Genomic DNA, 57,671 nt, shown 5'->3' with positions numbered 1-57,671 from the left:
AGACGCGATCCCCTATAAGGAAACGCGGGATTACGTAAGACAGGTTATTGGGGACCGCAAGAAGTATCGGGAATTATACCCGGAGTAAGTAAGAAAGGCTGTTTATGCAGAAGTATCGCATTGTTCCGCAACAAGAGAATATGTTTTGGCAGCTGGTGCAGGGGATGACCTTGGATGATGAGGAGAAGACCCTGCTGAAAAATGCTGTTATCCGCCATGTGGAAGTCAGCGTGAAGGCCGGCATTTGGGAGATTGCTCTGACCAGTCAGACCCTCATTCCGGACAGCCTCTTGCAGCGGGCGGCGGAGCAGATTAAGGGCAAGTGTAACCTGCAGAAGGTTATCTTCTATCAGGATATCATTGATATTGAAGATGGTATCAGCAAGGTTTGGCCCCAGCTGGTTACGACAGTGGCCGAGGATAATCCTACGGTGTTCCAGCTCTTGAAGCGTTCCAAGTATGTGGTAGACGGCAGCAAACTGTTGATTAAGGTTCCCGGGGAACTCGGCGGCGAAATCATGCGGGCCCATGCGGTGACACAGCTTATGGGCCGGGCCATCAAGGATATGCTGGGCTATCGCTGTCCCGTAACATGTGAAGCCAGTGATGAGGTCCTGCAGAATCTTTCTGTGGATGACAGTTTCAATACACCAGAATATCAGGCGGCGCTTCATAAGGAGCGCGTGGCGGAAAAGCAGACGAGTTCCCATGCCGATGCTGTCCCGGCACCTGCAGCAGTCCCCAAAAAAGAGGCCAAGCCCAAGGCTGCCCCCAAGAAGCGGGAAGACTTTTCCCAGCCGGTGGTGGTGCAGGGCGCGGGCAATACCATCTTTGGCCGCAGCATCATGGGCGAGCGCCAGCTGATTGCCGATTTGGATGGGGAAACCAAGAGCGTTATTCTGGAAGGCTTTATCGGCGAAGGTGTCGGTTCCGGTCTCAAGACCATCGAATTCAAAACCGGCACCAAGATGCTGGCATTCTGTCTGTCGGATGAATCGGACGGCATTGCCTGCAAGAAGTTCTTTAAGCCCGGCAAGGGCCGCAATGGGCAGGAAGAGGATTTCGATGAAATCATGGGCAAGCTCAAAGAGGGCATGGCTGTCCGCATCCGTGGTTCCGTGCGCTTTGATACCTACATGAATGAGTATGTGGTCTTTGTGGATTCTTTAGCCAAGAAGGAAACGAAGAAGCGCGAGGATAATGCCGAGGTCAAGCGCGTGGAGCTTCATGCCCATACGACCATGAGTGCAATGGATGCTGTAGTGTCCGTAAAAGACCTCATCAAGACTGCTGACAGTTGGGGCTGGCCGGCTATTGCCATCACCGACCACGGTGTGGTGCAGGCCTATCCGGATGCGGCTAAGGCTGCCGAAAAACTCAATATCAAGGTCATTTACGGCATGGAAGGTTACCTCACCGGTGACGATTTCGAGCAGAAGCGGGCCAACCATATCATCTTTTTGGCAAAAAATCCCAACGGTCTGCGCAATCTCTATCAGTTGGTATCCTTGTCCCATGTCAAATATTTCCACCGTCAGCCCCGCCTGCCAAAAAAAATCATTGAGGAGTACCGGGACGGCATCATCATTGGTTCTGCCTGCGAAGCCGGGGAACTGATTCGAGCTATTGTGGAAGGGCAGAGCGAGGAGCAGCTTATCGAGATTGCCTCCTTCTATGATTATCTGGAAATCCAGCCAATCCATAACAATGACTTTTTGAAGCGCAGCGATAAATTCCCACATATCACCACGGACCAGGATTTGATTGACATCAACCTGAAGGTGGCAGAACTGGCTAAAAAACTTGGGAAAATGCTGGTGGCTACCTGCGACGTACATTTCCTCAATCCTGAGGACAGCATCTACCGTGCCATTTTGATGAAGGGCAAGGGCTTTGATGATGCGGACATGCAGCCGCCTCTTTATCTGCGCACCACCGAGGAAATGCTGGCTGAATTTGAATATCTGGGCGAAGAAGCGGCCTATGAAGCCGTGGTGACAAATCCCCGGAAAATCAACGATATGATTGAGAAATTCAAGCCCATTCCGGACGATTTGTATTCGCCGATGATTCCCGGTGCGGACGAGGAAATTGAATCCATGTCCTACAACCGCGCAAAATCCATGTACGGCGAAAATTTGCCGGAAATCGTGGAAGCGCGTCTGCAGCAGGAACTCAAGCCGATTATCGGCCACGGTTTCTCGGTGCTTTATCTTATCGCCCAGCGCCTCGTAAAAAAATCAAATGACGATGGCTATCTGGTAGGTTCCCGAGGTTCCGTAGGTTCGTCCTTTATCGCTACTATGACAGGTATTACCGAGGTTAATCCTTTGCCGCCGCATTGGCGCTGCCCGCATTGCCAGTACAGTAAGTTCATCACCGACGGTTCCTACGGCTGTGGCTATGACCTGCCGGATATGGAATGCCCGGTCTGCGGCACTCCGCTTATCAAAGACGGCCACGATATTCCGTTCGCCGTATTCCTGGGCTTTGATGGCGATAAGGTTCCCGATATCGATTTGAACTTCTCTGGTACTTACCAGCCAGTGGCGCATAAGTACACGGAAATCCTCTTTGGCAAGGACAACGTATACCGTGCCGGTTCCATTCAGACAGTAGCGGATAAGACGGCCTTTGGCTATGTGAAAAAATACTTCGAGGAAAAGGGGATAAAGAAACATATCTCCTATATCGACAGGCTGGCGCATGGCTGTATGGGCGTCAAGTCCACAACCGGCCAGCATCCTGCCGGCATCATGGTTGTGCCCCGCGATATGGACGTGCATTTCTTTACGCCTATTCAGCATCCGGCCAACGATATGAACTGTGGAACGATTACCACCCATTTCGATTACCATTCCATCAGCAGCCGTCTGGTTAAGCTCGATATTCTGGGCCACGATGACCCGACGGTAATCAAGATGCTGGAGGACTTGACCTGCCGTGACCCGAAAACCATCCCCTTTGATGATGTGGCCACAATGTCCTTGTTTAACTGCACAGACGCCTTGGGGCTCACGCCAGAGGAACTTGGGGCAACTTCGGGAACTTTCGGTATTCCGGAATTCCGTACACCCTTTACCCGTCAGATGATTGACGACACCAATCCGGACGTGTTCTCGGACCTGGTGCGTATTTCCGGTTTCTCCCATGGTACGGATGTGTGGCTGGGCAATGCGCAGGACCTTATCCGCAGCGGCCAGTGCACCATTAAGAACGCCATCTCGGCCCGTGACGATATCATGATGTATCTGATTCATCACGGCATTGACCCCTTGCTGTCCTTTAAGACCATGGAAAAAGTGCGTAAGGGCAAAGGCATTGCCCCCGATGTTGTCAAAAAATTACAGGACGGCGATATTCCCCAGTGGTATATCGACTCCTGTCAAAAGATAAAATACCTGTTCCCGCGTGCGCATGCAACGGCTTACGTTATGATGGCTTATCGCATCGCGTTCTGTAAGGTGCATTATCCGCTGGCTTACTATGCGGCATATTTTTCCATCCGCGCCGATGAATTTGACGCTAACGTCATTGCCAAAGGGCAGGAATATGTGGGGCAGCAGATTCATGAACTTGAAGAGATTTCCAAGGAAAAGAAACTGGATGCCAAGCAGAATGCAACTTTGATTGTATTGCAGCTGGCTTGGGAAATGTATCTGCGGGGCTTTGACTGCGAGAATGTGGATATCTATACCTCTGACGCAGAAAAATTCATCATCCACGAAAAATCTCTGCTGCCGCCATTGGCAAGCTTGGGAGGCATGGGAACCAAAGCGTCCCAAAGCATTGTGGAAGCCCGCAAGGATGGTATCTTTACCAGTATCGAAGACCTGCGCCGCCGCACAGGCATTTCCAAAACCAATATCGAAATCCTGCGCGACCATGGCTGTCTGGATGGAATGGGCGAATCCGACCAGATTTCGTTGTTTGGCTAGTTCATGTAATAGAGTACAATTCAATGTTTATAAACCCGGTAAAACTTATTGTGAGAAAAGTTTTACCGGGTTTTGTATTATAGCGCAAAGCTGTATACTTTGCTATGGTCAGTATATGTTATTATGGGAAATTTTTACCCATAAGATTTGCTAGACTAATACTACAGAAGATAAAGGGATAAATCCTGCGCTCCCGAAATCAATGGGCTGGTGAAGCGATACGAGAAAGACAAGGCAAGGTTCGATAAGGTGACGGGGGATGGCTACATGATGGTGGTGTTTCAAGATTGGACAGGGGCTTGAAAACTTTTCCCTATGTACAAATAAATGTCAGGCACCTATGCTATACTGAGGAGGAAATATGAACGAGATAGAGAATACCAAATTGTGGAGGTGCATAGACATGTCTAGTGATGAAGTTATGGTGACGATTGATAAATTTTCCCTGATAGCACCCGATGGGAGCTTGTTTGCCTCCAAGAGGATACCGGAGCATCTTAAAGTAGTTTTCGACGATTACATGAGCAGTATTCCGAAGGATGAGCGTGTTTATCCTTGGGAAGTTATTTCAAGGGAGACAGTATTCCGACTAAAGATAACCGCAGAGACAACGCAAGCTGACTGGCGAGAGTTTTCACGTAAATGCCAGATGGTGTTGGATTAATTATGTAGAGGGGGATGGAGAAGTGAATCGAAAATATTTTTTGATACCAGCCAACTATTTAACTTTTGATTTTAAACGATTGTTAGACAGTGGTGATAACGGAAGGATTTTATGGCAATACAACTCGAACGATCCCAAAAACATGGAGGTAGGCGATGTTTGCTACCTTTACTATTCCAATCTTCCTGACAACACCAGTAGAATTATTTTGCGTGGTATTATTACGGCAATTGGTGTAAGAGATATTGCATCTGATGGAACAGAAATTACTTGTTTTGCTCTATCGCAGCTTGAGACAATCAACTGGAAGAACTCTGGCAAAAGCAAATTCACCTATAAGGTTCTGCACGATACATACGGGATAAATATTAGACCCAATAAACGTCAGCTTAAGGATGAGAGAATCGGCAAAGGGAAAACAGTCGGCGACCTGGCATTACGAGAAAAATTAGAGACTTACTACGAAAATAACCCAAGATTAAATCTTGAACAATTAAAGGAAGAACTTTGTGTTAAGCTACGATGCGCATTTGATAGCACTGATGGTGATCCAAAGGAAAGTAGAAGGCATATAACATTCGAAGCTAGAAATGGATTAAATTACTTTGAGACACATCATTTTATCCAACAACATTTATGCAAAGGAAAAGAAGATCAAGCATTATTCGATGCAATATATCATGAAAAAAATTTAATTTACTTATGCCCTACTTGTCATAAAAAAATTCACTACGGAAAAAAAGATACTGTCCGTAAGATGATAAAAACACTTTATAATCGTGAGCAGGAATTTTACGACAGTAATTTTTTGAAATTAGCTGAGGCGGAAGGTTTCCCAAATGTCTTAAATTGGCTATATAAAATATATGGTGTTGATTAGGAAGAGCAGCTATGTATGGCAACGATAGGAAGAAACTTCTCATACTTATGATATTGAGGGTGTTGAAAAAACATTCCGATGCGAATCATCATCTTACCCAACAAGAGATAATGCGACTTTTGAAAACAGAATACGGGGTTATGTGTGACCGAAGGTCGATAAAGTCTAATGTTCTTGACCTTATCGATTTTGGCTACGATATAAATATGGATGACGGCTATTATTTTGCCAGTCGGGAGTTTGACGATGCCGAACTGAGAATGCTCATTGACAGCGTGTTGTCCTCTAAGAACATTTCTCAATCCCAAGGCAAGCGGCTTATTGATAAGCTGAAAAAGCAGTCCAACATATATTTTGAAGCCAAGGTGTCTCATGTGCGGTCTTTGCCGGAAATATCACGTATGGGCAATAGGCAGCTCATGATTGTGATTGATGTGCTGAATGATGCTATTGACGCAGGAAAGAAAGTATCGTTTGTGTACAATTCTTATGGCACTGATTTTAAATTACATCCCCGACAGGAAATGCCATATATTGTCAGCCCGTATCAAATGGTGGCTAACAATGGCAGATATTACCTGCTCGGTAACAGCGACAAGTATCCTGACATTACTCACTACAGAATTGATCGCATCACAAACATAAAAATGACAGATATTCCCGTCAAGCCAATCAAAGAAATTAGGGGCGTGGAAAAAGGATTTAATCTGCCGCGCCACTTGGCAGAGCATACGTATATGTTCTGCGGTGAGAGCGTACCTGTTAAACTCCGTACAAACGAGGGAATGATGAACGATCTTATTGATTGGTTTGGCAAAGATTTTTACATAGTCCAGCGAGACAAGGAAACGAAAACCATTGTTGTTGCACTGAGGTGTAACTATAACGCCATGTTTTACTGGTCTCTTCAGTACGGAGCATATGTGGAAGTGTTATCGCCGCCGGAACTTAGAAAAGAACTGGCAGATACAATTCGCTTGATGAATGAGAGATACAATGGGCCGTTGGGAGGAAATGAAAATGAAGCTGAAGGAAATTCACAAAATAATTGAACCTAAAATCGGTGAAGAGCGGAATGAAAAGGTACTCCGTCAAATTGCACCTGTCGATGAAGGATTCATTTATCCTTTTGTCCGCGACATACTAAATATCAGCCGAACGCTCAATCCAATTCAAAATATTGATTCTGTGTTGGAGAGCCACACGGGGGATGATGTATTCGCCTCTAACAATCAGAAATGTAATACTTGGCCTTTTGGTAATCCTACGTCCGAAGTGTATCCACGTTTTTTGGCAATATGCCGTGGGAATGTGACGCTCAATAAAGCATTTTCGATGATGTCTAAGCAGAGCAGGATGATAGCTCAAAACTACCGCCACACGCGTCACAAAGAAAAAACAGTCATTCTCCTGACGGATAAGTGGGATATTAAGACCTTTAAAAAATACGAAAAAGAGTATTTGAGTTATGCCATGCATGACGGCATATGGTATATTTTTCTCTTGGTTACAGAGTATGGTTATACGCAAATTCCTTTTTTGCCTAATGACAGGGAAATACTGCAGGGATTTGAGAATGAAAAAGTTGAGGACGATGTGACGTTTGAAGAAATGATAGACCGATTGCAGGGGCAACCTATAGAATACAATGTCACGAAAGGAACTTGGAAGGCTAATAATAGTTTCCCATATTGTTTTTGTTTTTGGGCTGATTTATATGGCTGGCATAAAGAAAGTGATGAAGGTATCTGTGAAGGGAAAGTTCCTTATAACGCATTGTGTAAATTTCTCGGAGATGCACTTTGGATTTCCGAAACTTCCACCAACGCAGTCATATCAAATATTAGCGCATCGGATGCTCCTGTTTCCACGTTACGTATATTCGGGATAACCGTAACATGGGATGTGCTTGATAATTGTGAGGAACGTATTATAGCTTTGCAAAAATCCCTCGGAAAATTTGTCGATGCTTGCGAGAAATGGAAAAGGTAACAAGGCGGAGAAATTTAGTATGTCAATGGCAATAGCAACTTGATTATATTTGGCCGACATCCCGTATCAATTGTGCTGCACCCCTCGCCCTAGGTGGAACTAGTATAATACCCCCAGAGGGGTTAAATGCACCCCTATTTGAAATGCGATGCATTGCTGAGTATACTGATCTCACGAAGAAAAAATTATTCATTTCGTTAGAACCGAATATTAAAGAATTTATCTGGTCATGTGTTATAAAGACAAGTTTTAAGGAAGTAAGGTGGTGTGTAGTAATGGCAGAAAATCGTACACATTTAGACTCTACATTTGAGAACATCAATAGTCTTTGCGAGTCAAAAGATTATATTACAGGACCTTCTATCGGCTTTAATACCCTTGATTACATGATAGATGGCCTGCAACCTTCAGAATTGGTGCTTGTAGTTGCCTGTACTTCCATCGATAGAATAGCATTTGCTTTGAACATGGCCAGCTTCATTGGTCAGCAAAATCAAGGGGCAGTAGCATACTTCACTTTAGAAATGAGCAAGAAACAGCTTGTTCAGCATATGCTATGCTTTGAAAGTAGGATTGATGTCGAAAAGTTTCTCCAAGGAGACCTTGACGATGATGAGTGGACGAGACTATATGAAGCCAGCGAACGTTTGAGTGAAGCTCCTATATACATAGACGATACCAATGACTTTAAGCTTATGGAGATGTGCTCCAAGGTTCGAAAAATAAAAAAAGAGCAAAAGCTTTCTACCATCTTCATTGACTATCCACAATTGATGCCGGGAGAAGTTTCAAAAAACAGCGATAAACATAAGCAGAAAATCTCAAAGATTTCCCGGACATTGAAAGAACTAGCTAGAGAAGTCAATGTTCCAATCGTCTTAATGACTCAGCTTCCACATTCCTTAAATATCCGTCAAGATAAGCGCCTCGTGCTCTCGGACATACGTGAATTTGGCTCGTTGGAGCATGATGCGGATATGGTCATGTTTCTTTACAGTGATGGTTGCTGTGATAGGGGGACAGAAATCAATAATATCATGGAAGTTATCATTGCCAAACATCGTAATGGCTTATTAGATACAGTCAAATTACACTGCTAGAAGGAATACACTGAGGTCAAAGATATGATTAAAGAATGATAATAGGGATACTGATAATGTGTATAGAAGAATCATTAGGTAATAAAAATGTTTTTCAGCAGCTATACAATATTTGTATGCAAGCAGCACAAGAAGAATACGGAACACCAATTTCTAGTTTTGTATTGAATCGTGTAAAATATGAGTTGAAATGTATTAAAAAGATTGATTACGCTAGTTATTATTTGAGAACAATAAAATTAGTTGATAAAGCACGTTCATTGGGATACAAGTATGGAGCTGTCGGAACAGAGAGTGCTTCGTTGGTAGCATATTTTTGTAAAATTACTAATATAAATCCCTTGCCACCACATTATTATTGCTCATCATGCCACTTAATGGTTAATCCAGATGAACAAATTAAGAGGTACTGGACTGTTGCATACGATTTGCCTGATAAAATTTGTGAGAAATGTGGTAAACAAATGATAAAATCGGGTTTCAATATTCCGTTTGAATCATTTTGGGGAATTGATGGCGAAAAAAATAAATATGCATATTTCAGCTTTGTGTTTGCGGATTATCTAAGGGATGTAATAATGAATGATTATCAGAATTACAATCATGGTATAAATATCGTGGAATCTATTGGAAATGAAGATGGCGTTTTAAGTGATTTACTGGTTGAAGATACTCATATCAAACAACGAGTCTATGTGAATAAATATTTATCCATATTACATGACTTAGAAGAATTAACAGGGGTAAATATGGATGATATTTCATATTGTGATAGTCAAATAATAGAGTTGTTTGATTCCAAAAAATTACAAAATGAAGAATGCTTGCCTTTATTATTTAATGTTTCATCATGGCAGATCCTATCTAGGTATACACTAAATAAATTCTCAGATTTATTAAGTGCGTGGGCTTTGATATGTGATACTTCACCATGGATGACAAGGAAGAATAAGAAGTGCTTTTCTATGCCTTGTGAATCAATCAATGAATTGATTGGTATTAGGGAAAACGTCATGTTATACCTGCTGGAGCACAATATCAGTTTTGAGCATGCTTACTATATAATGGAGGATGTTAGAAGAGGAAAAGGTCTCAATGCTTATTTAGTAAAAGCTCTATATGATGCTGATATACCAGATTGTTACATCGAATCATGGGATAAGTATCGTTATATGCGTCCGAAAGCAAGTGTTATTACGGATGTAAAAATTGCATGGTGTATGGCTTATTATAAAAGGTATTATCCGGATAGCTTTTATGTAGTTTTAGAAAAACATCATCTAATTGGGGATAAAGTAAATAAACGTGGTAAAAAGATACATTATAATACTTGATTAGAAATGAGTTATGCTATGAATAAGCGAGGCGAATAATATGATTTATTGCAGAATGGTAAACGATGAAATCCATGTGGAATCTATTGTTTGTGGGAATGATGACGGCTTTGTGGATAGTGAACAGCATACAGAGTTTTCAGAGGAGGATACAGCAAAGATTTTATCTATGATGTCTTTTGAGGAATTTGATGATTTCTGTAAGGAAGAAATGTCATTAGGGTTGAATGAATTCATAAAAAAATTTGATTTACATCTTCGTCGTTTTACGATATAACACTATTTCACCATGAGGAAGGTGAAAATAAAATTCCTAAAAAGGAGAGGAATATATGGATATTCTATCTTTTATCAATTCCAAGGACATCCGGGAATATTTACAGCTCATAAATTATCAGTGTGATTCTATGCAAGCGGCATGGCTGGTTTATCATAGTGCAAATAAGACAATGGATGAGAAGCATGCTGCTTATCGTTGGATTATTGAAAATATGCCGGATTGTCCTATGCCGAAACGACGTTTTGCCATCAATAGGGACAGCCTTCATGCCTTCCTGCAGGAACATATGAACTTTTGCGAGACGCACAGGATTAAAATTGAAAAAGATCCGTGTCTTGAAAATCTAAGTGACTATGAAGAGGATTTGTACTGTTTAGCTTTTGAAAGTCGCTGGTTTTGTTTCCCCACGCCCTTTAAGAAGGGGGATTTAGTTTATCGTTATTATGAGAATCCTCATAAGCACAGATGCTGTGGTGGTGTATTTGTGCTTGAAGGAATCACAAATACTGAGGAAGATATTAAGAGATGTGCTCACGGTGATGAATCGGATATGAACGCCTATGGCTGGTATCAAGATCCGGACGGCACAGTATATAACGAAGTAATGCATAATTACATGGACTTGGTAAAATTTGAAGGGGAGTTGTACGGACAGGAAAGGCTCTTAATCGCTATAAGTAACTTTGTGCAGGGGAAAATTAGTTTTGAATTATTGTTGCAGTCTCAAAGGACATTGATGATGCGTGATTACGGAGAGACTTGGATGCCGAATTGGTATACTGATGAAGGAATGGAACTTGCAGGTCTTACTAATATGCCAAAGATGACGAAAAAGCAGAAAAGGGCTAATCGTATTCGAAGAAAGAAGGAGTCTCGATATTATGGTTAACTATTTTGAAGCTTAACTTGAAAATAGCAATGAATAAGGAGCATTATTCCTATCATTATAAAACTATTTAATTTGGCGAATTAACAAAATATCCATGACCTCTGAATGATTATGATGAAAGGATTTTTATGAAAATAATATCTGTACAGGGCAAATACGCCGAGGCCATAGTTTATACTACTGACAATGAAAATACCAGCTTGGACGATTATGCCAAAGCACAACTTCAACTTCTAGTGGATAATGAAGCTGCCGCAGGGAGTAAAATTCGTGTCATGCCGGATGTTCATCCAGGAAAGGTATGTACTATTGGCCTCACCATGACAGTTGGCGATAGGTTATTGCCAGAGGTGGTGGGTATTGACATTGGATGTGGGCTGACTGTGGCAAAGCTAAAGAAGTTCCGACCTGAATATCAAAGGCTTGATAAAGTAATAGCTGAAAACGTTCCGGCAGGCAGCTGCATACGCACCAAAGTTCACCATATGGCAGAAACATTTGATTTTGCAAGACTTTCCGCTGATAAGCATATCAACAAGGTAAGAGCCGTGCGTAGCCTTGGTACTTTAGGCGGCGGAAATCATATGATTGAGATTGATGTGGATGATGATAAAAACGTCTATGTCACAATCCACTCTGGCAGCCGCCACTTGGGAAAAGAAATCACAGAGTATTACCTTTCAGAAGGACAGAAGGCACTCAAAGCCAGAGGAGTGGCAGTTCCCTATGAGTTGACATGGCTTGAAGGCGAGGTCATGAATGCTTACCTTCATGACCTCGCCATTGTTCAGGAATATGCGGCTTTGAACCGACAAATTATGATTGATGAGATTTGCAAAGCCATGAAATGGAAGGTAGATGATATTTTCTCCTGTCAGCATAACTATGTAGATTTTCGCCCGGAGAAGCCTATTTTGAGGAAAGGAGCCATTTCGGCCAGAAAAGAAGAAACTGTGATTATCCCCATCAACATGAAAGAAGGGGTCATTATCGGTGTGGGGAAGGGGAATGATGATTGGAATCAATCTGCTCCTCATGGTGCCGGACGGATTATGAAGCGTATTGATGTAGCCAACAATTACACAGTTTCTGACTTCAAACGGGCAATGAAGGGAATTTACTCGCCAAGCATATCCAAGGATACTCTGGATGAAGCTCCCTTTGCCTACCGTGGCATGGAAGAAATAAAGGAAGCAATCCGTGATACCGTAAAAATAACAAAAGTTCTGCGTCCAGTCTACAATTTTAAGGCTGGACGAGATGATTGAGGACAGGCTATGCGATTACAAATTAGTTCCGGACAAGGTCCGGCAGAGTGTGAACGAGCTGTCACGTTCTTTTTCGAAGAAGTGAGAAAGGAATTTTCGGATGTGACAATACTGTCAAGTGTCAAGGGACATAATCGGGATTGTCTTTGTTCAGTTATTCTGGAGACGTCGCATGATGCTTCATCCTTAGCGGGAACTATTGCTTGGATTTGCCAAAGCCCTTTTCGCCCCCACTATAAACGGAAGAACTGGTACATTGATGTAAGCATATTACCCAATGAGGAAGAAGTATCTGACAGTGCTGAGTACAAAATCGAATATTTCCATTGCGGCGGCAAGGGCGGCCAAAATGTAAACAAGGTAGAAACAGGTGTCCGAATCACTCACAGTTCCACAGGCATAGTGGTGGCGGCTACTGAGGAAAGGACACAGCAGGCTAATCGAAGGATTGCCATTAGAAAATTGGAAGGTCTGCTGGAAAAACAGCGAGCAAAAGCTGGAGTCAAGGCAAAAAGCGATGCTCGTCATGAACATTACGAACTGGTGCGTGGGAATCCTGTTCGTGTCTACGAGGGGCTAGATTTTCAAAGAAAAAAGTGACTAGGATAATACCATAAAATGGGAGAAGTACCAATGGAGGATAAATTGATGGATAGTAGTGATATTATCGATTTTTCTAGTATGGCTGGACGGGTAGGTGCAGCTTATAAGATTGCTGCTGAAGCACATAAAGACCAAAAAGATAAGGCAGGAGTAGACTACATTCTTCATCCTGTGACGGTGGCTTCCAATGTAGGGGATGATGAGTCGGCGAGAATTGTAGCGTTGTTGCATGACGTAGTAGAAGATACAAACGTTACTTTAGAAGCCTTACAGGAGCTTCTGACACCCGAAGAATTATCGGCTCTAAAGCTCTTAACCCATAATGATGGAGTGCCATATTTGGATTATATCCGTCTGATTAGTGAAAATGCGTTGGCCACTAAGGTTAAGCTGGCTGACCTTAAAAACAATATGGATTTATCAAGACTTCCTGTAGTTACGGAGAAAGATTTGAAACGATTGGAGAAATATAAGACAGCTTTTTCTTTTTTGAAAAAGAGACAGTTTGACTATTAATGGTGGTTATGTTTTTTCATACAATGATTCAATCTTATACTTTTATTTACTATAGGGAGGATTATTATGAGCAACCCATCAAATATGAGAGCGGAAAAAGGAAGTAAATACTGGATGCAAGAAATCGTTAATACTAAGTTTTTAAGGAAAGAATTGGAGAATAAACTCGGAGTAAAATCATTAGAATGGATATCTCCTTTGGAAAATGAATCATATGATGAATATAAACTTACAGAAGAAAAGTTAAAGAAAAAAATTCCATCGCTTAAAGATGTGGATTTTTCATTTTGGCCTAAGAATGGCCCAGAATGGGATGCTATTGCGCTATCCGAAGATGGAAGTGAGTTATATCTTTTTGAAGCGAAATCATATGAAAAAGAAATGTTGTCTAACATGAGAGCAACATCTGATGAAAGCATTGAGAAGATAAGGAAAAGCATGAGAAAGGTGTGTGAGGATGTTTATAAAAATAAGTATGATTCATCGCTATGGGAAAAAGAATATTATCAAATAGGTAATAGACTTACCTTTTTGTATAACATGAATCATGAAATGCACTTTGATAAAATAATAAAAGTGAAACTGGTTTTACTGAATGTTGTGTTTGACATAACGCACGATAAAACTAAACGTACGCAGTTGGATGCGTGGAAAAAGCATTATGGAGATGTATTCGAAAAAATGACAGGTAGCAGGATAATTCCAGAAGATGTTACTATGGTTTATTTCTACTGTGGGTTCTGCTGATGTAAAATGATAAGGAGAGTAGCAAATGGAATTGATGGAACATTGTAATACGTTAAAAGCTAAAGTTATCAATCGCAAGGAGCATTTTGCAGAATTAATGAAGTTCATAGAAAATGAAACAGAGTATCTTACAACGCCGGCTTCTACGAGATATCATCTTTGCCGTGAGCGTGGCCTTTTGGAGCATAGTGCAAACGTGACGTAGAACCTGCTGAAAATCAAGGCAGTGCTTGCTCCGGAAATAAGCGATGAAAGCTGTGTTATTGTGGCGTTGCGTAATGATTTAGGCAAGGCATGTATGCCAGGGAAGCCACAGTATATCAAGAATGAGCCCAGCCCGAAGCAAAAGGCTTATGGCTATCCCGCAACTACGCTATATCGCTTCAAAAAAGACCTGTTATACTGAGTGTTCCTATTCGCGGGCTTTATTTGGCAACTAGTCGATTCCCATTGACAGAGGATGAGGTGCAGGCCATTGTCTACCATGACGGGAAGTATGTAGAAGATAACCGCAGCGTGGCGGCCGGGGAGGGGAAACTGCAGTATGCTGATAAATGGAGTGGCTTTATTCGAAACTGCAGAATGAAATATTCATCATAGTTTTACTTTCCTAATATGATAACGGAGACGTAGACGCTGAATGGCAGGTACAAAAATCATTTGAAAGTCTGAAATATGTTAAAACGTCATAATACAAATAATTGGGGACTGTTTTCTCCTTCCTTTGGTGCAAGTGGGAGAGAAGGCCCCGTTTTTTATTGCATGTGGCGTGGATTTTCTGAAAAAAATATGATAATATAAATAACATGTGTAAATTCAGCGATAAAAATCGCTATTATTAGGGGGATTTTCTAATTATGGCAAGATTATTTGGTACAGATGGTGTACGCGGCGAGGCTAATGTCAGCCTGACGCCGGAGCTGGCTTACCGCCTGGGCCGGGCAGCTACGATTTACTTTGGTCGTGACAGCGAGGAACAGCCGCTGATTCTCATCGGCCGTGACACGCGTCTGTCCGGTGAAATGTTTGAAGCAGCCCTGACGGCTGGTATCTGCTCTGCGGGCGGCCGCGCTATGCTGGCTGGTGTAATTCCGACGCCGGCTATAGCATACCTTGCTCGCCGTCATAAGGCTAAGGCTGGTATCGTGATTTCTGCTTCCCACAATCCCTTCCATGACAACGGGATTAAGTTCTTCGGCGGTGACGGCTACAAACTGCCGGATGCTGTAGAAGATGAGCTCGAAGAAATCGTGCATCAGCTCGAAAATGACGACAATCTGGCTCGTCCGACGGGCGAGAAAATCGGTCATATCGAGTACCGCACAGACCTCTTGAATCAGTATATTGAGTTTGTCATCAGCACCTGCTCGGAACGTTTTGACGGCATGAAGATTGTACTCGATTGCTCCAATGGTGCAGCCTATGAAGTAATGCCTAAGGTTCTGCGTGAACTGGGTGCCAAGGTCAAGGTTATCCATGCTTTGCCCAACGGTGTGAACATCAACGACAACTGCGGTTCCACGCATATGGAATCCCTGCAGAAGGCTGTTGTGGAAAACAATGCAGACTTTGGTATCGCCCATGATGGTGATGCTGACCGTTGCCTCTGCGTGGATGAAAAGGGCCAGATTATCGACGGCGACCACATTCTCGTAATGTGCGCACAGGATATGATCAAGAAGGGCACCCTGCCGCATAAGACGGTTGTTTCCACGGTTATGGCCAACATCGGTTTTCACAAGGCCATCAAGGAAGCTGGCGGCCGCGTAGAAGTTACGCAGGTTGGTGACCGTTATGTTCTCGAAAACATGCTCAAGAGCGGTTACAAAATCGGAGGCGAGCAGTCCGGTCATATCATTTTCACGGACTACAGCACCACGGGTGACGGTCCCATCACGGCTTTGCAGGTTCTGTCTTCCCTGAAGCGCAGCGGCCGCAAGGCTTCCGAGCTGACGGCTCTTATGACGACTTATCCGCAGCTTCTGGTTAACGTGCGCGTAGCTACGAAGGAAGGCTGGGAGAAGAACGAAGCCATCTCTGCTGCCATTGCCAAGGGTGAAGCTGAACTGGGGAGCGAAGGCCGTATTCTCGTGCGTCCGTCCGGTACGGAGCCCCTTATCCGTGTAATGGCAGAGGGCCCGGACCAGGCACAGCTCGACAGAATCTGCAACGAGATTGCCGATGTTGTCAAAAAAGAGCAGGGCTGATATGAAAAAAGCCATTTTATTTGCCAGCTTTGGCGTGATTAATGAGCAGGCGCGCAAAAATTGTATTGATGCTGCCGCTCGGCAGATAGAGGCGGCCTATCCGGAGTTTACGCTCCGGCAGGCCTATACCTCTGTGTTTATCCGCAAAAAACTCGCGGAACAGGGTGTGCATGTGGATTCCCTGACCGAAGCACTGGATAGGTTGCTCGCGGATGGTTTTGCCGAAGTCGTCATTCAGCCGGGGTATCTTACAGCCGGTGAAGAATATGAGAAGAAGGTTTTGCAGGTTGTAGAACCTTATCGGCAGAAGTTTGACCGGCTGGTGATTTCCCGTCCTTTGATGGAGCGTCCTGCTGATGGTGCCGACATGCTGGCCGTATTGCAGGAAATTTTCCCGTTGGAAGCCGGTGAGGATTTGGTGCTTGTGGGGCATGGTTCCCCGCATCAGCATAATCCGGCTTATGAAAATCTGCAGGCTGATGCCGATAAGGCAGGTTTTCCAATTCATATCGGCGTGATTGAGCCGACGGACACGCCGGACTTTGCGGCGGTGCTGGCAAGGCTGCAGGACAAGGGTGCAAAAGAACTGCTTCTTGCTCCTTTGCTTCTTTCCGGCGGTGCCCATGTCAATGAGGATATTGCAGGTTCTGAGCCAGAATCCTGGCTTAATCGTCTGCAGGCCGCCGGTTTTTCCGTGCGGGTGAGCCTGAAAGGTTTGGGCGAATATCCGGCTTTTCAGAAGTTATATGTCAAGCGTCTGCAGGAGTGGGATTTTTAAGGCGGCGTTTGCATAACTTTCTGCTATGAATAATATTCACATAAAGGGTATTTCTATTTTTATAAATATGAGTTATAATAACCTAGTGTAAGTGTCTATATTAGGTGAGAATAGGCAAGGGATGCCTAAAAAATGAATGAGGTGAGTGTATGTCACAACCAGTAACAACCAATCCGCTGATTATTATGCTGATCAACATGACCGTTGTGTTCTTGGTGTTGATGGCTTTGGGTGTGGTGATTAATATTATTCACTATATTGACCCCACGAAGCCGAAGGCTGCACCGCAGGAAGAAACACCTGCGGCACCAGCTCCTGTAGCTGAACCTGAGCCAGTAGCGGCTGCACCTGTGGAAGAGGGGATTTCTCCTGAGGTGGTTGCTGTTATTGCCGCTGCCGTAGCCAGCATGGGTTATGGCGCCGACAGCGTCCGGGCCATTCGTCCTCTGGAGCGCAACAACTGGAAAAATTCCGGCCGTCAGGCAATTCAGAGCCGAGGTTAAAGCAGGGGAGGAGGATTTATTATGGAATTATTCAACGCATTTGCCGTTTCCCTGCAGGCCGTTTGGGCTGACAGCGGTTTCTCCGCGTTCACCATGGGCAATGGCATCATGATTCTCGTGGGTCTTGTACTTCTTTACATGGCAATCGTCAAGGAATTTGAGCCGCTGCTCTTAGGGCCGATTGCTTTTGGCTGTATCCTGGCTAACTTCCCGCGTACGGGATTTTTAGAGGAGCCGGGACTTATGCAGGCCATCCATTATGGTATTGCCAATGAAATTTTCCCGCCGCTGATTTTCTTGGGGATTGGTGCTATGACGGACTTTGGTCCGCTGCTGGCTCGTCCGGTTACCCTGCTCTTGGGCGCAGCTGCCCAGATTGGCGTGTTCGTGGCCCTCGTGGGTGCCATGCTCCTGGGCTTCACGGTGCAGGAAGCTGGTGCTATCGGTATCATCGGTGGTGCTGATGGCCCGACGGCTATCTACCTGTCCATTCAGATGGCGCCGCATCTTCTGGGCGCTATCGCTGTAGCAGCGTACTCCTACATGTCTCTGGTGCCGCTGATTCAGCCGCCGATTATGAAAGTGCTGACCTCGCAGAAAGAGCGTGAAGTCGCTATGGAACAGCTCCGCCCCGTAACGAAGTTCGAGCGCGTCTGCTTCCCGATTGTAGCTGCTATCATCATCAGCCTGCTGCTGCCGCCGATTGCCGCTCTGCTTGGCTGCCTGATGCTGGGTAACCTCTTCCGTGAATCCGGTGTTATGGACCGTCTTTCCGATACGGCCCAGAATTCTCTCTGCAATATCGTAACGATTTTCCTGGCAACCGGTACGGGCATGACCATGAATGCTGACGACTTCCTGCAGCCGGCAACGCTGCTGATTATCGGCCTTGGTCTGATTGCCTTTATGTCCGGTACGGCCGGTGGTGTGCTCTTTGGTAAGCTCATGTGCCGTCTGTCCGGTTGGAAGATCAATCCGCTGATTGGTTCCGCTGGTGTATCTGCTGTGCCGATGGCTGCCCGCGTAAGCCAGGTGGTCGGCATGAAGGCAAAACCGGGCAACTACCTGCTGATGCATGCTATGGGCCCGAACGTGGCTGGTGTTATCGGTACGGCAGTAGCTGCTGGTACGATGCTCGCCATGCTTAAGTAAAGTATACATAAAAATACATAGAAAAGGTCTTTACAAGAGGCTTTGGCTATGGTAATATCTTTCTCGTAAAGAAAAATATTTTTTGGCAATGGAGCCATGCAGACGTTATCCCCGTTTGGGGTGTGTTTGCATGGCTTTTTCGTATTTAATTATTGAAAGGGTGGTTTTACGTGGAAAATTTACTGTATGTGATTCCGGCGAATTCGAAAAAAGAGGATATTATCGAGCAGCTTAAGGCTCATCCGGAAATTAAATTCGTATCCCTCGTGGGTGTGGATATGGCCGGTAACGATACGGACGAAAAAATTCCCGTGCGCATCTTTATCAAGGACATTGATGAATTTTATGCCGGCACTGCAGTACAGACCGACGGTTCCTCCGTTGTGCTGACGGGTATTGCTACCCTGAACAATGCCAAGGTTGATATGCCCATTGACCCGTCCGTTAACTGGTTCGTGGATTACAACATGGAATTCTACGATGAAGAAACGGGCAAGCCGGTAGGTACCCTGCGTATTCCGTCCTTCCTCGTGCATGAAGGCAAGCGCGTTGACTCCCGCGCTGTGTTGGCTGACACGCTGAACTATGTAAAACAGGAACTGCTGGACACATTCAAGAAGCATCCGCAGATTTCCGGTCTTGAAAGCATCAACGGCAATGATGTTGTTGACATTCAGTTCACTTCCGCTACGGAATTGGAATTCTGGGTTAAGACGCCGCTCGAAGAAGCAGCCATCGAAGAAATGTCTGCTTCCCAGGTCATGCAGGAACAGTATTGGGAACGTACTCATGGCGCTGTGCGCACGGCAATGGAAAACTGCCTGCTCGAACTCGACAAATACGGCTTCAAGGTCGAAATGGGCCATAAGGAAGTCGGCGGCCTCAAAGCACAGATTGACGGCAGCGGCAACATGACCCATGTTTGCGAACAGCTGGAAATCGACTGGAAGTTTGCCGATGCCCTGCAGGCTGCTGATAACGAAATTTTCGTGCGCACGGTGGTTAAGGAAACCTTCCGTTCCATCGGCCTCGAAGTAAGCTTTAAGGCAAAACCGATGATTGGTCTGGCTGGTAACGGTGAACACACCCATATCGGCATGGCTGCTGTTACCAAAGATGGCAAGCTCCACAACCTCTTTACTGCAGATGACCAGCATAAGGATTTCATGAGCGCTATCGGTTATGGCTCCCTCATGGGTATGCTCAAGAACTACGAAGCCATCAATCCGTTTGTATCGGCTACCAATGACTCCCTGAACCGTCTGAAACCTGGTTTTGAAGCTCCGGTATGTATCGTTACGTCCCTGGGCCATCGTCCGGACCAGCCGTCCCGTAACCGTACGATTCTGGCCGGCCTGATTCGCGACCTGGGTAATCCGTATGCAACCCGCTTCGAACTCCGTGCCTGCAACCCGTACACCAATACCTATCTGGTGCTGGCTGCCATTTACTCCGCCTGCCTTGACGGCATCAAAGCTGCCGTTACTCATACCACGGCAGAACTTCTGACGGAACTTTCCAAGGACGCTGGGGAAGAAGGCTTCTATCTGGAGAAGAACCGTGCTTACCGCAGCGAAAATGACGTGTTCGAAGACTATACGGACGAAGAACGCGACCGTCTGTTCGGTGCACCTCCTGCAACGGTTTGGGAAAACATGCAGAACTTCGAGAACTATGCGGATAAGAAGGCCGTTATCACGGCTGGCGGTGCCCTTAATGACACGATTATCAATGCTTTCCGTGCCGGTGCACTGCTGCGCTGGAAGACGGAACTCATTGCCCGCATCATTCCGGAAAATCGCGACATCGTCCGCGCTGCCAAGGAAATCAAGGCTGAGTTCGTGACGGATTTGGATTCCTACAATTGGAACAAGATTAACGGCATTCGTTCTTACCTGGCTAAGGACAGCATCGACGAAAAATCTCTGTTCACCCTGCTTATCAATGCCCTGAACGAAGGCGATTACGCTGCCGCTTCCGGCCTGCAGGTGGAAATGTACGACAAGATGGAAGAACTCAAGGCTCTCTATGATTCCTATGTTAAAAATATGATTTAATATACGGCTAAAGAAAACTCCCGCCAATCAGACATTGGATTGGCGGGAGTTTTTTGTGTCTATCTGAATAAACAAAAATAATTCTAAGATTATTTTCATGTATACATAAGATGGAGAAGGAATCTGATATTCATCCGACGAATATGCTCTATATAGCTTGGATTTCTGACTTTATAAAAGGAGGATGCTGACGATGGAAGCCCTGTATGTTGTATTGTTTCTGCTGCCGTTGATTGTTGACCTCTGTATAGGTTATGATGCGTATATGAACTCTCACAGTGTGCGGAAAGCCATGGCCTGGTTTTTCGCCGGCGTAGTATCGCAGGTATTAGTGGGGTTGCCGATTCTTTGAAGAAAACCGGAATGGGATACCAGGTTTATGGAAATGTTATGATGAATTAGCGCCGATAGACAAAGACGGCGGTGAAGATGGAGCCTTTGACGTTGTCTTTGCGTTAAGAAAGCAGAAATCCAGGCTGATTAAGCAAATTGTTGGTAGGTCATTGTCAAGTGCTTGATTTTGTGGTAGAATTAACGCCGTATTAGAAATATAGCAGGGCAATGACTAAGAGGAGTAGGGCTGCGGCTGTGGCATAGAGAGGAAATGGTTGGTGGAAGTTTCCCCATGGCAGGTTTGAAGGTCGCTTAGGAGCTTCTGTGCTGAATGGAGTAGGTGCAGACGTCTGGCCGCGTTAAGGCTTTGAGCTGACTTGTCAAGTTGACATGTCAAATTGACGGGTCAGAAAACATTGGTGGTACCACGAAAGTATGCGCTTTCGTCCTTTGGGGCGAAGGCGCTTTTTAGTTTATTGAGGAGGATAATGATGAGCGAAGAAATGACGCAGGAAAACAACATTCCGAAGGTTTACGACCCGCAGTCGTTTGAAAAGAAATGGTATAAGTTCTGGGAGGAGAACAAACTCTTCCATGCAGAAGTGGACAAGAGCAAGAAGCCGTACAGCATGGTTATCCCGCCGCCAAATGTCACGGGTCAGCTGCACATGGGCCATGCGCTTGACAACACGCTGCAGGATATTCTGATTCGTTTCCGCCGCATGCAGGGCTACAATGCCGTTTGGATTCCGGGCTGTGACCATGCCGGTATCGCTACGCAGGCCAAGGTTGAGACTTCCCTGCGTGAAGAAGGCACGAACCGCTATGAACTGGGCCGCGAAAAGTTCCTCGAACGCGTTTGGGACTGGAAGGAACAGTATGGCAACCGCATCATGTCCCAGCTGCGTTCTTTGGGTTCTTCCTGTGACTGGGACCGCCAGCGTTTCACGATGGACGAAGGCTGCTCTGCGGCTGTGCGTGAAGTGTTCGTAAGCCTGTATGACAAGGGGCTTATTTATCAGGGCACGCGTATTACCAACTGGTGCCCGAATTGCAACACGGCCATTTCCGATATCGAAGTGGAACATGAAAACGAAAACGGCCATCTCTGGCATCTGCGCTATCAGGTAGAGGGCGAGGACCGCTACGTGGAAATCGCTACGACCCGCCCCGAAACCATGTTCGGTGATACGGGCGTAGCGGTGCATCCGGAAGATGAACGCTATAAGGATATCGTGGGCAAAACCTTGATTCTGCCGATTGTGAACCGCCGCATTCCGCTGTTCGCCGATGAATATGTCGATAAGGAATTCGGTACTGGTGCCGTTAAGGTTACACCGGCTCATGACCCCAACGACTTTGAAATGGGTCTGCGCCATAACCTCGAACAGATTAAGGTCATCAACAACGATGGTACGATGGGCGAGGGTGCTGGCAAGTACAACGGCATGGACCGTTACGAATGCCGCAAGGCACTCGTCAAAGAGCTCGAAGAACTCGGCGTACTCGTATCCGTTGAAGAACATGAACACGCTGTCGGTCACTGCTCCCGCTGCCACAGCACGATTGAACCGATGGTCTCCAAGCAGTGGTTCGTCAAGATGGAAAGCCTTGCCAAGCCGGCTATGGAAGCCGTTAAAGACGGCCGCATTAAGTTCGTGCCGGAACGCTTCAGCAAGATTTATCTGCAGTGGCTCGAAAATATCCGCGACTGGTGTATCTCCCGTCAGCTTTGGTGGGGCCATCGCATCCCTGCATGGTACTGCGATGAATGCGGTGAGACCAGCGTATCCCGTACGGATTTGACGGAATGCCCGCACTGCCATAGCAAGCATATCCATCAGGACGAAGACGTGCTTGACACCTGGTTCAGTTCCGGCCTCTGGCCGTTTGAAACCATGGGCTGGCCGAACGAGACGGAAGAGCTCAAGCATTTCTATCCGACGGCTACGCTCGTAACCGGTTACGACATCATCTTCTTCTGGGTAGCCCGTATGGTTATGATGGGCCTGGAATTCGGCAAGGATATTCCGTTCCATCATGTATTTATCCACGGTTTGGTTCGTGATAGCCAGGGCCGCAAGATGAGTAAGTCTTTGGGCAACGGTATTGACCCGGTAGAAGTTATTGAAAAATACGGTGCTGACACCCTGCGTTTCATGCTGATTACGGGCAACACGCCGGGCAACGATATGCGTTTCTACTGGGAACGTGTGGAAGGCGCCCGCAACTTTGCCAACAAGATTTGGAACGCTTCCCGCTATATGCTCATGAACCTCGAAGGCTTTGACAAGAGCTTCAAGCCTTCCGCGGAAGATTATACGCTGTCCGATAAATGGATTCTGTCCCGTTATGCGCGCACGGTGCGTGACGTTACGGAAAATCTGGACAAGTTCGAACTGGGCGAAGCCGGCCGTATGATTTATGAATTCATCTGGAATGAGTTCTGCGACTGGTATATCGAGCTCACGAAGGCACGTCTTTACGACAAGGAAAACGTCCGTGCCCGCAATACGGCCCTTTATGTGCTCTCCACGGTGCTCGAAGGCACGCTGCGCCTGCTGCATCCGTTCATGCCGTTCCTCACGGAAGAAATCTGGCAGAAGGTTCCCCATGATGATGCCCTCAAGAGCATTATGGAAACCAGCTGGCCGGAAGTTAAGGCCGAGTGCATCAGCGATGAAATCGAAGCCGATATGACGGCCATCATGGAAACAATCAAGACCGTCCGCAATATGCGTGCGGAAGTTGGCGCGGCTCCGAGCAAAAAGAGCGAGCTGATTCTGAATTTCACGGATGAATCCCTGCGCGCCGTATTTACGGAAAATCAGAGCTATCTTGACAAGCTGGCATCTTCTGACCCGATTACCATTCTGCCTGCTGGTGCCGACAAGCCGGAAAATGCGATGGCTGGTATGGTAAATGGCGTGGAAGTATTCCTGCCGCTCAAGGGCCTCATTGATGTGGATAAGGAAACGGCACGTCTTACGAAGGAACTGGAAAAACTCGACAAGGAAATCAGCCGCCTGGCCAAGAAACTGGGCAATGAAGGCTTCCTCGCCAAGGCTCCGGCTGATGTGGTAGCCGGTGAGAAGGAAAAACTGGCTGGTTATGAAGAAAAGAAAAAATCTGTGGAAGGCCGTATGCAGGATTTGGCCAAACTGAAATAATCGTTAGGAGAACCCTATATGAATTATCAGGAATCGCTGGCATATTTAGAAAGTCTCAATATATTTGGTATTAAACTCGGTCTGGAACGCATTCAAAAACTGCTGGCGCGTTTGGAACTGCCGCAGGAACGGTATCGCACGATTCATGTAACCGGCACCAATGGCAAAGGTTCGGTGTCCGCCATGCTGGCGGGCATCCTGCGCCATTCGGGCATCCATACGGGCTTTTACAGTTCCCCGCATCTCGTCTCCTATACGGAGCGGATAAGGGTGGACGGTCAGGCCATCAGCGAGCAGGAATTTGCCGATTGCCTGAGTTCCATCAAGGTCTATATCGACAAGATGATTGCAGACGGGGAGGAATGTCCGACCCAGTTTGAAGTGCTTACCGCACTGGCTTTCTTCTACTTTGCGATCAAGCATGTGGAATATGCCGTTATTGAAGTGGGACTTGGGGGGCTTCTGGATTCCACCAATGTCGTTGTGCCCGAGGTTTCCGTTATCACCAACGTGACCTTGGAGCATGCTGACCGTTGCGGCGGCACGCTGGAAGGGGTGGCCCATCATAAGGCGGGCATCATCAAAGATGATGTGCCCGTGGTCACGGCTGCGCAAGGTGTTGCCCTCGATATTATCCGTCAGCAGGCGGAGGAGAAAAACGCCGATATCTTTGTGGCAGGGGAGGACTTCAGCGCTGACTTTATCAGCTACGAAGGCAATTTCCAGCGGCTGGAATTCTCCTCTGGTCTGTTGGGGGCGGTGAAGGAACCCTATACCCTGCATCTTTTGGGCAAACATCAGATTGAAAATGCAGCCGTAGCGGTGATGGCCGCTAAACTCATTTCCAATTTGGACAGCCGCATTACGAATAAGACCATTGACGATGCTCTGACGCTTGTGAGCTGGCCTGCGCGTTTTGAACAGGCGGACTACAATGGGCAGAAAATCATCATCGATGGCGCCCATAATCCGGCCGGCATGACGGCGCTGCGGGAAAGCCTTGATTTGTATTTCCCTGCGTCGGAACGCGTACTGCTGCTGGGGATTCTGAAGGACAAGGATATCGACAACATGCTCGATATCCTGCTGCGTCCCAATGATACCGTGGTGGTTACAGTACCGCATTCGGACAGGGCATCTGACCCGCAGATTCTGGCGGGGAAGGTGGCGGCTCATGTGCAGCATGTGGAGGCCATTGCCGACAATAATGAAGCCATGAACCGGGCCCTTGAACTTGCCAATGGAGAAAAGCTCCTGATTATGGCCGGCTCCCTTTATCTCGTGGGCGGCCTGCGCAAACTCCTGATGGATAAGAAGGGGGGAGAAGCATGAGCAAGAATATTTCCCCGGAAATGGAAATGGTGAAAGCCAAGCGGAGGGAGGCATCCAGAGCGAAATGGCGGGGACGGTTTGCCAAATGGTCCTGGAATTTCGTGCTGGCAGAGGCTTTTCTGCTGGCCCTGCATCCGCCGGCAGCTACCGCCGCTTTGTTGATTGCAACGGTGTTGACGGTACTGCATTTTCGCACGGATGCTGACTTTAAGTTCCGCCAGCTGCCCTTTGATGTGCCTGTTGCCCTCTTTGTGTTCTTGAGCGGCGTTTCCATTATGGTTTCGCCGGACAAGGGCTTTAGTTTCTACAACTGGTACAATCTGGTGGGCGTGTATGTTCTGACCTACTTTGTCGTGGGACAGAATGTGCGCAGCGTCCGGCAGGTGAAGGAACTGCTGCTGGTCATTGGGATGGCGGCGGTGTTCGTCCTGCTCTACGGCTTCTATCAGTTCATCTTCGGCATTGATATCAGCGCCATGAAATGGGTGGACGGCGACGCCTTCCCCGAATTGCGGAAGCGCGTGTTTTCCACTTGGGAAAATCCCAACATTCTGGCCGGGTATCTGGATATTATCATCTGTCTGGCTTTTGGCCTGTTCATCAAGGCCGGAACCAAACAGAAGCGCATTGTGCTGGGCGTGCTGCTGGCGGCAGGTGCGGCCTGTCTGGCCATGACCTATGCCCGCGGAGCGTGCCTCGTTATTGCCGTGATTTTTGCCGTCTATGGTATGCTTAAGGACTGGCGGGTACTGGCAGCCTGCGTTGGCGTGGCTGTGCTGCTGCTGGTGGCTGACCCTGTGCTCTATGAGCGCCTGACCTCTGTGTTCACCAAGGTGGACACCTCTTCGGAAATGCGGCTGGCATTCTGGGAAAGCACTGTGGCCATGATTCAGGACCATCCATTCCTCGGAATTGGCTGGGGCGCCTACTGGATGGTGTACCCCGAATACGATTTCTATCTGCAGGGGGCCGATATCCGTATCGTTCATGCCCATAATATGTACCTGAACTATGCGGCAGAAATCGGCGTGCCGGGAATGCTGGCCTTTATGTGGCTGTTCTTTGGTTCCCTGTTTACGGCACTGCGGCAGAAGTTCGCTGCACCGCAGCCGGTGATTCCGGCGCCGACACCTTTCGATTATAACGAGGATGCGGCCGCGGATGTGGAACTTAAAAAAGTGGCCGACAGCGTGCAGGTGGAGGAAGAAAAAACGGAAACGCCTATCTGGCAGGACTTTATCGAGTGGCCGGATTGGCGGCTGCTGGCAGGCGCTTCGGCAGGTCTGGGGCTGGCGTTAATCTCCATTGCTCTGAACGGCCTGACGGACCATTTGCTCTTTAACATTCCTTCTTCCATGTTCCTCTGGCTCATGCTGGCCTTTATTGCGGCTGTGGCTGAGCTCAAGCGGGAAAAGGACGCAGAAGGCGCCGCGGAAGCGGAGAAAGAAGCAGATGCAATCCCGGAAGTACCAGCGTTTTTGGAAGCGGAGCTGAAAGCAGAAGAATTGCCGAAAGTGCAGTCAGAAGTGCAGCCGGAAGAACAGGAAGCCGAACCGGCAAGCGCTGAAACAGAAACAGAAACAGAAGCTGCTCCGGAAGAATCCACGGAAACGGACGGAGCAGAAGCTGAAGAAATTATCGAAAAAGAGGAGGCGGGAACAGATGAAAAGTCCGACAACCATATCAAAGGCGACCATTGACCGCCTGCCTTTGTATTTTCGCACCCTGCGGCTGGCTCAGGACGAGGGCTTGGATATTATTTCCTCCGATGAACTGGGCCGCCGCCTGGGGATTACCCCGGAGCAGATTCGCAAAGACCTGGCCTCCTTCGGTCAGTTCGGCAAGAAGGGCGTGGGCTATTTTGTCAACGAACTCAAGCGCAATGTGGGTGGCATTTTGGGGCTGGACAACCATTGGAACATTGCCATTATCGGCATTGGTCATTTGGGGGCAGCGCTGGCCAACTTCCATAACTTTGTGACTTTGGGCTTTAACCTCGTGGCCCTCTTTGATGAGGACCCGGATGTCATTGGTACCACTGTGAATCATGTGAAGGTGGAGGACATTGCCAATCTGGAACAGATTGTAAAGGAGCGGCAGATTCATATCGGCATTATCGCCGTGCCGGCAGCCTTTGCCCAGGGTGTGGCTGACAAACTGGTTTCTGCGGGGGTCAAGGGAATTTGGAATTTTGCCCCCATCAAGATGGAAGTGCCTGCAGGGATGCATATCGTCAACGAAGACTTGTCCGTTGGCCTCAGCAGTCTTTCCTATCACATCACCCGTCAATGAAAAAAATATGAAAATTTTATTGCAGGAGTTTTGCTTTTTCTGTGGAACTGTGTTATCATAAGAAAAGTAAAATGGGATTAGGAATCAGTGAAATTATTGATAAATTGAATTACTACTGGAAGGACGATTGAAAATGGGGCCATTTGCAAAGATTGCTGACAAATTTTCGGGCTTGGTTGATGTCATCATGCCTTTAAATGATGAGTACGAAGAAGAGATGGATGAAATTGAAGAGGAACTGGCAGAGAAGAAGAAACAGAAATCTGCTATGAAGTCCAGCCGCAGAAGCAGCATGGCTAGTGCCAGCTACGCTGCGGAGTACAAGGTATCCAATGGTGATTCCATTCGGGTGGAGCGTCCAGCTTTTGGGAATGAAAAAGGTGCCTTCCGGCAGAAGAAATCCCAGCCTCAGCTGACGGTACATACCACGAAGCAGCCGCAGCTCAAGATGCAGATTTATGCACCGCGCAATTTTGAACAGGTGACGGCCATTGCCGATGACCTCAAAGCTGGCAAGGCTTGCGTGGTCAATTATGAGCAGATTGAAGCGCTGGAACAGCGTCGCATTTGTGATTTCGTAAACGGCGTTTGCTATGTTTTGGATGGCTCGGCAAAACGCGTTTCGAATCAGATTATGCTTTATGTGCCCAATGGGGTGGATGTGGCAGAGGCCATGACCATGGCACTTACGGATTGACAGCTGCCCGCAGATAATTTTGATTTAGTTAGACCAGGCAGTCTCTTCGGGGATTGTCTGGTCTATTTGTTTTGTAAAGGATGGAGATAGTATGGCACAGAATAATGAAATACTGGAAGGCGTATTAAGCGAATTCGAAAAATTGGCGGCAATTCCCCGCAAGTCTGGGCACGAACAGGCTGTCAGCGATTTTCTGAAAAAATATCTGACGGAGCTGGGCTTTGCTGTAACCCAGGATGAGAAGAATAATATCATTGCCGATAAGCCGGCTTGCTCTGGATTTGAAAATGCGCCGCTGACCATTCTGCAGGGCCATATGGACATGGTCTGCGTGGCCGCTGAAGGCGTAGCTTTTGACCCGCTCAAGGATGCCATCAAGCTCGTGCGGGATGAAAAATTCCTGCGCGCTGACGGCACGAGCCTTGGTGCGGATGACGGTATTGGCGTGACGGAAGCCATCTACATCATGAAAAATGCCAAGGACCATGGCCCGCTGCGCATGATTGTGACGGTAGACGAAGAACAGGGCATGACCGGTGCTATTCATCTCGATGCGAAACATCTGCAGGATGCCAAGTTCCTGATTAACTGCGATTCGGAAAACTATGATGAACTGACGGTGGGCAGCGCCGGCAGTGTTAATCTCGACTTCTCCCGCGAAATCAAATGGGTGAAGCCGGAAATGACGATGGCTTGGCAGATTGAAGTTAAGGGTCTCTTGGGCGGCCACTCCGGCGAGCGCATCGGCGACGGCCGTGGCAATGCCATCCGCACCCTGGCTATGACGCTCGCGGCACTTTCCGCTGAAGGTGAAGTAGAATTGGCAGCATTTAACGGCGGCAAGGCCCGCAATGCTATCCCCGACGATGCCCGTATGACTATCGTGACGGATTTGGACAAAGTGGCTATCGAAAAAGTGCTGAATGACCAGATGGAACGCTTCAATAAGATGTATGGAAGTGTTGACCCGAATGCCCGTTTTGAACTGAAGAACGTAGATATGCCGGAACAGGTGATGAATGCCGGCGATATGACCCGCCTGATTCGCCTGTTGACCATTCTGCACACGGGAACCTTCGCCATGTCCACGGTGATTCCGGGCCTTGTGGAAACGTCTGCCAACCTTGGCGTAGTCGAAACTACGGATACGGAAGTCAAGGTGCAGTACTTCCCGCGTTCTGCTGTAGACCAGAAGCTCGACGAATTCCGCTTTATGGCTGAAGAATGGGGCGCACTCACCGGCTTTACGGCGCATATCGGCACGCAGTCCCCGGGCTGGAAGGAAAACAAGGACAGCAAGCTGGCTAAAATCATGGCCGATACCTTCAAGAAGCAGAATGGCAAGAATATGAAGGTCGAAACCATCCATGCCGGCCTCGAATGCGGCTGGCACTTCCGCAAAAATCCGCAGCTCGATATGGTGTCTATCGGCGTAACGACCATGGATATCCATAGCCCGAAGGAACGCCTGCTGCTTGAAACCGTAAAACCGCAGGTGGATTTGATTGTGGAAACTTTGCATGAGATTGCAAAAATGTAAGAGAACAGAAGAAGGGCTGTGAAATAACCCTTCAATACAGAAAGTGCGTTGACATAAATTATCAACGCACTTTTTGCAAATTGCAGTTTATCGATGTTATTACGAGATTGAACTAATTTGTTACAGCTCAGTTTGGGCGTAGGTGGTAATACTTTTCGCCGTTGCACTGAATGACCCACAAGTAAATGTATGGGCTTTTTAGTTACCTGCGCCGGGCAAGACCGGCGGCGCGTATGTTCAGCCCAGTGTTTAGTCTATGCCGTTTGTGGGCCAGTCCTCACTGCGTTCGGACAGTCGTTCCACGGCGAAAAGCATCACCACCTCCGCCCTAAGTTGCATCTGCATTAAATGTATTTTTCTCGGTGATAAGCAGCAAGTACATCGATGTTCTTGTTACGGGAGCAACGAGTTCTTGGCAATAGTATAGGCCGTAGCTTGGGTCGGACGGGGGAGTGATTTTTCTGTAGGGAGCGACTGCCTGAACGAAGTGAAGGCTGGCCCCATGTAGTCCCCAGCTAAGCAAATACGCTGAAAGCAGCGCCGTTGGCTTGCCCGGCGCGAGTAACTGGACAGCGCTACTTTGCGAAGGGGTCGTTTAGCGGAAAACAGAAAAATTACTTCCCCGTCCGTCCCAAACTACGTATGAACAAGATACCTTTACCACGAACTAACAAACAAACTGCAATTTCATGGCACCTTTATTTAATTAGGAGATTTGTACATGGACGAAAATAAAATTCTTTGGCTGGCTCTTAACGCCAAGTATTCCCATACATCGTTATCTGTCCGCTATTTGCGGCAGGCGGTGCCGGGCTCGGAAATCATGGAGCTGACCATCAATCATCAGCTGCTCGCGATGCTTGGGGAAATTTATAGTGCCCAGCCGAAGGTGCTCGGGATTTCCTGTTATATTTGGAATATTGAGCTTGTAAAATCGCTGTTAAAACTTCTGCCTGCGGCCTTGCCGGACACCATCATCATTTGTGGCGGCCCAGAGGTTTCTTATGGCGTAACAGATTTTATGACGGATTTTCCCATGGTGGATTATGTCTGCCGTGGAGAGGGCGAGGAGGCTTTGCCGAAGCTGGTAGAGCAGCTGCAGGCGGCCGCTTTTGACCAGTCAAAAGTCAACGGTCAGCTTGATATGTCAACTATTCCTGGCATTGCCTGGCGCAGTCTGACTGGTCAAATCAATGAGGGGCAGGATGTGACGGTGGCAGATTTTGCGGGCAAGGTGCCCTTTGCCTATCGCGCAGAGGAAATGACGGATATAAAGGAGCGGATTCTCTATTACGAAACCAGCCGCGGCTGTCCTTTTTCCTGTGCCTATTGTCTTTCCTGTGCCACGGCGGGCGTGCGCTTTTTGCCGTTAGAGCGGGTGTTCAAGGAATTGGATTTCTTTGTTGCCCATGATGTGCGGCAGGTGAAATTCGTTGACCGTACGTTTAATGCCAAGAAATCTCATTTTTTGCCTATCCTGCAGTATCTCTTAAAACTGCCGGCTGACTGCCGCACGAATTTTCATTTTGAGGTGGCGATTGACTATCTGGATGAAGAAGTCATGCAGGTGCTTGCGCAGCTACCTAAAGGACGTGTGCAGCTCGAAATCGGCATTCAGTCTACCAATCCAGCGACGCTAAAAGCTGTTTCCCGCGTAAATCATTGGCAGGATATTGCTGACCATATCAAGAGGATTATGGGATTCCACAATATGCACCTGCATGTGGACTTGATTATCGGCCTGCCAGGGGAGGGCATAGAATCCTTCCATAAATCCTTCAATGATGTCTATGCTTTGCAGACGGATATGCTGCAGCTGGGCTTTTTGAAGTTCCTCAAAGGGGCCGCGATGATGAACTTAGTTCAGCTCTATCATTATCGCTATATGCCCATGGCGCCCTATGAAGTGCTGCAAAGTGATGCGTTGAGCTACGGTGAAATTCGCTGGTTCCACAGTTTTGAACAGGTCTTTGAACTCTATTACAACGCAGGGCGCTGCCGTCAGACGGCAAACTATCTGATTCAGGAATGTGAGCAGGGCGATGCTTTTGTCTTTTGGCAGAAGTTTACCGACTGGTGGGAGGGCAAGGGCTTCCATAAAATCGGACATAGTACGAAGAATCTTTACGGCTATCTGCGGGATTTTGCTTTTGCGACATATGAACTGTCAGCAGAGCTTATGGACAATTTACTGCGCTATGATGCCCTGCTCTCCGATGGCGGCAAAATCCGTCCCGAAAACCTTAATTGGAACCGCCTGCAGTATCAGAATATCACCGCCGACTTCTGGAAGGGCGCCCCGAGCCGTGTGCGGGCCTATCTGCCGGATTACGAATTCACCAACTGGCGGGATGTGAATAAGAAATACCATATTGAGGTCTTTGACTATAATATGATGTTGACAAGTCAAGAGTTGACATGTCAAAAACTGACTTGTCAACCGACGGCCCTGTTGTTTGACTATACTGCAGATGAGCCAATATGCCAGCGGATTGAACTGGAGCTTGGCTCTGAGGACTAAGGTTGGCAGTGATTTTGATTGTCAAGAATGCAACTTAGGTGTAAGATAGTATACAAGAAAGTATATAAGATAATATATAAGATGAGGGAGGGAAGTGGGCATGGAAAATCGTCCTCCATATACGATAAATAATGAGATGCTCGGTTTGGTGGCAACGATATCAACCAAACTGGGGCGTATCATGCATTACCAGGATATGTCTGCTTATCCTCGCTTGCGCAGGAATAATCGTATTGAATCCATACATTCATCGTTGGCCATAGAGGCAAATTCTTTGACGCTGGGCAATGTGCGGGATGTCATTGCGGGAAAAGCTGTGGCAGGACCTGAGCGTGAAATACGCGAAGTCAAAAATGCCTATGCCGCTTATGCAGAATTAGCTGACCTCAATCCCTACCGTTTAGAAGAGTTATTGCGCTTGCATGGTGTTATGACAGCAGGATTGGCGCGGGAGTCCGGAAAATTGCGCAGTGGTGAGGAAGGTGTGTTCGCTGGTGGCAAGTGCATTTTTATGGCACCACCGGCCAAGTTCGTGCCGGGACAAATGGAAGATTTATTTGCATGGCTGCGAGAAGAACGCAATCATATTCAGCCGTTGCTGTTATCCTCAATATTTCATTATGAGTTTGTCTTCATTCATCCCTTTGCTGATGGCAATGGACGCATGGCAAGATTGTGGCAGACGGCGCTATTGGCTCAGTGGCAGCCAATCTTTGCTTACTTGCCTATTGAGAATCAGATTTACAAATATCAAAGCGAATATTATGCGGCCATAAGTGCCGCACATCGGGCTGGGGAGTCTACACCATTTATCATCTTTATGTTGCACATGATTGATGCGGTGATGGATGAGCTTTTGGAAAAAGATGTTTTGGACGAAGACAATGAATGTGTCAAAAAACTGCTGGCAGTCATGGAATATGATATTTCCTATAAGGCAAAGGAACTGCAGGAAATGTTGGGATTGAAGGCCACAGCGGGCTTGAAGCGCAACTACATTGAGCCTGCTATGAGGCAGGGCTTGATTGCCATGACCATACCGGACAAGCCGACCAGCCGTAATCAGCGGTATTATAGGATTAGGTAGGTTATATTGGAAAATGCGCGAAATGAGAGGGTATTTATGGATAAAGATTTGGCAAAGGAAGAAGATAGCAGTCAGCTGACTGAACAGATAGTTCGACTGATTGAAAATGCCAAGCGGCATGTTGCAGCTCAGGTCAATTCGGCTATGGTATGTACATATTATGAGATCGGTCGTATGATTGTGGAGCACGAACAGCAGGGCAAGATTAGGGCTAAGTATGGGACGAAAATCATACCAGAATTGGCCAAACGACTGACAGCGCGGCTGGGAAAGGGCTTTTCTAAGAGCAATTTGGCCAATATGCGCCAGTTTTATATTGTCTATTCCAAACGGTTTATTGACTCGAATGATAGAGCATCAATTTTCCAAACAGCGTCTGGAAAATCAGAGGGAGTTTCGTCAATTTCACAGACACTGTCTGGAAAATTCCTGCTTAGCTGGTCACACTATCTGTTCTTGATGGGGATTTCTAATCCTCAAGAACGTCTTTTTTATGAGCAAGAAGCTGCTAATGAGCGTTGGAGCCTAAGAGAATTGAAACGTCAGTTTAATTCTGCGTTATATGAACGGCTGGCACTGTCCAGAGATAAGAATGAAGTAAGTGAATTGTCCAAGCAGGGACTGATTGTGGAAAGTCCGGCAGATATTGTCAAAGACCCTTATGTATTGGAGTTTTTAGGTTTGCCCGAGAATAGCAGTTATTCGGAATCTAAGCTGGAAGAATGTATTATTGATGAATTACAGAATTTCTTGATGGAACTAGGAAAAGGATATACTTTTGTGGGCAGGCAAGTGCGTTTGACTTTTGATGAACAGCATTTCTATGTGGATTTGGTGTTTTTCAATCGTTTGTTGCAATGTTTTGTGTTGATTGACTTGAAAATAGGCGATATTACTCATCAGGATATAGGTCAAATGCAGATGTATGTGAATTACTATGACCGCAAGATCAAATTGTCTACAGAAAATCCTACCGTGGGGATTTTGCTTTGTAAGAAGAAGAACGATGCTCTTGTAGAGATGACCTTGCCGAAGGACAATTCCCAGATTTTTGCCAGCAAGTATGAACTCGTATTGCCGAACAAAGAAGAGCTGATGCGGCTATTAGAAGAAAAATTCAGTGAGGAATGACATTGGAACAACAAATATATCGAGCATTTTCCGATTATCTAAAAGACCGCTACGGCGAGAAGGTCTATAAACTGCCGATTGCACTGCCTGTGACCTGTCCGAACCGGGACGGCACCTGTGGCAATGGTGGGGCAGGCTGTACGTTCTGCGGGGAGATTGGCACGGGCTATGAGAACCTGCCGGCGTCAATGACGATTACGGAGCAGATGGAGGCCAACAAGGCGCATATCGTGCCGAAGTACAAGGCGAAGAAGTTTATTCCCTATCTGCAGAATTTTAGCAACACCTACACCACGCCGGAAAAATTGGCGGCTTGGGTGGATGAAGCCGGAGCGCCGGAGGATGTGGTGGCGGTGTATATCGCCACCCGTCCTGACTGTGTAAGCGACGAGCATCTGGCAGTTCTGCAGGCACAGAAGGAGAAGCACAATATTGACATTTGCGTGGAACTGGGGCTGCAGAGTACCAATGTTCATACTTTGGTGGAGATTAATCGCGGCCATACGCTGGCTGAACTTATTGATGCCATTTTGCGCATTAAGAAATTCGGCCTGCAGTCCTGCGTCCATCTGATACTCAATCTTCCTTGGGATGATGAGCTGGATGTGATTGAGGATGCCAAGATTTTGTCGGCTTTGGGCGTTGACCAGGTGAAGCTACATGCCCTCTACATCGTCAAGGGCACAGCTATGGCCAAAGACTACGAAGCGGGCAAAATCAAAATGATTACCCTGCCGGAGTATGAGGACCGGGTCATAAAGTTTTTGGAGCATCTTTCCCCGGAGATTGTCCTGCAGAGAATCATCGGCCGGGCGCCGGAGGAGAACACGCTCTTTTCCAACTGGCACACGGGCTGGTGGAAAATCCGCGACCATATCATCAACGTGATGCGGCAGGAGGGGCGCTATCAGGGACGGCTCTGTGATTATCTGAACGGCAAGGCCGTGCGTAAATTTTGTTAAAAAAACAGCGTGTACTGCTCGTGGTGAGCGTACACGCTGTTTTTTACTGCTGGTTGTTGTTGCGGCGGGCCAGGATGCGGATGACCTTGGCGCCGGTGTTATGAATCTTGCGCAGGGGCGCAACTTTTGTTTTCACCTTGGGCTTGATTTCCTTGGGAGCACCGAAGTCGCCACGCTTTAAGACTGTGGTCTTGGTTTTGTCGGGCTTAAAGAAGGCGCGGATGGCCTGGCCTAATTTATCCGGCTCGGCATCTTCCTGACAGAGGAAGACATCCAAAGCAACATATTTCATTTTGGGATAAACGTGCAGGGTGATGTGACCGTCAGCGAGAGTCAGCATCAAAGCATTGTGGCCGTTATCCAGTGCCTCAGCGGAGAAGCTCATCAGCTGCAATTCCAAATCCTGCAGAATTTTTTTGAGCATATCTAAAATGAGTTCGTTATCGTCTAACTGGTGGTTCTGGCAATTAAATAAATCCGCGGTCAAATGGCGGGCTAAGATTTTCATATTGTCTTCTCCTTTTTACGTCATAAGCTATATTATAATTGATAATTAGACAGTTCGTCAAATTTTCCTGCTTGAAGGCGGGGGATTTCTTGCGTTATGGGTGAAAAATTGTTATTCTATTAGAAGCTGATTGAATGGGAGTGTGCAGATGGTAACAGTAGAAGCAAATGCCAAGATAAATTTGACGCTGGATATTTTGGGCAAGCGTCCGGATGGTTTTCACGAAGTGGCCATGGTTATGCAGTCCATTGGCCTGCACGACACTTTGACCATGGAAAAGACGGATGGGGAGATTGCGCTGTCCATCAACGTGCCCTGGCTCAAGGCGGACGAAAAGAATCTGGCCTGGCGGGCGGCGGAACTTGTACGTCAGGAATACGGCCTTACGGGGGGCGTGCGCATGGAGCTTACCAAGCGCATTCCCATTGCGGCAGGTCTGGCCGGAGGCAGCGCCGATGCGGCAGCGGTGCTCAAGGGCATGAATGAGCTTTACAATTTGCAGATGAGCGAGGCAAGACTTTGCGAATTGGGCGCAAAGCTCGGTTCGGATATTCCCTTCTGCCTGATGGGGGGCACGATGCTTGCCACAGGCCGCGGGGAGGTTTTGACGCGCCTTGCCGATATGCCGGAGACCTGGGTGGTGCTCGCCAAGCCTCGCATCTCCGTGTCCACGGCCTGGGCTTATCAGAATTATGATGAACAGGGGGCCGAGCGCCATCCGGACAACGAGGCCATCAAGAAAGCCATTGCCCGCGGCAACCGAAAAGCCGTGGCCGGGTTATTGTGTAATGTGCTGGAAAGTGTTACTATAAAGAAGTATGACGTGATAGCAGACTACAAGCAGATGATGCTCGACAAGGGGGCCATGGCCAGCATGATGTCCGGCAGCGGCCCAACCGTATTTGGTTTGGCACGCAACCGGGAACAGGCAGAAGCCATTGCCAATGTCCTGCGGCAGAATACCAATGCGGATGTCTTTGTCACCCGTACATTTCAGATGAACCGAAGGAAAGCGTAATTTTTTGCAAAAGAGGTAGGCCTATATGACAAACAGATTAGCCCCGATAAAGCTTGACAGCTACCAGCCTTTGCGGGAAGTGGTGTGCGAATCCCTCCGGGAGGCCATTCGCAATGGTGTGCTGAAGCCCGGTGAGCGAATTATGGAAATCCAGCTGGCTGAGGAATTAGGTGTCAGCCGTACTCCGGTGCGGGAAGCCATTCGCAAGCTCGAACTTGAGGGCTATGTGGTGATGATGCCCCGCCGGGGAACCTATGTGGCCAGCATGTCCATCCGGGATATCAATGAGATTTTTGAAATCCGCACGGCACTCGAATCCCTGTCCAATGGGCTGGCTGCTGACCATATTACCGATGATGAACTCGAGCACTTGCAGCGTCTGCTGGTGATTATCGGCGGTTATATCAAAGAAGGCAATATCGAAAAAATCGTGGAAACGGATATTGAGTTCCATGACCTCATGTATCATGCGGCCCGCAATGAGCGGTTGGTGGGGATTATCTCCAATTTGCGTGACCAGCTCACCCGTTTCCGCACGCTGTCCATGTCCTATCCCGGCCGTCTGGAGGAAACTTTGGACGAACACCGCCTGATTGTGGAAGCCATTGCCAATGGTGACCGCAAGGCGGCCAGCAAGGCAGCAGAGCGCCATATGGAAAATTCGGAGAAGACTCTCTTAAAAGCCATGGAAGCACTCGAACGCGAAAAAAAGTCCAAGGCAAAAAAAGCGAAAAAATAAAAGAAATAAATTTTAAGGAGACACAGATAAAATGTCTGATTTAGTAACTGTAATCCTTGCCGCCGGCAAGGGCACCCGTATGAAATCCAAACTCCCGAAGGTTCTGCACAAGGCTGCAGGCAAGTCTATGGTGCAGCATGTCATCGATGCTGCCAAGGCTGCCGGTGCCAAGCGCAATATTGTGGTCACGGGCTTTGGCGGTGAAGAAGTGCGCCAGGCTCTGGGCAGTGAAATCGAATTTGCCGAGCAGAAGGAACAACTGGGCACGGGTCATGCTGTACTCCAGACGGCAGAGCTCTTAAAGGACGAGCAGGGCACAGTTATGGTTCTCTGCGGCGATACGCCGCTTTTGACCGGGGATTTGCTCAAGAACCTCTACGAATCCCATGTGAAGGCCCAGGCCAAGGCTACGGTGCTGACGGCCATCATGCCGGATGCTACGGGCTATGGCCGCATCATTCGCGCCGAAGACGGCAGCGTGCTCAAGATTGTGGAGCATAAGGACGCCACGGAAGCAGAACGCGCAGTCAAGGAAGTAAATTCCGGCATCTACTGCTTTGATGCCCGTGCGCTCTTTGACTCCCTGAAACAGGTTACCAATGACAACGCCCAGGGCGAATACTACCTGCCGGACGTACTGGAAATTCTCCAGAAGCAGGGCGAAAAGATTTGGGCTGTAGCAGCTGACGATTATGAATCCACGCTGGGCATCAACTCCCGCCTGCAGCTCTCCGGTGCCGAAAAAATCCTGCGCCGCCGCAAGAATGAAGAACTCATGGCGGAAGGTGTTACGATTATGGACCCCGATACCACCTATGTGGATGCGGATGTAAAAATTGGCCGCGATACGGTTATCTATCCGCAGACCTGGATTGAAGGCAATACGGTAATCGGTGAAGACTGCGAAGTGGGCCCCTGCGTCCGTCTGCAGAATGTCAAGATGGGCAACAAGGTTATGGGTCAGTTTGGCTACTACCATGACTGTGTGATTGATGATGGCGTAATTCTCGGCCAGTTCAATCACATCCGTCCGGATTCCCACCTGATGGCTGGTGTCAAGATGGGCAACTTCGTGGAAGTCAAGAACTCCGTGATTGGCGAAGGCTCCAAGCTGCCGCATCTGTCCTATATCGGCGACACGGACATGGGCTCCGGCGTCAACATGGGCTGCGGTACGATTACGGTCAACTATGATGGCAAGACCAAGTTCCGCACGAAGATTGGCAACGATGCCTTCGTTGGCTGCAACTCCAATCTGGTAGCGCCCGTGGAAGTAGAGGATGGTGCATATATCGGTGCCGGTTCCACCATTACCAAGAAAGTGCCCAGCAACAATTTGGCTATTGCCCGTGCCCGCCAGACGAATATCGAAGGCTGGGCGGACAAGCGCAAATAATTCCTAATGAATTGTGCAAACAATCATAAATAAGGCTTTATGTTACATACAATCAGTGTTATACTGTTGTAGATAGAGAGTGACGCATGTCACTTCCCCGAGATGAGTTAATTTGTAGGAAAAGAAAGATTTGGAGGATTTTTACAAAATGGCTTTAGACACTGGAAACTTATGCATCCTGACCGGTAACGCTAACCCGGAGCTGGCAAAAGAGATTGCTGACCACATCGGTGTAAATCTTTGCGATGCATATGTCGGTCATTTCAACAATGGTGAGACGCAGGTTATGATCAGCGAAAGCATCCGCGGCAAGGATATTTTCATCATTCAGCCGACGTCTTACCCGGTAAACGACAACCTGATGGAACTCCTGATTATGGCAGATGCCTGCAAGCGTGCATCCGCTCATAGCGTAACGGCAGTTGTTCCTTACTACGCTTATGCCCGTCAGGACCGCAAGACCCGCGGCCGTGAGCCCATTTCCGCAAAACTGGTTGCTAACCTCATGACGACTGCTGGTGTTACCCGTGTTGTTACCGTTGACCTCCATGCTGGCCAGATTCAGGGCTTCTTTGATATCCCCGTGGATCATCTGGCAGCAGCTCCCGTTATTGCCAACTACTTCCGCTCGCAGAAGCTGGAAGATGTCGTGGTGGTTTCCCCAGACCTGGGCGGTGTAACCCGTGCCCGCGTTCTCGCTGACCACCTGCAGGCTCCCATCGCCATCATTGAAAAGCGCCGTCCGAAACCGGGCTGTGCTGAGGTTATGAATCTCATCGGTGATGTGGAAGGCAAGACGGCCATCATCATTGACGATATTGTTGATACGGCAGGTTCCCTCTGCGAAGGTGCCAAGGCCCTGGAAAAACGTGGTGCAAAGCGCGTGTTCGCTTCCTGCTCCCATGCTATCCTGAGCGACCCTGCTGTACAGCGCATCAACGAATCCTGCATTGAAAAGCTGGTGATTACCAACACCATTCCGCTGCCGCCGGAAAAACAGTCCGACAAGATTGTTACCCTGTCTCTGGCAGATGCTATCGGTGATGTAATCATGCGTATTCAGAGCCATCGCTCGGTAAGCCAGCTCTTCCGTTAAGTCTTACAGGGATTGGGAAGAAGCAAGTGAAAGCCCCCCTTTTGGGGGGCTTTTTTTACGATTAGGGGAGGGGATTAGCTTGGCTTCAGAATCATCCATGATGGATTTATTTATTCAGCACTTTGATTTTTGGCCTCGGCTATCGACATCCGAAAAGGAACTCTTGATGGAGGGCTCGAAAATGGTGCACTATCCCAAGGGCACTCATGTTCATCAAGGGGCATTGGACTGCATTGGAGTGCATCTGCTGAAAAAAGGCCAGCTACGGGTTTATACCATGTCGGAGGATGGCCGGGAGGTGACCTTGTACCGGCTCTTTGCCAATGACGTGGGCATCCTGTCGGCGCCCTGCGTGCTGGAGTCTTTGACCTTTGATGTCTATGTAGACGCAGAGGAGGATACGGAGGCTCTGCTGATTAAGTCGCCGACCTTCCGCAAACTGTCCGATGGCAACATCAACGTGCGCTGCTATGGCTATCAGATGGCCACCAGCCGTTTGTCGGATATGCTCTGGAAGATGCAGCAGGTGCTGTTCTACTCCGCTGACCGCCGTTTGGCCATTTTCTTGATGGAGGAAAGCGCCAAAAACGGCACGGAGGAAATCCATCTGACCCATGAGCAGATTGCCCGCTATATGGGCACCGCTAGGGAAGTGGTGAGCCGCCTGGTGAAGTATTTTAACCAGGAGGGCTGGATAAAAAACTCCCGGGGCTGCATCCGTATTATTGACAAGGAAGCTCTGCAGGAATTGGCAGGTCGGCTTTGATTAACAGGAAAATATAAAAGCATAGCGAATATAATAGCAATAGAGAAAACTGATTTTTTCAGAGAATGAGGGAACGGTATTATGCTGAAAAGATTTGGGGCTGTCTCGTTGGCAGGCATATTGCTTATGGGCGCAGGACTGTGGCTTAGCCCGACTCTGTCCGAGTCTGTGGAAATGGCAGAACTGGATACGGTGAATGTAGGCGTGGTTGAACAGCCTGGCTATGCTGTGCCCAGAGAAAGTGGCTATGAACAGGGCTTTGATGCCGAGTATATGTATAAGATTTCTCAATATGCCGGGTTCAAGGTCAAATTCCATCCCTATAAGGATTTTACCGGACTCTTTAAGGGGCTGGATAATAATGAAATCCAGATGGCGATGGGCATATCACCTACACCGGAACGGGAGCAGAAATATTTGTTTGCCGATAACTGGTTCTATCGGGGGATGCTCTGCATCCGTGTGAAGCAGGGGGATGAGCGCTTTACCTATGGCAATGCCAAGGAACTGAACGGCAAAAGACTGGGCGTCATCGGCAATTCGGTCATGTACAAGCGGGCGCAAACCTGGGCTCGGGGCAATGGCATTGAACCGATTTTTTCTGCCTATGAAAATGACAAACAGCTGACAATGGCTTTGGAACATGGCGAAATTGACGGTCTGATTGCTGGGGGAACAAAGTTTTCCGAGGATTACAAGACCATCTTTCGTATTGCTACCAATGCTTATTACCCTATCTTTGCAAAAAATCAGGGCGATTTGCGGGTTAAAGTGGATACGGCCATGAACCGCATTCTCTTTGAAGAACCTCTTTATGCGGAAAAACTGGTGCAGAAGTATCTCTATCTGCCCAATCAGCACGAATTGTCCCTGACCGAGGAGGAGAAAGCCTATATTGCGGAGCATCCTGTATTGAAGGTGGCTTTTATGCGGGATTTGCCGCCTTTTTCCTTCTTGGATAACACCGATAAAGCAGCAGGTATTGGCCCTGATTTTTACCGGCTGCTGGTGCAGAAACTGAATTGGCAGGTGGAGTTTGTTCCCTTTTCCGATCGGGAGGAGGCTTTGGCCGCTTTGCATGATGGTGCGGTAGATGTCTTTGGCCTCAGCAGCCAGGATGTGATATCTGCCGAGGAGGATGGCTTGGCCCTGACCAAGACTTTTTTCACTTTCAATATGTTTTCTATCCGTCGCCCGGGCGTGACGGAGATAAAAAGAGCAGCTGTTATTGGCGTGATGCCGGAAAATGTCCGCCAGCAGTTGGCCAAGGGATTCCCGGAGGTTTCTTTTGCCGGATTTAGCAATTTGGAAGACTGTCACAGGGCCTTGAAAAACAAGCAGGTGGATGCTATTTTCTGCAATGTGGCCCAAATGAACTGGCTTATGAATAAAAACCGCTCCGATACCTGCGTGATTGCAGCCATTGACGGAGTGGTGACGGAAAACAGCGGCCTTTTGCTGCCAGAACAGCTGGTGTTGAATTCTCTGCTTAGCAAGGCGGCTCAGGCCAGTGCCGCTGAAGGTGTGGATATCGTCAACCGCAATGTTTATGTGCCGCTTACTACAATGGATGTAGTGCGTTCTCTGCCCTTGAGCTGGGTGGTGGCCTTTTTCCTGCTGGTTTTGCTGGGGTTGGGAGTGACGGCCAGAGCCATCTATCGGGCACAGCGGCAACAGGCGCAGGCAGAGCTGGCGGCCAAGCAGGCGGCACTGGATGCGGCTGAGCAGGCCCGCAAGGCGGAAAGTGCATTCCTGTCATCCATGAGCCATGATATGCGTACGCCTCTTAACGGCATCTTAGGCTATGCCAGGATGGCGAAGGAATCCCAGAATTTGGAAGAGGTGCATCATTATCTGCAAAGCATTGACCGCTCCGGACAGCTGATGCTGGAACTGGTCAATGATATCCTAGACTTGTCCAAGATTGAAAGCGGCAAGCTGGTTCTGCGGGAGGACAGGAGTTATCCCCAAGAGATTTTTGCAACCATTCGTGAAGCTATAACTATGAACGCCGAAGCACGTCAGATAGATTTTCAGGCCGAGCTGGAGGCTCCTGAGAATATCGTGGTGCTGACCGATAGGCTGCGTTTGCAGCAGATCGCCATGAATTTGCTCAGCAATGCGATAAAGTATACGCCGGAAAAGGGCCATGTACAGTGGCAGATGAAGATAGAAGCACAGCCGGAAGGATGGCAGCTGACGGAAATTGTCAAGGATGATGGTATTGGCATGAGTGAAGAATTTCAGCAGCATATGTATGAGGTATTCTCGCAGGAAGTCCGTCAGGAGACTGTCAACACTCAGGGCACAGGCTTGGGGCTGGCATTGGTACATAAGTTTGTCACCTTAATGGGAGGCACTTTGGCGGTAAAGAGTCAGCTCAATCGGGGCACGGAATTTACTGTTGCTTTGCCTTTGCAGGTGGAACAGTTGGCTCCGAGTGATATGGGGCGGGGAAAAAGGATTTCCCGTCAGGATGTTCCCCGCGATTTCCTCCATGACGTGCCTATCCTGCTCTGCGAGGATAACGAAATCAATGGGGAGCTTGCCCATGTTATGCTGGCAGAATACGGAGCCAACTGTATTGACTGGGCCCGCAATGGACAGGAGGGAGTGGAGCTGTTCCAAAAGAGTTCTGCCCATCATTATAAATTGATTCTGATGGATTTGCGCATGCCGGTTATGGATGGGGTGACAGCTGCCCGTGAAATTCGTCAGCAATCTCGTCAGGATGCCAAAGAGGTATTTATACTGGCCATGTCCGCCGATGCTTTTGCCGAGGACATTCAGCAATGTCTGGAAGCTGGCATGAACGGTCATATCAGCAAGCCAGTAGATGTGGAAGAAATGATTGGAAAAATCGCAGAACTGCTGGGAAAATAAATTAAAAACCTGAGACAGAGAAGTTTCTTTGTCTCAGGTTTCTTTTAGCGGATTAAGTTTTCTACCTGCTCCTTGGGAATAAGACCCACGGATTCGCCGGTTTTCTGTCCGTTCTTAAAGACCAGCAGGGTGGGGATGCTCATGATGCCGAACTGGGCAGCCAGTTCCTGCTCTGCATCCACATTGACCTTGCCCACTTTGATGGCAGGATTGGCCGCAGCCACCTCGTCGATGATGGGGGAGAGCATCCGGCAGGGGCCGCACCAGTCAGCCCAGAAGTCAATGAGTACCGTGCCGGGATTATCCAGCACTTCGCTCTGGAAATTATCTTTGGTAATAACCGTCGTTGCCATATTGTATTCCTCCTAGTCATGTGCTAAGTTTTTCTTCGTGTCTTTATTATAGCAGTTGACTGGTCAATTTTTATGTAACCGACTCACGAACAATGATGATTATAATATTAAACAGCAAAAAAGCCAGCAACAAAAGTTACTGGCTTAAAATCTCAATGGTCGGGATGACAGGATTCGAACCTGCGGCCTCTTCGTCCCGAACGAAGCGCGCTACCAAACTGTGCCACATCCCGCAGTCACAAGAAATATTATACGGATTTAATATATTCTTGTCAACACTTTTTTAAGAAAATTTTTCTAAACTCACTTGCGATGGTTCTTGAGGAAGTTTTCGATGCGGCTCAGAGCCTCGGAAATCTTGTCGATGGCCGTGGCATAGGAGCAGCGTACATGACCTTCACCGCAGGCACCGAAGGCGCTGCCGGGGACGAGCGCCACATGTTCCGTGGTCAGGAGCTTTTCAGCAAACTCGTCGGAGGTGTAGCCGGTGGACTTGATGGACGGGAAAATGTAGAACGCACCTTTCGGCTCAAAGCATTCCAAACCCATCTTGGTCAGTCCATCGTAGATAAGACGGCGGCGGCGGTCGTATTCAGCCACCATCTTCTTCATGTACTTTTCGCCATGGCGCAGGGCTTCCACGGCAGCGACCTGAGCCGTGATGGGAGCACAGAGCATGGTGTACTGATGGATTTTTGTCATAGCGGCAATGACCGTGGGATTGCCCAGGGCGTAACCAATGCGCCAGCCCGTCATGGCATAGGCCTTGGAGAAGCCGTTTAAGAGAATGGTGCGGTCCTTCATGCGGGGCAGGGAGGAGAAGCAGACATGCTCTTCGCCGCCATAGGTCAAATCGCCGTAGATTTCATCCGAGATGACAATGAGGTCATGCTTTTCGGCAAAGTCGGCCACGGCTTCCAAATCCTTGCGGGTCATAATGGCCCCAGTGGGGTTGTTGGGGTAGCCAATCAAGAGTACCTTGGTCTTGTCGGTGACATGTTCTTCGAGTTCTTCCGGCGTGATGCGGAATTCGTTCTCGATTTTGGCAGGCACTGCTACGGGAACACCACCGGCCAGAATGGTGCAGGCCTGATAGGAAACGTAGCAGGGCTCAGGAATCAGCACTTCATCACCGGGAGCCAGCACGGCACGCATGGCAATATCGAGTGCTTCGCTGACGCCTACCGTCACCAGCACATCGGTGTTGGCGTCGTAGTCGACATCGTAGCGGCGCTTGAAGAGATTGACGATTTCCTGACGCAACTCCGGCATGCCCCGGTTGGCAGTGTAGGAGGTGTAGCCCTGTTCCAGACCATAGACACAGCTTTCGCGGATGGACCAGGGTGTTACAAAGTCCGGCTCGCCCACGCCCAGAGAAATTACGTCATCCATCTGGGCGGCGATGTCAAAGAACTTGCGGATGCCCGAAGGCGCAATGGCGTTTACTCCCGGAGAAAGGCGCTGCTGCCAATTCATGTTATCAGCCATCAGGGGGACACCACCAATCTGCGGTCGCGTTCTTCATCATTGATGATGACGCCGTCTTTTTTGTAGGGTTTCAGCATGAAGTGGCTGCGGGTAGCCGTAACCCCCTCAATGGTAGCTAGGCGGGTGGCCACGAAGTTTGCTACGTCGTTAAGGGACTTGCCTTCGATGATAACCAAGAGGTCAAAGCTGCCGCTCATGAGATATACCGTGCGTACTTCGTCGAAGCGGTATATGCGTTCGGCAATGGCGTCAAAGCCGACTTCCCGCTGGGGTGTCAAATTGATTTCGATAATGGCGGTCACGGTGTCGTCACCGAATTTTTCCCAGTTAATCAGGGTGTTATAGGAGAGAATGATTTTGTTCTTCTCCAAATTCTTGATGTTTTTTTCGACTTCGTATTCGCTGCGTTTGAGCATGGCTGCCAGCTCTCCTACAGGACGGCGCGCATCATGCTCCAAAAGTTCCAAAAGTTCTCGCATATATAAACCCCTTTCCACACTAAATACAGGAAAATCCTCGTCCGGCAATGGACGAGGACTGCTTACCAGATTTTCACACGCAACAATTATATCATATTGCCGCATGGCGAACAAGGGATAATTACATTCTGTCCAGCCTCGGCAAACAAATGAGTTGCAATGTTCCCTAGCTTTTTTTTAGAAATGTGAGGATGTTTCCTTGCATAATACAGTAGTTTTAGGTAAAATGTGTATGAACGGTTGTTTTTTACAGAATGTACGACAGGAGAGGGTTACGAAATGATTATCGGCAGTATGGATACATTGGACGAAAATCATGTAGATTATCCGGCGATTATCCAAAAGGCGCTTGACTATTTGCGTGAGCATGATTTCACCCAGATGGCAGATGGCAAATATCCTATTGCAGGGGATAAGTGTTTTGCTAATGTGCAGCGCTATACGACGCGTCCGGAGAAAGATTGTAAGCCGGAGACCCATCGAAAATTCGTGGACATTCAGTTTATAGCGGAAGGCGAGGAGTTTATGGGCTGGTGCCCCTTAAGCCCCGATTTGGAAGAAGAAGCTCCCTATGATGCGGAGCGGGATGTAACCTTCTATAAAGCCCTGGTTCCCGATAGCAGCATTGTGCTCTCGCCGGGCTGCTTTGCCGTGCTTTATCCTGAGGACGTACACCGTCCGCAGGCGTCGGTCGTGGAGGACGCGCCGGGCAAGGTAACCAAGGTAGTTGTGAAAGTCGCCATTGACAGTTTGTGATATACAGGCATAGAGACCCTATTTGCGTAGGTGTCTCTATGCCTGTTTGTCTATATAGCTTTATGTATTTATTCTATTTAGTGTCTGGAGGAAAAGAAGATTCATGACTGTGAGAAGAATTTTCGTAGAAAAACGACAGGGGTATTTTGATATTCCTGCCCAGCAGCTGTGCGATGACCTCAAGGAGACATTTCGCCTGGACGAGCTGAAGGCCGTCCGCATTATCCGGCGTTATGACATTGAAGGCCTTAGCGATGAGGAATACGCTGCGGTGAAAAATGTCGTTTTCTCCGAACCGCCGGTAGATGTTGTCTATGAGGAAAAATTGCCCAAGTTCCCCAATTCCCGGGTCTTTGCGGTGGAATTTTTGCCGGGGCAGTATGACCAGACGGCGGACTCGGCAGCCCAGTGCGTGCAGCTGATTACCCAGAAGGAACGCCCGGAAATCCGGGTGGCCAAGGTTATCGTCATTGTCGGTGATGTGGACAGAGAAACCTTTGGCAAAATAAAGGATTACTGCATCAACAAGGTGGAAAGCCGTGAGGCCAGCCTTGAGAAGCCGGAATCCCTGATTAGTGAATACGAGGAGCCTGCTGATGTTGAAGTGTTGGAAAACTTCAACAATCTGGATGCCGAAGCTTTGCAGGATTTTTGGCAGTCCAAGGGCTTTGCTATGAGTCTGGCGGATATGGCGTTCTGTCAGATTTACTTCCGGGATACGGAAAAGCGTCCTCCTACCATTACAGAACTTAGAGTAATTGATACATATTGGTCCGACCACTGCCGTCATACCACCTTTACTACGGCGGTGGATGAAGTGCAGATTGCTAAAGGCTATTATACGCCGAGCATTGCCAAGGCTTATACGAAATACTTGCAGGACAGGGAAGAACTCTATGCTGGGGAAAACCGTGATGTGACGTTGATGGATATTGCGGTTATCGGCATGAAGGCCCTGCGCAAGGACGGCAAGCTGGCAGATTTGGATAAATCCGAGGAAATCAATGCCTGCTCCATCGTGGTGGAAGCAGATATCGACGGCAAAAAAGAAGACTGGTTGGTGATGTTCAAGAATGAAACCCACAACCATCCTACGGAAATCGAGCCGTTCGGCGGTGCTGCTACCTGTCTGGGCGGTGCTATCCGCGACCCGCTGTCCGGCCGTTCCTATGTTTATCAGGCCATGCGCGTCACCGGTGCTGCTGACCCGCGCCGCCTGCTCAAAGACACCCTGCCGGGCAAGCTGCCCCAGAAGAAAATCACCTTGGGCGCTGCTGCTGGTTACAGCTCCTACGGCAATCAGATTGGTCTGGCTACGGGGCAAGTGCGGGAAGTTTACCATGAAGGCTACATGGCCAAGCGCATGGAAATCGGTGCGGTTATCGCTGCTGCCCCCAAGGAAAACGTGGTACGGGAAGTGCCGGCTGCCGGTGATATCGTCGTGCTGGTCGGTGGACGTACCGGCCGTGATGGCTGCGGCGGTGCCACCGGTTCCTCGAAGGAACATACGGAAGAATCCCTGACCTCCTGCGGTGCCGAGGTGCAGAAGGGCAATCCGCCCACGGAGCGCAAGATTCAGCGCCTGTTCCGCAATCCGGTTGTCAGCCGCATGATTAAGCGCTGCAACGACTTTGGTGCGGGCGGTGTGGCCGTGGCTATCGGCGAATTGGCACCGGGCCTCACCATCAATCTGGATGCGGTGAAGAAAAAGTACAAGGGCCTTGACGGTACGGAACTGGCCATCTCCGAATCGCAGGAGCGCATGGCCGTGGTTATCCGTCCCGAGCATTTGGGGAAATTCGCCCAGTTGGCTGATGAAGAAAACCTCGAAGCGACGAAAGTGGCGGAAATCACCAAGGAACCACGACTGATTATGAAATGGCGGGGCAATGCTATTGTGCAGATGAACCGTTCCTTCTTGGATACCAACGGTGTGCGTCAGCATGTAAAGGCCAAAATCACCAGCCCGGACGAAAAGAACCGCTATTTAAGAACGATTCCGGCGGCCGTTGAGGCGGAGAAAAAGAATCTGGAGCAGAGCTGGCTTACCAACCTCAAGGATTTGAATGTCTGCAGTCAGAAAGGCTTGGCTGAGCGCTTTGACTCCACCATTGGCGGCAATTCTGTGCTGATGCCCTTTGGTGGCAAGCGTCAGTTGACCCCTGCTGAAGGCATGGTGGCAAAACTGCCCGTAGAAGGTGCAGAAACCAACACGGCCACGGCTATGACTTTTGGCCTGAATCCGGCGCTGACGGAATGGAGCCCCTTCCATGGTGCCATCTATGCAGTGGTAGAAGCGGCTGCTAAGATGGTGGCCTTGGGCGGCCGGGCGGATAAGATTCGCTTGACCTTCCAGGAATACTTCGAGAGCCTGGGCAAGGACGAAGAAAAATGGGGCAAGCCCTTCGCTGCGCTCCTGGGTGCACTTTGGGCACAGCATGAACTGGAGATTCCTGCCATCGGCGGCAAGGATTCCATGTCCGGCACCTTTGAAGATATCCATGTACCGCCGACGCTGGCAGCTTTTGCCGTTACGACGCTGAAGGCCAGCGATGCGGTTTCTCCGGAATTCAAGTATCCCGGCAACAAGGTTTATCTCGTGCCGGCACCGAAGGACGAGCAGGATTTGCCGGACTTCCCCAAGATGCGGAAGCGCTGGTCGCTGGTTACGGACCTCATGGAAAAGCATCGCGTCTTTGCGGCACAGAGCATTGGTGTGGGCGGTATAGCTGCCGCTGTGTCCAAGATGGTGCTGGGCAATGGCGTGGGTTTCAAGTTCACTAAGCCAATGATGCGGAATGAACTCTTTACGCCGGACTACGGTGCGTTGCTGCTCGAAGTGGCTGATTCCGAGCGGTTGGAAAAAATCCTGTCAGAGGCAGGCTGCCAACTGATTGGTGAAACCACTGCAGGCCCCAGCGTGGTCTGTGATGATGCGGTCATCATGCTGGCGGATATCGAGACGGCCTACACCAAGCCTTTGGAAAAGATTTTCCCCACGCAGGTGAAGCAGTATCCCAAGGAAAGAATCATGGATATGACTTACACCGAGGGTGTGGCCATTCGTTCGCATACCAAGCTGGCTAAGCCGCAGGTATTTATCCCTGTATTCCCGGGTACAAACTGCGAATACGATTCGGCGCGGGCCTGGGAACGGGCCGGTGCCAAAGCGGAAACGCTGGTCATTCGCAACCTTACGCCAAGCGCCGTTGAGGAATCGGTGGAAGCCATCGTCAAGGGCATCAAGGCGGCCAACATCATCATGCTGCCGGGCGGTTTCAGCGGCGGTGACGAACCGGATGGTTCCGGCAAGTTCATTGCGGCCATGTTCCGCAATCCGCGCATCAAGGAAGAAGTCCACAAACTGCTCTTTAAGCGGGATGGTTTGATGCTGGGTATCTGCAACGGTTTCCAGGCTTTGATCAAACTGGGACTTGTTCCATACGGAGAAATTCGTGATTTGGTAGACAGTTCGCCAACTTTGACGTATAATAACATAGGTCGGCATGTTTCCTGCATGGTCAAGACCAAGGTGGTATCCAATCTTTCCCCGTGGTTCAACAATGTCAATGTGGGGGATGTACATACCATTGCGGTTTCCCATGGTGAGGGACGCTTTGTAGCCGATAAGGAAATTCTCGCCCGCATGCGGGTGCGTGGTCAGATTGCCACTCAGTATGTGGATGCAAACGAGAATCCGTCCTTGTATATTCCCTATAATCCCAACGGCTCCGTCAGTGCGGTGGAGGGCATTACGAGCCCCGATGGCCGTGTATTGGGTAAGATGGGACATTCCGAGCGTATCGGCAAGGATATTGCCCGCAATGTGCCGGGTAAAAAAGACCAGCAGCTCTTTGAGGCTGGGGTAGCTTATTATCAGTAATTGTTAAAAATAAAATAACAGGGGTGCGGTCGGTCTATTTATAGCTGGCCGCATTTACCTATAAGAGGGAGGTTACTGTTTTGGTAGGGATTGTTGTGGTATCCCATAATGTAAAACTTGCCGAAGGTGTCAAGGAAATGGCTGAGATGATGGCGGGCGGCGTGCAGATTGCTGCAGCCGGAGGCCTCGATGATGGTATCATGGGCACCAGCTACGAGAAAATCAGCAAAGCAGTGGAATTTGTCTGCGGCCGGGATGGGGCTGTGGTGATTATGGATATGGGCAGCGCCATTATGACTACGGAACTGGTGCTGGAAAACTTAAAAGATGATGCGGTGCGCATGGCGGATTGCCCGCTGCTCGAAGGCACCATGCAGGCAGCTGTGGTGGCAGCTAACGGCGGCAACCTGGAAGAAGTCGTAGCGGCAGCGGAAGCCACCTGCGGTCAGAAGAAGTTAGCGTGACTCAGGTCACGGCCAAGTATTGACATGTCATCTATAATGGGTAATAGAAAGCCATTTTCAATAGGAGGCTGAATATTATTAAGTTCAAAGAATTAACCAAAGATGACAAGAGTTTATTGGATAGATATTACCGCAGCGGTTACTATGAAAATTCCCATTTCAATTTCACCAATCTCTTTATGTGGCGCAAGCCCTATCATGTAGAGGTTTGTGAACAGGGGGAGATTCTCTATCTCACCTGTGAATGGGAAGGGCAGCTCTATGCCTTGCAGCCCGTCTGTGAGGAAGGGCGTTGGCAGGAAGCGGTGGATACCTTCCGCGCTTACTTTGCCAGTCAGGAGAAGACGCTGGCCTTTACTGGTGTGGAGAAGCATTTCGCTGATTTTTTGCAGCAGCAGTATCCGGGGCAGTTTGCTATTGAGGCTGACCGGGATAATTTTGACTACGTGTATCTGGCGGAAAAGCTCATTACCCTGTCCGGACGCAAACTGCATTCCAAGAAGAATCATCTGAATGCCTTTCGGAAACTTTATCCGGAGGCAGAGTATATGGAAATCACGCCGGAAATCCTGCCGGACTGCAAGGCCGAGCTGGAGAAATGGTATGCAGCCCATATTGAGGCCATGCCGGAGTCGGAGTTCATTCCCTGGGAACGGGATGCCATTTTGGAGCTCTTTGCTGACTGGGATTACTTCCAACTGAAGGGCGGGGCAATCTGTCTGGACGGGCGAATCATTGCTTTTACCTTCGGTGAGCAGCTCAACAGCGATTCCGTGGTGGTACATGTGGAGAAGGCTGACCCCAATATCCGGGGAGCATATCCGGCCATCAATCAGGGCTTTGTTGAGCATGAATGGAGCGGCATGACCTATATCAACCGCGAAGAAGATATGGGGCAGGAAGGCCTGCGCAAGGCCAAGGAGTCCTACAAACCGGAAAAGATGATTGAAAAGTACAATGCGAAGTATATCGCAGATTGATTTGCTAATACGCTAGAGGTGAACAGATTTTTTGCAGCAGGCATTAGAACGAAAAATTATTTTTCAGGACAATCATGAAGCCTTCGCTCTTTTGGGTGAAGGCGATGAGTTTTTACAGGTGTTTCGCAGTGAATTTGACTGTCAGTTTATCAGCCGGGGAACCCAGGTGGAAATTCTGGGGGAAGGCGCGCAGGTAGAGATGGCGGCCAAGGTGATGGAGGAGCTTCTTTATCTCTATCGTCAGGGGACAACTATCACCATGCACGAGGTGCGCTATGGGATTGGCCTTGTAAAGGGCGGCAAGGGGGAAGCCCTGCATACGCTTTTTGGCGATACGATTCTCGTTACGGCCCGGGGCCGTCATGTGCGCCCCAAAACCTTGGGGCAGCGGCGGTATCTTGACACCATCCGCCATAATTCTATCACCTTCGGCATCGGCCCTGCCGGTACAGGCAAGACCTATCTGGCGGTGGTTATGGCCGTGGCGGCCCTGCGGAACCGGGAAGTGCGCAAGATTATCCTGACGCGTCCGGCCGTGGAAGCCGGGGAACGGTTGGGCTTTTTGCCCGGCGATTTGCAGGATAAGGTTGACCCGTATCTGCGCCCGCTCTATGATGCCCTGCAGGATATTTTAGGTCAGGACACCTATACGAAATTCATGGCCAAAGGCTTTATCGAGATTGCGCCGCTGGCTTATATGCGCGGCCGCACGTTGGAAGATGCCTTCATCATCCTCGACGAGGCCCAGAACACTACGGACAAGCAGATGAAGATGTTTTTGACCCGTCTGGGCTTTGGTTCCCGTATGGTGGTTACCGGCGATTTAGGTCAGGTGGACTTGCCGCGGGGCGTAACGTCAGGTCTTAGGGAAGCGGCCAAAGTCCTCGAACACGTCAAGGGCGTTGGCATTGTGCGGCTGGCACCGTTGGATGTCATCCGTCACGAAGTGGTTACCCGCATTGTCGAGGCTTATGGTGCCTACGAAGAAAAGCGCAAGGCGGAAAAAGAGAAGGAAAAGGCGAAACAGGAAAAGTAACATGGAAATCATCATCAGCAACGAACCGGAAGAGTTGGAAGTACCGGAAGAATATATTGACAATATCCGCACCGCCATCGAGACGGTGGGGATACTTTATGGTGTGGAGGACAGCGAAGTCAGCGTGACTCTCACAGACAACGAGCATATCCATGTGATTAACCGGCAGTATCGCGGTGTGGACAGACCCACCGACGTGATTTCCTTTGCCTTCAACGAAAGCGAGGAGCCGGAAGTGGTAGGCGGCAGTACCGTCAATATGCTCGGGGATTTGATTATCTCCTTGGAGCGGGCGGAAGAACAAGCTGCCGATTATGGCCACAGTGTGCGCCGTGAAGTGGCCTTTTTGACCGTGCATGGCATGCTGCATCTTTTGGGCTATGACCATATGGAAGATGAAGAACGGGAAGAAATGGAAGCGGAACAGCGCTTCGTTATGGATAAATTAGGTATTAGCAGAGATTGAGAAATAGGAAAGAGGCATATATGGAGCAGAAGATGAAATCCGGCTTTATCGCCGTTATTGGCCGTCCCAATGTGGGCAAGTCCACGCTTATCAACACCCTGATTGGGCAGAAAATCGCCATCATGAGCGATAAACCACAGACCACCCGCAATCGTATTTTGTGCATCCTGACCCAGCCGGACGCCCAGATTGTGTTCCTCGACACGCCGGGCATCCATAAGCCCAAGCATAAACTGGGCGAGTACATGGTCAAGGCTGCCGAAGGCACCCTGCGCGAAGTGGACGCCATCTTCTTCGTGGTGGATGCTACGGAAAAGATGGGCCCGGGGGAACATTATATCTTAGAGCGCCTGCAGGCCACGAAACGTCCGGTTATCCTTGTGGTTAACAAACTGGATTTGATTGAGCGGGAACAGGCTCTGCCCATTATCTCGAAATATACCTCCAAGTATGAGTTCGCCGGTGTGGTGCCCATTTCCGCCAAAGAGGAAATGAATCTGGACAGCCTGCTGACGGAAGCCAAGAAGTATCTGCCCGAAGGCCCGCAGTATTATCCGGAGGACATGGTCACCGACCAGCCGGAACGCCTGATTGTAGCTGAACTCATCCGCGAAAAGGCCCTGCAACTCACGCGCGACGAAATTCCCCATGCCATTGCCGTGGATGTGGATGAGATGACTACCCGCCCCAATGATGATGTTTATATCCGCGCTACTATCTATGTGGAACGCGATTCCCAGAAGGGGATTGTGATTGGTGCCAAGGGGGCTATGCTCAAGGAAATCGGTGCACTGGCCCGCACGGATATTCAGAATCTCTTAGGCTCCAAGGTATTCCTCGACCTCTGGGTTAAGGTCAAGAAGGACTGGCGTGACAGGGATGGCATCCTGCGCAACTTCGGCTTTGGTGACGAGCGATGAAGGAAAGCTGCTCGAAACGTATTTCCCGCCGTTTCATCAACGGCCTGATTATTCTCGTGCCTTTGGCTATCACGGTCTTTGTGGTACTGGAAACGCTGAACTTTACGGAAGGGGTGCTGGGCAAGCACCTCCCGTTCTATTTTCCGGGCATGGGAATTGTTACCCTGTTATTGGTCATCTATCTGACGGGCTGGGCTTCTGGTTATTGGGCGGCCCGCCGTCTGATTTATATCGGGGAAACCCTGCTGGGCAAGATTCCCGTGATAAAGTTCATCTACAACAGCGTCAAGCACCTGTCCACGGCGGTATTTGAGTCCAACAATATGTTTGACCATGTGGTGCTCGTGCCCTTCCATCAGTCCCAGGCGTTGGGCTTCATCATGGCAGATGTGCCCCAGACTTTGAAGGACAAGCTCGGGGATGATTACGTCTGCGTATTCGTGCCCTGGAGTCTTAACATGACCTCCGGCACCAATCTCTTTGTGAAGAAAAGTGATGTGACTTATTTGGACATCAGCAGCGAGTCAGCCCTGCAGTACATGCTGACGGCAGGTGCCGTTATGCCCAAGCGCATCAGTGATATGCCGAAAGCTGAGGAGAAAAAGTAATGGCCAGCTATCAGACCGCCGCCGTGGTGCTCGGCTCTAAAAACTGGGGCGAAGCGGATAAGATGGTGACCCTCTTTACCTATGACCGCGGCCTTGTGGAGGCCGCGGCTTTTGGCTGCCGCCGTCCCCGCAGCCCCTTGGCCGCAGGCATGCAGATGTTTTCGAGCATTGAAGTGCAGCTCTCCGAAGGCAAGCGGGTGGACACTGTGCGGCAGTGTACCTTGAAGCGCCATTACAAGAAGCTCACCGAGGATTTGGAAGTCATGGCCTACGGCAGCTTTGTGGCGGAGTTCCTGCGGGAATTTCTGCCGCCGGGGCAGGCAGAACCGCAGATGTTTGGGCGGCTGCTGTATGTTCTCGATTCCTTTGAGGTGCGCAATCCCAGAGTCACGGCCCTGATGGCCATGATTCAGCTGCTGGAGTTCACAGGGATGCAGCTGCATTTCGAGCATTGCGTCCATTGTGGACAGACGGTGGATGATGATGCTTTTTTCAGCCTTAGTGCCGGCGGCATTTTGTGTCCGGAATGTCAGGAGCCGGGCGCTGAACCTTTTCCTGACGATTTGCGCCGCTTCATTCTGGCGCTTCGGGACTATGACTGGGAAAAGCCTGCGGAACTAAAGATAACAGGCAGCCTTTTGATGCAGGCCGAGCATTTGTTTTTGACTTATCTGCAGAGTCTTTTGGGCAGGCCGCTGAAGTCGCTGGCCTTTATTCAGCAATTATAAAAATCCGAGTGATTAAGCGCTCGGATTTTTTTTTATTGGGGTTAGCAGGAATTAAATGTTATTTATAGAAGAACTTTTTGATTAAAGGAATATGAGAGCTGGTGTACAGAAATGGAGGCATTTGTATGCGGAATTCAAGTCAGGCAGGTTTTTCTTTATTGGGAGTGCTCATCGCGCTATGTTTGATCGGAATTATGGCCAGCATGGCGGTGCCCCGCTTTAATTCAGCTATTGCCACGGCGAACACGGCTAAGGTACAGAGCGATTTGACCACACTTGATGCAGCCATTGCGGTCTATCAGCTGGAAAAAGGGACGTCACCTGCAACTTTGAAAGATTTAAGCGATTATGTCAATGATATCGACAGCGTGAAGCCTCCCAAGGGAAAATGCAGGCTTAAGGATGGCAAGATTATTACGCTTGAAATTGACAATTACAGTATAGAGGCTGCCAGCAAGGATAATTTGGAAGGAGCCCGGGCGGTTTGCGGCACCTATAAGGCGGGTGACTTTGGCAATGGCCATTAAACTGATTGCTTGTGTGCTCGTGCTCATTGCCATCTGTGATATCCGTTACGGTTTGATTTATGACTGGCTGGTCGTGCTGCTGGCGTTATTGAGTCTGGTTTCGCTGTTGGAAGGTCAAATGAATTGGCAAAATGCCTGTCTGGGCAGTGCTTTGGGTTGCGGCTTGCTGTGGATTTTGCGCTGGGCATCCCATGGCGGCTTGGGGCTGGGGGATGTCAAAATGACTGCAGCATTGGGGCTCTGGCTGGGCTGGGAAAATATACTGCTCTGTCTGCTGGTTGCGTCACTGCTGGGTGTGCTGTACGGCAGCGGGATGCTGCTCTGTCACAAGCTGGAACGCACTACGCCCATTCCCTTTGGACCCTTCCTGGCAATGGGGGCATGGCTGGCCTGGAGTGAAGGGGATTGTGTCCGCAGTTTTATGGAGCAGGTGTTATGGTGAGGAAGGATGGCCAACGGGGGAGCATGCTGCTCGAACTCATGCTGGCGCTGGCTGTTATGCTCATTTTGGCAGCGCAGGTTTTACCGCAGGCCTTTAAGTTTTACCGGCAGGCGGCAGTGGAGTATGAGGCGGAGAAATTGCTGGCGGATATCCGCTATTGCC

At 48.8% G+C, this 57,671-nt stretch carries 54 protein-coding genes, 1 tRNA gene and 1 other annotated feature (2 of these 56 only partly in view); of the genes, 50 read left to right on the top strand and 5 right to left on the bottom strand.

The window, feature by feature from the left end; all coding sequences use genetic code 11:
• From T320_RS10775 to T320_RS10630, 32 genes are all read left to right on the top strand, one after another.
• On the top strand, positions 1-88 hold the 3' end of the coding sequence (locus T320_RS10775) for a lytic transglycosylase domain-containing protein (protein WP_081824819.1). Its footprint begins 524 nt before the window's first position; only the last 88 of its 612 coding nucleotides appear in the window; the start codon falls outside the window, past its left edge; the stop codon is at positions 86-88.
• A 16-nt stretch (positions 89-104) separates the two neighbouring features.
• A complete protein-coding gene (locus tag T320_RS10770) occupies positions 105-3,938 on the top strand; it encodes a PolC-type DNA polymerase III (RefSeq protein ID WP_037355663.1) in 3,834 nt (1,277 codons plus the stop codon).
• Positions 3,939-4,341: 403 nt separating this feature from the next.
• Positions 4,342-4,602: a hypothetical protein gene (locus T320_RS10765; protein WP_156032820.1), complete on the top strand. Its 261-nt coding sequence runs from the start codon at positions 4,342-4,344 to the stop codon at positions 4,600-4,602.
• Positions 4,603-4,624: 22 nt separating this feature from the next.
• Positions 4,625-5,482, top strand: a complete 858-nt coding sequence (locus T320_RS10760) for an HNH endonuclease (protein ID WP_037355659.1) — start codon at positions 4,625-4,627, stop codon at positions 5,480-5,482.
• Between the two features lie 11 nt (positions 5,483-5,493).
• Positions 5,494-6,534 (top strand): helix-turn-helix transcriptional regulator, encoded by a 1,041-nt coding sequence (locus T320_RS10755; protein ID WP_051608729.1) that lies wholly within the window; start codon positions 5,494-5,496, stop codon positions 6,532-6,534.
• Complete coding sequence (locus T320_RS10750) at positions 6,503-7,474, top strand: hypothetical protein (protein WP_037355657.1); 972 nt, start codon at positions 6,503-6,505, stop codon at positions 7,472-7,474. Before T320_RS10755 ends, T320_RS10750 begins: the two co-directional genes overlap by 32 nt.
• A gap of 275 nt (positions 7,475-7,749) precedes the next feature.
• Positions 7,750-8,574 (top strand): DnaB-like helicase C-terminal domain-containing protein, encoded by an 825-nt coding sequence (locus T320_RS10745; RefSeq protein WP_051608728.1) that lies wholly within the window; start codon positions 7,750-7,752, stop codon positions 8,572-8,574.
• Positions 8,575-8,630: 56 nt separating this feature from the next.
• Positions 8,631-9,908: a PolC-type DNA polymerase III family protein gene (locus tag T320_RS10740; RefSeq protein WP_197019423.1), complete on the top strand. Its 1,278-nt coding sequence runs from the start codon at positions 8,631-8,633 to the stop codon at positions 9,906-9,908.
• Positions 9,909-9,963: 55 nt separating this feature from the next.
• Entirely contained in the window at positions 9,964-10,185 is a 222-nt protein-coding gene (locus T320_RS10735) for a hypothetical protein (protein ID WP_156032818.1), read from the top strand.
• A 55-nt stretch (positions 10,186-10,240) separates the two neighbouring features.
• The gene (locus T320_RS10730; protein WP_037355650.1) at positions 10,241-11,077 is read left to right on the top strand and encodes a hypothetical protein; all 837 of its coding nucleotides are present in this window, start codon (positions 10,241-10,243) and stop codon (positions 11,075-11,077) included.
• A gap of 128 nt (positions 11,078-11,205) precedes the next feature.
• On the top strand, positions 11,206-12,345 hold the full coding sequence (locus T320_RS10725; RefSeq protein WP_037355648.1) for an RtcB family protein: 1,140 nt from the start codon (positions 11,206-11,208) through the stop codon (positions 12,343-12,345).
• Between the two features lie 9 nt (positions 12,346-12,354).
• A complete protein-coding gene (gene prfH, locus T320_RS10720; protein ID WP_037355646.1) occupies positions 12,355-12,945 on the top strand; it encodes a peptide chain release factor H in 591 nt (196 codons plus the stop codon).
• A 33-nt stretch (positions 12,946-12,978) separates the two neighbouring features.
• Complete coding sequence (locus T320_RS10715) at positions 12,979-13,464, top strand: HD domain-containing protein (protein ID WP_197019422.1); 486 nt, start codon at positions 12,979-12,981, stop codon at positions 13,462-13,464.
• Positions 13,465-13,530: 66 nt separating this feature from the next.
• The gene (locus tag T320_RS10710) at positions 13,531-14,211 is read left to right on the top strand and encodes a hypothetical protein (protein ID WP_037355644.1); all 681 of its coding nucleotides are present in this window, start codon (positions 13,531-13,533) and stop codon (positions 14,209-14,211) included.
• A 25-nt stretch (positions 14,212-14,236) separates the two neighbouring features.
• Entirely contained in the window at positions 14,237-14,416 is a 180-nt protein-coding gene (locus tag T320_RS14990) for a hypothetical protein (protein WP_231465891.1), read from the top strand.
• Positions 14,417-14,661: 245 nt separating this feature from the next.
• Complete coding sequence (locus tag T320_RS14985) at positions 14,662-14,811, top strand: hypothetical protein (protein WP_231465890.1); 150 nt, start codon at positions 14,662-14,664, stop codon at positions 14,809-14,811.
• Positions 14,812-15,068: 257 nt separating this feature from the next.
• A complete protein-coding gene (gene glmM / locus T320_RS10700) occupies positions 15,069-16,418 on the top strand; it encodes a phosphoglucosamine mutase (RefSeq protein ID WP_037355642.1) in 1,350 nt (449 codons plus the stop codon).
• A 1-nt stretch (position 16,419) separates the two neighbouring features.
• Positions 16,420-17,196 carry a sirohydrochlorin cobaltochelatase gene (locus T320_RS10695; RefSeq protein ID WP_037355640.1) on the top strand — a complete coding sequence of 259 codons (777 nt, stop codon included), beginning with the start codon at positions 16,420-16,422 and terminating at the stop codon, positions 17,194-17,196.
• Positions 17,197-17,345: 149 nt separating this feature from the next.
• A complete protein-coding gene (locus tag T320_RS10690; RefSeq protein ID WP_037355638.1) occupies positions 17,346-17,699 on the top strand; it encodes an OadG family protein in 354 nt (117 codons plus the stop codon).
• A gap of 21 nt (positions 17,700-17,720) precedes the next feature.
• Entirely contained in the window at positions 17,721-18,851 is a 1,131-nt protein-coding gene (locus T320_RS10685; RefSeq protein ID WP_037355637.1) for a sodium ion-translocating decarboxylase subunit beta, read from the top strand.
• 170 nt (positions 18,852-19,021) lie between these two features.
• A complete protein-coding gene (locus tag T320_RS10680; protein ID WP_037355636.1) occupies positions 19,022-20,908 on the top strand; it encodes a type I glutamate--ammonia ligase in 1,887 nt (628 codons plus the stop codon).
• Positions 20,909-21,101: 193 nt separating this feature from the next.
• The gene (locus T320_RS14685; protein WP_156032816.1) at positions 21,102-21,260 is read left to right on the top strand and encodes a hypothetical protein; all 159 of its coding nucleotides are present in this window, start codon (positions 21,102-21,104) and stop codon (positions 21,258-21,260) included.
• A 200-nt stretch (positions 21,261-21,460) separates the two neighbouring features.
• Positions 21,461-21,695, top strand: a binding site (T-box leader).
• A 49-nt stretch (positions 21,696-21,744) separates the two neighbouring features.
• Positions 21,745-24,411: a valine--tRNA ligase gene (locus tag T320_RS10675; protein ID WP_037356527.1), complete on the top strand. Its 2,667-nt coding sequence runs from the start codon at positions 21,745-21,747 to the stop codon at positions 24,409-24,411.
• Positions 24,412-24,429: 18 nt separating this feature from the next.
• Positions 24,430-25,743: a bifunctional folylpolyglutamate synthase/dihydrofolate synthase gene (locus T320_RS10670; RefSeq protein WP_037355635.1), complete on the top strand. Its 1,314-nt coding sequence runs from the start codon at positions 24,430-24,432 to the stop codon at positions 25,741-25,743.
• A complete protein-coding gene (locus tag T320_RS10665; RefSeq protein ID WP_081824817.1) occupies positions 25,740-27,443 on the top strand; it encodes an O-antigen ligase family protein in 1,704 nt (567 codons plus the stop codon). Before T320_RS10670 ends, T320_RS10665 begins: the two co-directional genes overlap by 4 nt.
• Positions 27,406-28,035: a redox-sensing transcriptional repressor Rex gene (locus T320_RS10660; protein ID WP_037355633.1), complete on the top strand. Its 630-nt coding sequence runs from the start codon at positions 27,406-27,408 to the stop codon at positions 28,033-28,035. The genes T320_RS10665 and T320_RS10660 overlap by 38 nt, the downstream gene beginning before the upstream one ends.
• 133 nt (positions 28,036-28,168) lie before the next feature.
• A complete protein-coding gene (locus tag T320_RS10655) occupies positions 28,169-28,732 on the top strand; it encodes a cell division protein SepF (protein ID WP_051608727.1) in 564 nt (187 codons plus the stop codon).
• Positions 28,733-28,823: 91 nt separating this feature from the next.
• Entirely contained in the window at positions 28,824-30,272 is a 1,449-nt protein-coding gene (pepD, locus tag T320_RS10650; protein ID WP_037355632.1) for a beta-Ala-His dipeptidase, read from the top strand.
• A gap of 721 nt (positions 30,273-30,993) precedes the next feature.
• Positions 30,994-32,793 carry a B12-binding domain-containing radical SAM protein gene (locus T320_RS10645; RefSeq protein WP_037355630.1) on the top strand — a complete coding sequence of 600 codons (1,800 nt, stop codon included), beginning with the start codon at positions 30,994-30,996 and terminating at the stop codon, positions 32,791-32,793.
• A gap of 100 nt (positions 32,794-32,893) precedes the next feature.
• On the top strand, positions 32,894-33,880 hold the full coding sequence (locus tag T320_RS10640; RefSeq protein WP_037355628.1) for a Fic family protein: 987 nt from the start codon (positions 32,894-32,896) through the stop codon (positions 33,878-33,880).
• Between the two features lie 36 nt (positions 33,881-33,916).
• Positions 33,917-35,011, top strand: a complete 1,095-nt coding sequence (locus tag T320_RS10635; protein ID WP_037355626.1) for a PDDEXK nuclease domain-containing protein — start codon at positions 33,917-33,919, stop codon at positions 35,009-35,011.
• Positions 35,008-35,973 (top strand): tRNA modification radical SAM protein MnmL/YtqA, encoded by a 966-nt coding sequence (locus tag T320_RS10630; RefSeq protein ID WP_037355624.1) that lies wholly within the window; start codon positions 35,008-35,010, stop codon positions 35,971-35,973. The genes T320_RS10635 and T320_RS10630 overlap by 4 nt, the downstream gene beginning before the upstream one ends.
• 43 nt (positions 35,974-36,016) lie before the next feature.
• Here the strand turns inward: T320_RS10630 and T320_RS10625 are convergent, their stop codons facing one another.
• Positions 36,017-36,481, bottom strand: coding sequence for an S-adenosylmethionine decarboxylase family protein (locus tag T320_RS10625; RefSeq protein ID WP_037355623.1), 465 nt, complete (start codon positions 36,479-36,481; stop codon positions 36,017-36,019).
• Between the two features lie 148 nt (positions 36,482-36,629).
• On the opposite strand from T320_RS10625, the gene ispE reads away from it, so the two are divergent.
• From ispE to T320_RS10595, 6 genes are all read left to right on the top strand, one after another.
• Positions 36,630-37,499, top strand: a complete 870-nt coding sequence (gene ispE, locus T320_RS10620) for a 4-(cytidine 5'-diphospho)-2-C-methyl-D-erythritol kinase (RefSeq protein WP_037355621.1) — start codon at positions 36,630-36,632, stop codon at positions 37,497-37,499.
• 25 nt (positions 37,500-37,524) lie between these two features.
• Positions 37,525-38,238 (top strand): GntR family transcriptional regulator, encoded by a 714-nt coding sequence (locus T320_RS10615; protein ID WP_026761055.1) that lies wholly within the window; start codon positions 37,525-37,527, stop codon positions 38,236-38,238.
• A gap of 31 nt (positions 38,239-38,269) precedes the next feature.
• Positions 38,270-39,634 (top strand): bifunctional UDP-N-acetylglucosamine diphosphorylase/glucosamine-1-phosphate N-acetyltransferase GlmU, encoded by a 1,365-nt coding sequence (gene glmU, locus T320_RS10610; protein ID WP_037355615.1) that lies wholly within the window; start codon positions 38,270-38,272, stop codon positions 39,632-39,634.
• Positions 39,635-39,782: 148 nt separating this feature from the next.
• Positions 39,783-40,730 (top strand): ribose-phosphate diphosphokinase, encoded by a 948-nt coding sequence (locus T320_RS10605; protein WP_026761053.1) that lies wholly within the window; start codon positions 39,783-39,785, stop codon positions 40,728-40,730.
• 79 nt (positions 40,731-40,809) lie between these two features.
• Positions 40,810-41,496 carry a Crp/Fnr family transcriptional regulator gene (locus tag T320_RS10600; RefSeq protein ID WP_231465889.1) on the top strand — a complete coding sequence of 229 codons (687 nt, stop codon included), beginning with the start codon at positions 40,810-40,812 and terminating at the stop codon, positions 41,494-41,496.
• An 81-nt stretch (positions 41,497-41,577) separates the two neighbouring features.
• A complete protein-coding gene (locus T320_RS10595) occupies positions 41,578-44,379 on the top strand; it encodes an ATP-binding protein (RefSeq protein ID WP_037355613.1) in 2,802 nt (933 codons plus the stop codon).
• A 44-nt stretch (positions 44,380-44,423) separates the two neighbouring features.
• Here T320_RS10595 and trxA read toward each other — a convergent pair whose 3' ends face one another.
• The 4 genes from trxA to T320_RS10575 all read right to left on the bottom strand — a co-directional run bounded on the left by trxA (position 44,424) and on the right by T320_RS10575 (position 46,699).
• Positions 44,424-44,732 (bottom strand): thioredoxin, encoded by a 309-nt coding sequence (gene trxA, locus T320_RS10590; protein ID WP_037355611.1) that lies wholly within the window; start codon positions 44,730-44,732, stop codon positions 44,424-44,426.
• A 156-nt stretch (positions 44,733-44,888) separates the two neighbouring features.
• A tRNA-Pro gene (locus tag T320_RS10585) sits at positions 44,889-44,965 on the bottom strand.
• 70 nt (positions 44,966-45,035) lie between these two features.
• Complete coding sequence (locus T320_RS10580) at positions 45,036-46,208, bottom strand: aminotransferase class I/II-fold pyridoxal phosphate-dependent enzyme (protein WP_037356514.1); 1,173 nt, start codon at positions 46,206-46,208, stop codon at positions 45,036-45,038.
• An 11-nt stretch (positions 46,209-46,219) separates the two neighbouring features.
• Positions 46,220-46,699 (bottom strand): Lrp/AsnC family transcriptional regulator, encoded by a 480-nt coding sequence (locus tag T320_RS10575; RefSeq protein WP_037355609.1) that lies wholly within the window; start codon positions 46,697-46,699, stop codon positions 46,220-46,222.
• 279 nt (positions 46,700-46,978) lie between these two features.
• On the opposite strand from T320_RS10575, the gene T320_RS10570 reads away from it, so the two are divergent.
• The 12 genes from T320_RS10570 to T320_RS10515 form a co-directional block, all read left to right on the top strand.
• Entirely contained in the window at positions 46,979-47,455 is a 477-nt protein-coding gene (locus T320_RS10570) for a NanQ anomerase/TabA/YiaL family protein (protein WP_026761048.1), read from the top strand.
• Positions 47,456-47,558: 103 nt separating this feature from the next.
• Entirely contained in the window at positions 47,559-51,338 is a 3,780-nt protein-coding gene (locus tag T320_RS10565) for a phosphoribosylformylglycinamidine synthase (protein WP_037355607.1), read from the top strand.
• Positions 51,339-51,418: 80 nt separating this feature from the next.
• Complete coding sequence (dhaM, locus tag T320_RS10560; RefSeq protein ID WP_026761046.1) at positions 51,419-51,802, top strand: dihydroxyacetone kinase phosphoryl donor subunit DhaM; 384 nt, start codon at positions 51,419-51,421, stop codon at positions 51,800-51,802.
• A 68-nt stretch (positions 51,803-51,870) separates the two neighbouring features.
• Positions 51,871-52,782: a DUF2156 domain-containing protein gene (locus tag T320_RS10555; RefSeq protein ID WP_037355605.1), complete on the top strand. Its 912-nt coding sequence runs from the start codon at positions 51,871-51,873 to the stop codon at positions 52,780-52,782.
• A gap of 31 nt (positions 52,783-52,813) precedes the next feature.
• The gene (locus T320_RS10550; RefSeq protein WP_026761044.1) at positions 52,814-53,818 is read left to right on the top strand and encodes a PhoH family protein; all 1,005 of its coding nucleotides are present in this window, start codon (positions 52,814-52,816) and stop codon (positions 53,816-53,818) included.
• Position 53,819: 1 nt separating this feature from the next.
• A complete protein-coding gene (ybeY, locus tag T320_RS10545; RefSeq protein WP_037355603.1) occupies positions 53,820-54,284 on the top strand; it encodes an rRNA maturation RNase YbeY in 465 nt (154 codons plus the stop codon).
• Positions 54,285-54,304: 20 nt separating this feature from the next.
• Entirely contained in the window at positions 54,305-55,204 is a 900-nt protein-coding gene (gene era / locus T320_RS10540) for a GTPase Era (RefSeq protein ID WP_037355601.1), read from the top strand.
• Entirely contained in the window at positions 55,201-55,812 is a 612-nt protein-coding gene (locus T320_RS10535) for a DUF502 domain-containing protein (protein ID WP_037355599.1), read from the top strand. Before era ends, T320_RS10535 begins: the two co-directional genes overlap by 4 nt.
• Positions 55,812-56,540, top strand: coding sequence for a DNA repair protein RecO (recO, locus tag T320_RS10530; RefSeq protein WP_037355597.1), 729 nt, complete (start codon positions 55,812-55,814; stop codon positions 56,538-56,540). The genes T320_RS10535 and recO overlap by 1 nt, the downstream gene beginning before the upstream one ends.
• Positions 56,541-56,665: 125 nt before the next feature.
• Entirely contained in the window at positions 56,666-57,067 is a 402-nt protein-coding gene (locus T320_RS10525) for a type II secretion system protein (RefSeq protein WP_037355594.1), read from the top strand.
• Complete coding sequence (locus T320_RS10520; RefSeq protein ID WP_051608726.1) at positions 57,057-57,509, top strand: prepilin peptidase; 453 nt, start codon at positions 57,057-57,059, stop codon at positions 57,507-57,509. Before T320_RS10525 ends, T320_RS10520 begins: the two co-directional genes overlap by 11 nt.
• Positions 57,503-57,671: the beginning of a hypothetical protein gene (locus T320_RS10515; RefSeq protein WP_037355590.1), read on the top strand. 353 nt of this gene lie beyond the right edge of the window; 169 of the gene's 522 nt are visible here — the first part of the coding sequence; the start codon lies at positions 57,503-57,505; its stop codon lies off the right edge, out of view. Before T320_RS10520 ends, T320_RS10515 begins: the two co-directional genes overlap by 7 nt.

This window comes from Selenomonas sp. FC4001 (assembly GCF_000701565.1).
GTDB lineage: Bacteria > Bacillota > Negativicutes > Selenomonadales > Selenomonadaceae > Selenomonas_A > Selenomonas_A ruminantium_B.
This window is presented reverse-complemented; position numbering and strand designations above follow the sequence as displayed.

Coding starts and splice junctions, on each gene's coding strand:
- T320_RS10750 (WP_037355657.1), top strand. CDS start 6,503: ATGAAGCTGAAGGAAATTCACAAAATAATTGAACCTAAAATCGGTGAA.
- T320_RS10575 (WP_037355609.1), bottom strand. CDS start 46,699: ATGCGAGAACTTTTGGAACTTTTGGAGCATGATGCGCGCCGTCCTGTA.
- T320_RS10645 (WP_037355630.1), top strand. CDS start 30,994: ATGGACGAAAATAAAATTCTTTGGCTGGCTCTTAACGCCAAGTATTCC.
- T320_RS10745 (WP_051608728.1), top strand. CDS start 7,750: ATGGCAGAAAATCGTACACATTTAGACTCTACATTTGAGAACATCAAT.
- T320_RS10740 (WP_197019423.1), top strand. CDS start 8,631: ATGTGTATAGAAGAATCATTAGGTAATAAAAATGTTTTTCAGCAGCTA.
- pepD (WP_037355632.1), top strand. CDS start 28,824: ATGGCACAGAATAATGAAATACTGGAAGGCGTATTAAGCGAATTCGAA.
- T320_RS10605 (WP_026761053.1), top strand. CDS start 39,783: ATGGCTTTAGACACTGGAAACTTATGCATCCTGACCGGTAACGCTAAC.
- T320_RS10625 (WP_037355623.1), bottom strand. CDS start 36,481: ATGAAAATCTTAGCCCGCCATTTGACCGCGGATTTATTTAATTGCCAG.
- T320_RS10695 (WP_037355640.1), top strand. CDS start 16,420: ATGAAAAAAGCCATTTTATTTGCCAGCTTTGGCGTGATTAATGAGCAG.
- T320_RS10595 (WP_037355613.1), top strand. CDS start 41,578: ATGCTGAAAAGATTTGGGGCTGTCTCGTTGGCAGGCATATTGCTTATG.
- T320_RS10725 (WP_037355648.1), top strand. CDS start 11,206: ATGAAAATAATATCTGTACAGGGCAAATACGCCGAGGCCATAGTTTAT.
- T320_RS10655 (WP_051608727.1), top strand. CDS start 28,169: ATGGGGCCATTTGCAAAGATTGCTGACAAATTTTCGGGCTTGGTTGAT.
- T320_RS10710 (WP_037355644.1), top strand. CDS start 13,531: ATGAGCAACCCATCAAATATGAGAGCGGAAAAAGGAAGTAAATACTGG.
- T320_RS10640 (WP_037355628.1), top strand. CDS start 32,894: ATGGAAAATCGTCCTCCATATACGATAAATAATGAGATGCTCGGTTTG.
- T320_RS10565 (WP_037355607.1), top strand. CDS start 47,559: ATGACTGTGAGAAGAATTTTCGTAGAAAAACGACAGGGGTATTTTGAT.
- glmU (WP_037355615.1), top strand. CDS start 38,270: ATGTCTGATTTAGTAACTGTAATCCTTGCCGCCGGCAAGGGCACCCGT.
- T320_RS10525 (WP_037355594.1), top strand. CDS start 56,666: ATGCGGAATTCAAGTCAGGCAGGTTTTTCTTTATTGGGAGTGCTCATC.
- T320_RS10535 (WP_037355599.1), top strand. CDS start 55,201: ATGAAGGAAAGCTGCTCGAAACGTATTTCCCGCCGTTTCATCAACGGC.
- T320_RS10730 (WP_037355650.1), top strand. CDS start 10,241: ATGGATATTCTATCTTTTATCAATTCCAAGGACATCCGGGAATATTTA.
- glmM (WP_037355642.1), top strand. CDS start 15,069: ATGGCAAGATTATTTGGTACAGATGGTGTACGCGGCGAGGCTAATGTC.
- T320_RS10615 (WP_026761055.1), top strand. CDS start 37,525: ATGACAAACAGATTAGCCCCGATAAAGCTTGACAGCTACCAGCCTTTG.
- T320_RS10675 (WP_037356527.1), top strand. CDS start 21,745: ATGACGCAGGAAAACAACATTCCGAAGGTTTACGACCCGCAGTCGTTT.
- T320_RS10580 (WP_037356514.1), bottom strand. CDS start 46,208: ATGAATTGGCAGCAGCGCCTTTCTCCGGGAGTAAACGCCATTGCGCCT.
- T320_RS10690 (WP_037355638.1), top strand. CDS start 17,346: ATGTCACAACCAGTAACAACCAATCCGCTGATTATTATGCTGATCAAC.
- T320_RS10670 (WP_037355635.1), top strand. CDS start 24,430: ATGAATTATCAGGAATCGCTGGCATATTTAGAAAGTCTCAATATATTT.
- T320_RS10685 (WP_037355637.1), top strand. CDS start 17,721: ATGGAATTATTCAACGCATTTGCCGTTTCCCTGCAGGCCGTTTGGGCT.
- T320_RS10755 (WP_051608729.1), top strand. CDS start 5,494: ATGTATGGCAACGATAGGAAGAAACTTCTCATACTTATGATATTGAGG.
- T320_RS10660 (WP_037355633.1), top strand. CDS start 27,406: ATGAAAAGTCCGACAACCATATCAAAGGCGACCATTGACCGCCTGCCT.
- T320_RS10570 (WP_026761048.1), top strand. CDS start 46,979: ATGATTATCGGCAGTATGGATACATTGGACGAAAATCATGTAGATTAT.
- trxA (WP_037355611.1), bottom strand. CDS start 44,732: ATGGCAACGACGGTTATTACCAAAGATAATTTCCAGAGCGAAGTGCTG.
- ispE (WP_037355621.1), top strand. CDS start 36,630: ATGGTAACAGTAGAAGCAAATGCCAAGATAAATTTGACGCTGGATATT.
- T320_RS14685 (WP_156032816.1), top strand. CDS start 21,102: ATGGAAGCCCTGTATGTTGTATTGTTTCTGCTGCCGTTGATTGTTGAC.
- T320_RS10715 (WP_197019422.1), top strand. CDS start 12,979: ATGGAGGATAAATTGATGGATAGTAGTGATATTATCGATTTTTCTAGT.
- ybeY (WP_037355603.1), top strand. CDS start 53,820: ATGGAAATCATCATCAGCAACGAACCGGAAGAGTTGGAAGTACCGGAA.
- T320_RS10770 (WP_037355663.1), top strand. CDS start 105: ATGCAGAAGTATCGCATTGTTCCGCAACAAGAGAATATGTTTTGGCAG.
- T320_RS10665 (WP_081824817.1), top strand. CDS start 25,740: ATGAGCAAGAATATTTCCCCGGAAATGGAAATGGTGAAAGCCAAGCGG.
- recO (WP_037355597.1), top strand. CDS start 55,812: ATGGCCAGCTATCAGACCGCCGCCGTGGTGCTCGGCTCTAAAAACTGG.
- T320_RS10630 (WP_037355624.1), top strand. CDS start 35,008: ATGACATTGGAACAACAAATATATCGAGCATTTTCCGATTATCTAAAA.
- T320_RS14990 (WP_231465891.1), top strand. CDS start 14,237: ATGGAATTGATGGAACATTGTAATACGTTAAAAGCTAAAGTTATCAAT.
- T320_RS10735 (WP_156032818.1), top strand. CDS start 9,964: ATGGTAAACGATGAAATCCATGTGGAATCTATTGTTTGTGGGAATGAT.
- T320_RS10520 (WP_051608726.1), top strand. CDS start 57,057: ATGGCCATTAAACTGATTGCTTGTGTGCTCGTGCTCATTGCCATCTGT.
- T320_RS10765 (WP_156032820.1), top strand. CDS start 4,342: ATGTCTAGTGATGAAGTTATGGTGACGATTGATAAATTTTCCCTGATA.
- T320_RS10635 (WP_037355626.1), top strand. CDS start 33,917: ATGGATAAAGATTTGGCAAAGGAAGAAGATAGCAGTCAGCTGACTGAA.
- prfH (WP_037355646.1), top strand. CDS start 12,355: ATGCGATTACAAATTAGTTCCGGACAAGGTCCGGCAGAGTGTGAACGA.
- era (WP_037355601.1), top strand. CDS start 54,305: ATGGAGCAGAAGATGAAATCCGGCTTTATCGCCGTTATTGGCCGTCCC.